Origin of the sequence: Calidithermus roseus (assembly GCF_003574095.1) — a bacterium.
GTDB lineage: Bacteria > Deinococcota > Deinococci > Deinococcales > Thermaceae > Calidithermus > Calidithermus roseus.
On sequence record NZ_QWLA01000013.1, the window covers coordinates 1 to 56103 of the forward strand.

At 64.9% G+C, this 56103-nt stretch carries 51 protein-coding genes and 1 pseudogene (1 of these 52 only partly in view); 25 read left to right on the forward strand and 27 right to left on the reverse strand.

Annotated elements, in window-relative coordinates; translation table 11 throughout:
* Positions 1 to 181: 181 nt before the first annotated feature.
* Positions 182 to 889, reverse strand: coding sequence for a hypothetical protein (locus Mrose_RS04910; RefSeq protein WP_147371573.1), 708 nt, complete (start codon positions 887 to 889; stop codon positions 182 to 184).
* A gap of 152 nt (positions 890 to 1041) precedes the next feature.
* Here Mrose_RS04910 and Mrose_RS04915 point away from each other — a divergent pair, with 152 nt between their 5' ends.
* The gene (locus Mrose_RS04915) at positions 1042 to 2232 is read left to right on the forward strand and encodes a thiolase family protein (RefSeq protein WP_119276314.1); all 1191 of its coding nucleotides are present in this window, start codon (positions 1042 to 1044) and stop codon (positions 2230 to 2232) included.
* A gap of 102 nt (positions 2233 to 2334) precedes the next feature.
* Here Mrose_RS04915 and rpsI read toward each other — a convergent pair whose 3' ends face one another.
* The gene (gene rpsI, locus Mrose_RS04920) at positions 2335 to 2721 is read right to left on the reverse strand and encodes a 30S ribosomal protein S9 (protein ID WP_119276315.1); all 387 of its coding nucleotides are present in this window, start codon (positions 2719 to 2721) and stop codon (positions 2335 to 2337) included.
* The gene (rplM, locus tag Mrose_RS04925; RefSeq protein WP_119276316.1) at positions 2721 to 3149 is read right to left on the reverse strand and encodes a 50S ribosomal protein L13; all 429 of its coding nucleotides are present in this window, start codon (positions 3147 to 3149) and stop codon (positions 2721 to 2723) included. Before rplM ends, rpsI begins: the two co-directional genes overlap by 1 nt.
* A gap of 235 nt (positions 3150 to 3384) precedes the next feature.
* Between rplM and Mrose_RS04930 the strand changes: the two genes are divergently transcribed.
* From Mrose_RS04930 to lpdA, 4 genes are all read left to right on the forward strand, one after another.
* Positions 3385 to 3675: a 4a-hydroxytetrahydrobiopterin dehydratase gene (locus tag Mrose_RS04930; protein ID WP_119276317.1), complete on the forward strand. Its 291-nt coding sequence runs from the start codon at positions 3385 to 3387 to the stop codon at positions 3673 to 3675.
* A gap of 114 nt (positions 3676 to 3789) precedes the next feature.
* Complete coding sequence (locus Mrose_RS04935; protein WP_119276318.1) at positions 3790 to 6513, forward strand: 2-oxoglutarate dehydrogenase E1 component; 2724 nt, start codon at positions 3790 to 3792, stop codon at positions 6511 to 6513.
* A 98-nt stretch (positions 6514 to 6611) separates the two neighbouring features.
* Positions 6612 to 7814 carry a 2-oxoglutarate dehydrogenase complex dihydrolipoyllysine-residue succinyltransferase gene (gene odhB, locus Mrose_RS04940; RefSeq protein ID WP_119276319.1) on the forward strand — a complete coding sequence of 401 codons (1203 nt, stop codon included), beginning with the start codon at positions 6612 to 6614 and terminating at the stop codon, positions 7812 to 7814.
* Positions 7815 to 7905: 91 nt separating this feature from the next.
* Entirely contained in the window at positions 7906 to 9288 is a 1383-nt protein-coding gene (gene lpdA, locus Mrose_RS04945; protein WP_119276320.1) for a dihydrolipoyl dehydrogenase, read from the forward strand.
* Between the two features lie 193 nt (positions 9289 to 9481).
* Here lpdA and Mrose_RS04950 read toward each other — a convergent pair whose 3' ends face one another.
* The 4 genes from Mrose_RS04950 to Mrose_RS04965 form a co-directional block, all read right to left on the reverse strand.
* On the reverse strand, positions 9482 to 9667 hold the full coding sequence (locus Mrose_RS04950; protein ID WP_119276321.1) for a hypothetical protein: 186 nt from the start codon (positions 9665 to 9667) through the stop codon (positions 9482 to 9484).
* A 64-nt stretch (positions 9668 to 9731) separates the two neighbouring features.
* Positions 9732 to 10400 (reverse strand): phosphate signaling complex protein PhoU, encoded by a 669-nt coding sequence (phoU, locus tag Mrose_RS04955; protein WP_119276322.1) that lies wholly within the window; start codon positions 10398 to 10400, stop codon positions 9732 to 9734.
* Positions 10401 to 10427: 27 nt separating this feature from the next.
* Entirely contained in the window at positions 10428 to 11369 is a 942-nt protein-coding gene (locus Mrose_RS04960; protein WP_420808333.1) for a sensor histidine kinase, read from the reverse strand.
* Positions 11370 to 11425: 56 nt separating this feature from the next.
* Complete coding sequence (locus Mrose_RS04965) at positions 11426 to 12100, reverse strand: response regulator transcription factor (RefSeq protein WP_119276323.1); 675 nt, start codon at positions 12098 to 12100, stop codon at positions 11426 to 11428.
* Between the two features lie 171 nt (positions 12101 to 12271).
* On the opposite strand from Mrose_RS04965, the gene Mrose_RS04970 reads away from it, so the two are divergent.
* Positions 12272 to 12715, forward strand: coding sequence for a universal stress protein (locus Mrose_RS04970; protein WP_119276324.1), 444 nt, complete (start codon positions 12272 to 12274; stop codon positions 12713 to 12715).
* A gap of 85 nt (positions 12716 to 12800) precedes the next feature.
* The gene (dnaE, locus tag Mrose_RS04975; RefSeq protein ID WP_119276325.1) at positions 12801 to 16562 is read left to right on the forward strand and encodes a DNA polymerase III subunit alpha; all 3762 of its coding nucleotides are present in this window, start codon (positions 12801 to 12803) and stop codon (positions 16560 to 16562) included.
* A gap of 47 nt (positions 16563 to 16609) precedes the next feature.
* Here dnaE and Mrose_RS04980 read toward each other — a convergent pair whose 3' ends face one another.
* The 3 genes from Mrose_RS04980 to Mrose_RS04990 all read right to left on the reverse strand — a co-directional run bounded on the left by Mrose_RS04980 (position 16610) and on the right by Mrose_RS04990 (position 17534).
* Positions 16610 to 16888, reverse strand: coding sequence for a hypothetical protein (locus tag Mrose_RS04980; protein ID WP_119276326.1), 279 nt, complete (start codon positions 16886 to 16888; stop codon positions 16610 to 16612).
* 123 nt (positions 16889 to 17011) lie between these two features.
* Positions 17012 to 17281: a hypothetical protein gene (locus Mrose_RS04985; protein ID WP_119276327.1), complete on the reverse strand. Its 270-nt coding sequence runs from the start codon at positions 17279 to 17281 to the stop codon at positions 17012 to 17014.
* Complete coding sequence (locus tag Mrose_RS04990) at positions 17271 to 17534, reverse strand: septum formation initiator family protein (RefSeq protein WP_119276360.1); 264 nt, start codon at positions 17532 to 17534, stop codon at positions 17271 to 17273. Before Mrose_RS04990 ends, Mrose_RS04985 begins: the two co-directional genes overlap by 11 nt.
* Before the next feature lie 172 nt (positions 17535 to 17706).
* On the opposite strand from Mrose_RS04990, the gene Mrose_RS04995 reads away from it, so the two are divergent.
* Positions 17707 to 18147, forward strand: coding sequence for a Fur family transcriptional regulator (locus Mrose_RS04995; RefSeq protein ID WP_119276328.1), 441 nt, complete (start codon positions 17707 to 17709; stop codon positions 18145 to 18147).
* A gap of 55 nt (positions 18148 to 18202) precedes the next feature.
* On the opposite strand, the gene Mrose_RS05000 is transcribed toward Mrose_RS04995, so the two are convergent.
* Positions 18203 to 19669, reverse strand: coding sequence for a leucyl aminopeptidase (locus tag Mrose_RS05000; RefSeq protein ID WP_119276329.1), 1467 nt, complete (start codon positions 19667 to 19669; stop codon positions 18203 to 18205).
* Between the two features lie 231 nt (positions 19670 to 19900).
* Here Mrose_RS05000 and Mrose_RS05005 point away from each other — a divergent pair, with 231 nt between their 5' ends.
* Together Mrose_RS05005 and mnmA are read left to right on the forward strand one after the other, a co-directional pair.
* A complete protein-coding gene (locus tag Mrose_RS05005) occupies positions 19901 to 20740 on the forward strand; it encodes a DUF1385 domain-containing protein (protein WP_245969562.1) in 840 nt (279 codons plus the stop codon).
* A 226-nt stretch (positions 20741 to 20966) separates the two neighbouring features.
* Entirely contained in the window at positions 20967 to 22067 is a 1101-nt protein-coding gene (gene mnmA / locus Mrose_RS05010) for a tRNA 2-thiouridine(34) synthase MnmA (protein WP_119276331.1), read from the forward strand.
* A gap of 31 nt (positions 22068 to 22098) precedes the next feature.
* Here the strand turns inward: mnmA and Mrose_RS05015 are convergent, their stop codons facing one another.
* The 3 genes from Mrose_RS05015 to Mrose_RS18770 all read right to left on the reverse strand — a co-directional run bounded on the left by Mrose_RS05015 (position 22099) and on the right by Mrose_RS18770 (position 26120).
* Entirely contained in the window at positions 22099 to 22494 is a 396-nt protein-coding gene (locus Mrose_RS05015; protein ID WP_119276332.1) for a hypothetical protein, read from the reverse strand.
* A 120-nt stretch (positions 22495 to 22614) separates the two neighbouring features.
* Positions 22615 to 24717, reverse strand: coding sequence for a hypothetical protein (locus Mrose_RS05020; protein WP_147371574.1), 2103 nt, complete (start codon positions 24715 to 24717; stop codon positions 22615 to 22617).
* Positions 24718 to 24857: 140 nt separating this feature from the next.
* Positions 24858 to 26120 (reverse strand): hypothetical protein, encoded by a 1263-nt coding sequence (locus Mrose_RS18770; protein ID WP_182482676.1) that lies wholly within the window; start codon positions 26118 to 26120, stop codon positions 24858 to 24860.
* 226 nt (positions 26121 to 26346) lie between these two features.
* Here Mrose_RS18770 and Mrose_RS19620 point away from each other — a divergent pair, with 226 nt between their 5' ends.
* Complete coding sequence (locus Mrose_RS19620; RefSeq protein WP_119276334.1) at positions 26347 to 29079, forward strand: AfsR/SARP family transcriptional regulator; 2733 nt, start codon at positions 26347 to 26349, stop codon at positions 29077 to 29079.
* A gap of 200 nt (positions 29080 to 29279) precedes the next feature.
* Positions 29280 to 30008 (forward strand): pseudouridine synthase, encoded by a 729-nt coding sequence (locus Mrose_RS05035; RefSeq protein ID WP_119276335.1) that lies wholly within the window; start codon positions 29280 to 29282, stop codon positions 30006 to 30008.
* A gap of 75 nt (positions 30009 to 30083) precedes the next feature.
* Here Mrose_RS05035 and Mrose_RS05045 read toward each other — a convergent pair whose 3' ends face one another.
* The 5 genes from Mrose_RS05045 to Mrose_RS05065 all read right to left on the reverse strand — a co-directional run bounded on the left by Mrose_RS05045 (position 30084) and on the right by Mrose_RS05065 (position 36152).
* Positions 30084 to 30518, reverse strand: a complete 435-nt coding sequence (locus tag Mrose_RS05045; protein ID WP_119276336.1) for a methyltransferase family protein — start codon at positions 30516 to 30518, stop codon at positions 30084 to 30086.
* A 5-nt stretch (positions 30519 to 30523) separates the two neighbouring features.
* On the reverse strand, positions 30524 to 32362 hold the full coding sequence (locus tag Mrose_RS05050; protein WP_119276337.1) for an MDR family MFS transporter: 1839 nt from the start codon (positions 32360 to 32362) through the stop codon (positions 30524 to 30526).
* 138 nt (positions 32363 to 32500) lie between these two features.
* Positions 32501 to 32890: an SHOCT domain-containing protein gene (locus Mrose_RS05055; protein ID WP_119276361.1), complete on the reverse strand. Its 390-nt coding sequence runs from the start codon at positions 32888 to 32890 to the stop codon at positions 32501 to 32503.
* A 199-nt stretch (positions 32891 to 33089) separates the two neighbouring features.
* Entirely contained in the window at positions 33090 to 35663 is a 2574-nt protein-coding gene (locus Mrose_RS05060) for an arsenate reductase (azurin) large subunit (RefSeq protein WP_119276338.1), read from the reverse strand.
* A 9-nt stretch (positions 35664 to 35672) separates the two neighbouring features.
* Positions 35673 to 36152 (reverse strand): arsenate reductase (azurin) small subunit, encoded by a 480-nt coding sequence (locus Mrose_RS05065; protein WP_119276339.1) that lies wholly within the window; start codon positions 36150 to 36152, stop codon positions 35673 to 35675.
* 156 nt (positions 36153 to 36308) lie between these two features.
* Here Mrose_RS05065 and Mrose_RS05070 point away from each other — a divergent pair, with 156 nt between their 5' ends.
* The 6 genes from Mrose_RS05070 (at position 36309) to Mrose_RS05095 (ending at position 41118) form a co-directional block, all read left to right on the forward strand.
* A complete protein-coding gene (locus tag Mrose_RS05070; protein ID WP_119276340.1) occupies positions 36309 to 36650 on the forward strand; it encodes an ArsR/SmtB family transcription factor in 342 nt (113 codons plus the stop codon).
* Between the two features lie 87 nt (positions 36651 to 36737).
* The gene (pstS, locus tag Mrose_RS05075; protein WP_119276341.1) at positions 36738 to 37820 is read left to right on the forward strand and encodes a phosphate ABC transporter substrate-binding protein PstS; all 1083 of its coding nucleotides are present in this window, start codon (positions 36738 to 36740) and stop codon (positions 37818 to 37820) included.
* Between the two features lie 45 nt (positions 37821 to 37865).
* Entirely contained in the window at positions 37866 to 38864 is a 999-nt protein-coding gene (gene pstC, locus Mrose_RS05080; RefSeq protein ID WP_119276342.1) for a phosphate ABC transporter permease subunit PstC, read from the forward strand.
* Positions 38861 to 39694: a phosphate ABC transporter permease PstA gene (gene pstA, locus Mrose_RS05085; protein WP_119276343.1), complete on the forward strand. Its 834-nt coding sequence runs from the start codon at positions 38861 to 38863 to the stop codon at positions 39692 to 39694. Before pstC ends, pstA begins: the two co-directional genes overlap by 4 nt.
* A gap of 9 nt (positions 39695 to 39703) precedes the next feature.
* Positions 39704 to 40510 (forward strand): phosphate ABC transporter ATP-binding protein PstB, encoded by an 807-nt coding sequence (gene pstB / locus Mrose_RS05090; RefSeq protein ID WP_182482677.1) that lies wholly within the window; start codon positions 39704 to 39706, stop codon positions 40508 to 40510.
* A gap of 86 nt (positions 40511 to 40596) precedes the next feature.
* Positions 40597 to 41118: a DJ-1/PfpI family protein gene (locus Mrose_RS05095; protein ID WP_119276344.1), complete on the forward strand. Its 522-nt coding sequence runs from the start codon at positions 40597 to 40599 to the stop codon at positions 41116 to 41118.
* 79 nt (positions 41119 to 41197) lie between these two features.
* Here Mrose_RS05095 and Mrose_RS05100 read toward each other — a convergent pair whose 3' ends face one another.
* The 4 genes from Mrose_RS05100 to Mrose_RS05115 all read right to left on the reverse strand — a co-directional run bounded on the left by Mrose_RS05100 (position 41198) and on the right by Mrose_RS05115 (position 45389).
* On the reverse strand, positions 41198 to 41485 hold the full coding sequence (locus Mrose_RS05100; RefSeq protein ID WP_119276345.1) for a GYD domain-containing protein: 288 nt from the start codon (positions 41483 to 41485) through the stop codon (positions 41198 to 41200).
* Between the two features lie 85 nt (positions 41486 to 41570).
* Positions 41571 to 42833 carry a (Fe-S)-binding protein gene (locus Mrose_RS05105; protein WP_119276346.1) on the reverse strand — a complete coding sequence of 421 codons (1263 nt, stop codon included), beginning with the start codon at positions 42831 to 42833 and terminating at the stop codon, positions 41571 to 41573.
* A 5-nt stretch (positions 42834 to 42838) separates the two neighbouring features.
* Positions 42839 to 43954, reverse strand: coding sequence for an FAD-binding protein (locus tag Mrose_RS05110; protein ID WP_119276347.1), 1116 nt, complete (start codon positions 43952 to 43954; stop codon positions 42839 to 42841).
* Complete coding sequence (locus Mrose_RS05115; protein WP_119276348.1) at positions 43947 to 45389, reverse strand: FAD-linked oxidase C-terminal domain-containing protein; 1443 nt, start codon at positions 45387 to 45389, stop codon at positions 43947 to 43949. Before Mrose_RS05115 ends, Mrose_RS05110 begins: the two co-directional genes overlap by 8 nt.
* Positions 45390 to 45482: 93 nt before the next feature.
* Between Mrose_RS05115 and Mrose_RS19770 the strand changes: the two are divergent.
* A pseudogene (locus Mrose_RS19770) lies at positions 45483 to 45653 on the forward strand (Uma2 family endonuclease); the annotation flags it as partial.
* Between the two features lie 49 nt (positions 45654 to 45702).
* On the opposite strand, the gene aceB reads toward Mrose_RS19770, so the two are convergent.
* On the reverse strand, positions 45703 to 47277 hold the full coding sequence (aceB, locus tag Mrose_RS05125; RefSeq protein ID WP_119276349.1) for a malate synthase A: 1575 nt from the start codon (positions 47275 to 47277) through the stop codon (positions 45703 to 45705).
* 171 nt (positions 47278 to 47448) lie between these two features.
* Between aceB and Mrose_RS05130 the strand changes: the two genes are divergently transcribed.
* On the forward strand, positions 47449 to 48258 hold the full coding sequence (locus tag Mrose_RS05130; RefSeq protein WP_119276350.1) for an IclR family transcriptional regulator: 810 nt from the start codon (positions 47449 to 47451) through the stop codon (positions 48256 to 48258).
* 38 nt (positions 48259 to 48296) lie between these two features.
* Here Mrose_RS05130 and Mrose_RS05135 read toward each other — a convergent pair whose 3' ends face one another.
* Positions 48297 to 50843, reverse strand: coding sequence for a TolB family protein (locus Mrose_RS05135; RefSeq protein WP_119276351.1), 2547 nt, complete (start codon positions 50841 to 50843; stop codon positions 48297 to 48299).
* A gap of 178 nt (positions 50844 to 51021) precedes the next feature.
* Positions 51022 to 51462 carry an adenosylmethionine decarboxylase gene (speD, locus tag Mrose_RS05140; protein ID WP_182482678.1) on the reverse strand — a complete coding sequence of 147 codons (441 nt, stop codon included), beginning with the start codon at positions 51460 to 51462 and terminating at the stop codon, positions 51022 to 51024.
* Between the two features lie 529 nt (positions 51463 to 51991).
* Here speD and Mrose_RS05145 point away from each other — a divergent pair.
* From Mrose_RS05145 to Mrose_RS05165, 5 genes are all read left to right on the forward strand, one after another.
* Positions 51992 to 52264, forward strand: a complete 273-nt coding sequence (locus Mrose_RS05145) for a hypothetical protein (RefSeq protein ID WP_119276353.1) — start codon at positions 51992 to 51994, stop codon at positions 52262 to 52264.
* Positions 52265 to 52487: 223 nt separating this feature from the next.
* On the forward strand, positions 52488 to 52853 hold the full coding sequence (gene sdhC / locus Mrose_RS05150; RefSeq protein WP_119276354.1) for a succinate dehydrogenase, cytochrome b556 subunit: 366 nt from the start codon (positions 52488 to 52490) through the stop codon (positions 52851 to 52853).
* A gap of 3 nt (positions 52854 to 52856) precedes the next feature.
* On the forward strand, positions 52857 to 53294 hold the full coding sequence (locus Mrose_RS05155) for a succinate dehydrogenase hydrophobic membrane anchor subunit (RefSeq protein WP_119276355.1): 438 nt from the start codon (positions 52857 to 52859) through the stop codon (positions 53292 to 53294).
* Positions 53295 to 53296: 2 nt separating this feature from the next.
* Complete coding sequence (gene sdhA, locus Mrose_RS05160; RefSeq protein ID WP_119276356.1) at positions 53297 to 55027, forward strand: succinate dehydrogenase flavoprotein subunit; 1731 nt, start codon at positions 53297 to 53299, stop codon at positions 55025 to 55027.
* Positions 55028 to 55102: 75 nt separating this feature from the next.
* Positions 55103 to 55813 (forward strand): succinate dehydrogenase iron-sulfur subunit, encoded by a 711-nt coding sequence (locus Mrose_RS05165; protein WP_119276357.1) that lies wholly within the window; start codon positions 55103 to 55105, stop codon positions 55811 to 55813.
* Between the two features lie 82 nt (positions 55814 to 55895).
* On the opposite strand, the gene Mrose_RS18775 is transcribed toward Mrose_RS05165, so the two are convergent.
* Positions 55896 to 56103, reverse strand: part of the annotated coding region (locus Mrose_RS18775; RefSeq protein ID WP_182482679.1) for a roadblock/LC7 domain-containing protein (this coding region is incomplete at its 5' end). 187 nt of the annotated region lie beyond the right edge of the window; 208 of its 395 annotated nt are in view.

Sequence of the window (56103 nt, forward strand, 5' to 3'; positions counted from 1 at the left end):
GGGCTGGGTTGGGCCAGGGCCAGCGGGAGGGGAGTGGCCAGGGCTACCCAGAGAAACTTGCGTCGGGTCCACCGTCTTGCTTGTTCACTCTCCACTGCTTCCTCCTTCGGCATCCAGCCTGAGTCCTGGGAACAGGGTAGCCCATGAGTGTGAACGTTGGGCGAAGATCCAGCTAAGGGCATCACTTCTCGATGGGGATTCGCCACCGGGCCTCCTCGATGCTGGAGATTCCACTTACCACGACGATGATTTCGGTGAGGCCGGGGTCGGCCAGGTCGGCTATGAGGGTGAGGTAGCCCAGCCGCGTGGAGCGCCCAGGAGGAACCACGAAGCTGCCGCCCACGGGGCGTATCCTGAGCGCTTGGCCCAGGTTGCTGCTGGCGCTGAAGTTGTCCTGAGTGAGTCTGAGCACCAAGTCGCCCTGCCTGCGACTGGTGAGGGTCACCTCGAGCAGGATGCTGTCGGGGTTGGTTCGCAGCAGCCTAAGGGTGAGCTCGAGACCTCCCTGCTTCCAGCTTTGCCCCAGCTCGAGAATTGTGCCCGCAGCCGTGTCGCCTGCGACACGGCTGTACCTGATCTCCACCCGGTAACGCCGACCAGCTACCAGCGTGAGGTTATGCGAAGCCGGGCTGGGGGCGTACACTTCCCCCCCGGCGCTGACGCGATCGGCGCGGAGGGCGTAGCTGCCGCTGCCGAGCTGGCTGACCAGCACGCTCTCTACGATGCGAAGGCGGGTTCCGCCCGGTCCTGTGAGCACTACGGCGGCGTCCACCCCCTGGGGCAGGCCGCTGATGACGATCTCGAGGCTGGCCGTGCTCTGGGCCAGGCTCCACAATTCCCCCGCAGCTAAAAGGACGATCCCTGTGGCGTGCGCGAGCAACCTGCCCATCCGACCCCCTCGTGAGTTTGACGTTGGCGTGAACTACCCCGATTCTAGAGGGGGGCAGAGGGGTTTACAACTCGGATGTGTTTCAGGCCCCTCGATGTAACGTTTTTACAACTTGCCGCTCAAATACCATAGCATATAGCGAGGAGGCGATCATGCGCGAAGTGTTTGTGGTTTCGGCAGTTCGAACCCCCATCGGGAAGTTCGGCGGGGCGCTGAAGGACTTCTCCCCGGTCGATCTGGGGGCCCACGTGATGAAGGCGGCGCTCGAGAAGGCCGGGGTGCAGGGAAGCGACCTCGACCTGTTCGTCTTCGGGCAGGTGCTCAGGGCCGGGCACGGCCAGCTACCCCCACGCCAGGCTGCCTTCAAGGCAGGAATTCCCAGCAGCGTTGATGGCTACGCCGTGGACATGGTCTGCGCCTCGGGGATGCAGGCCACTGCCAACGGTGCCCTGGCGATCAAGAACGGCGATGCGGAGCTGGTGCTGGTGGGGGGCATGGAATCCATGACCCAGACCGGTTTCTACCTCAGCAGCCGGGCCCGCTGGGGCTACAAGTACCTGGCCGGGGCCCCCGAGCAGTTGCAGGACATCCTCCAGCGCGACGGGCTCTCCGATCCCTTCACCGGCGAGGCCATGGGCGAGCAGACCGAGCGCCTGGCCGCCGAGTTCGGGGTGAGTCGCGCCGAACTCGACGAGGTGGCGCTGCACTCCAACCTGCGCGCGGCTCAGGCGACGGAAGCTTGCCACTTCAGCCGGGAGATCGTGCCGGTGGAGGTCAAGACCCGCAAGGGGGTAGAGGTGGTGAGCAAGGACGAGGGCGTGCGGCCCGAGACCACCCTCGAGTCCCTCGGAGCCCTGCGCCCGGCCTTCAAGAAGGACGGCGTGCTCACCGCGGGGAACTCCTCACAGATCTCCGACGGGGCGGCGGCGCTGCTGCTGGCGAGTGGCGAAGCCCTCCAGAAGCACGGCCTCAAGCCCATTGCCCGCATCCTGGGCTCGAGCTGGGCCGCCGGGGAGCCCTGGCGTTTCCCCGAGGCTCCGGTCCCCGCGGTCAAGAAGCTGCTGGGCAAGCTGGGGATGCAGGTCTCCGACTTCGACCTCTTCGAGAACAACGAGGCTTTCGCCCTCAACAACATCCTCTTCCACCGACTGCTGGGCGTGCCGATGGACAAACTCAACGTTCACGGCGGGGCCATCGCGCTGGGGCACCCCATCGGCGCGAGTGGAGCCCGCATCCTCACCACCCTGATCCACGCCCTGCACACCCACGGCAAGAGCCGGGGCCTGGCGGCGATCTGCCACGGCACAGGGGGCTCTGCCGCGCTGGCGCTCGAGGCTGTTTGAAATTAGCCGTCAGCAAAGGGCGAGTAACGGGATCGGCCATCGGCCATACGGCATCAAACGAAAAACCCTCCCGCATGGGAGGGTTTCGCAGTTCTCGGCCGCTTAACGCTTGGAGTACTGCGGCGCACGACGGGCTTTGTGCTTGCCGTACTTCTTGCGCTCGACCTCGCGAGGGTCGCGGGTGAGGAAGCCCTGGGGCTTGAGTTTGCTGCGCAAGTCGGCGTTGTAGCTGACGAGTGCGCGGGCGATGCCCAGCTTGATGGCGTCGACCTGGCCGCTCTTGCCGCCGCCTTCGACGGTGATGTAGGCGTCGAAGCGGTTGGTGGCGTCCACGGCGCGCAGGGGCTCGAGGGCCGACACAGCCTTCACGAGGTTGCCGAAGTAATCCTGGAACTCGAGGCCGTTGACGGTAACCTTGCCTTTGCCGGGGCGCAGAAAGACCCGCGCCACGCTGGTTTTACGACGGCCAGTGCCGTAGTACTGCTCCATTACTTGACCTCCAGCTTGGTGGGCTTCTGGGCCTGGTGGGGGTGGGTCGGTCCGGCGTAGACCTTGAGGCGGCGGAACATGCAGTAACCCAGCGGACCCTTAGGCAGCATGCCCTTGACGGCATGCTCGATGGCTTTCTCGGGCTTGTGGGCCAGCATTTCAGCAGCCACGACCTTCTTGAGGCCGCCCTGGTAGCCGGTGTAGCGAGTGTAGACTTTGGTCTGGGGTTTGCTGCCGGTCAGGCGCACCTTAGCGGCGTTGATCACCACCACGATGTCGCCGGTGGCCATATTGGGGGTCCAGTCAGGCTTGTGCTTGCCGCGCAACACGCGGGCAATTTGCGAAGCCAGACGGCCTAGGGTCTGGCCCTCGGCATCCACCACGACCCAGTCGGGTTCGCGCTCTTGGGGAACGTAGGTCTTGAACACTTTGGGTTCTCCTGATCCCGCTGCCTACCAACAGCGGGGGTTGAGATTTGTTCTTTGGCAAAAGGATCGGGGGCCTTCCGCAAAGAACGCCAGCGAGCAATATAGCACAGGGCTTTCAGCCAGGTAAAGAGCGAATGGGACGTACGCTGGAAGCAAGACCTGTTTCCTGCCCGCTGCACTAGCTTGTACCGCCGTCCACACAGCCTGCGGGGGATGGGGGCTAAACTCGAGGGGCATGAAACTCAGTGACCAGGAAATCGCCCAGGCCCTCGCCGAGTTGCCGGGCTGGACGGTGGTGAGCGGAAGGCTCGAGAAGACCTATACCTTCGCCAGCTATGCCGACGGGGCGGCCTTCGCCCTGCGGATCGCGCTGCTGGCTGAGAAGAAGGACCACCACCCCGATCTGCTGGGCATCGGGTGGAAGAAGGTGCTGGTAGCCTACGTGACCCACTCCCAAGGAGGCATCACCTCCCTGGACGTCGAGGCTGCCAGGGCCGTGGATGCGGTGTACACTAAATTTGCTTGAAACCACAGGGTGCGGGCGTAGCGGGGGTGGGCTTGAGGGTGTACCTACACCCAAACCGCCCCGTTTCACCTTGCACATATGAAAAAGGGAGTAAACTTTTCGATTGGTGAGTGTATGGAGCGAGCGGTGGACAGCGCCAACCTGGCCTACCTCGAGGCCCTTTTCAACGATTACCAGCAAAACCCTTCTAGCGTCAGCCCTGAGTGGCAGGGCTATTTTGCCAGAACCCTAGCCGATGGCAGGCTGAGCAATGGCTTAGCTGCCCCGGCAGGCACAGCGGCCCTGCCCGCCGACCTGGCCGATTTCCTGCTCAAGGCCACCCGGCTGATCTGGGCCTACCGCGAGCGCGGCCATCTGGCTGCCCGGATCGATCCGCTGGGCCGCCCGCGTCCCCCGGTGCCTGAACTCGAGCTGAGCTACCATGGTCTGAGCATCGCCGACCTCGAGCGCCCCATCCCGCCCGGCCTGGTGAGCGGGGCCGAGACCCTGGGGCAGGCCGTCCAACGCCTGAAGGAGCGCTACACCGGCAGCATGGGCATTGAGATCGGTCACCTCGATGACCCCGAGGTGCGCTACTGGATCGAGGCCCGCATTGAAGACGGGACTTTCCCTCAGCCCGACGCTTCCACCCAAAGACGCATCTACGAGCGCCTGATGCAGGCCACGCTGTTCGAGGAGTTCCTGCAGAAGAAGTACCTGGGCGCTAAAACTTTCTCCACCGAAGGCTCTGAAGCCATCATCGCCCTGCTGGATCTGGCCATGGAGCAGGCGGCCCGCCAGGGGGTGACTGAGGTGGTGATGGGGATGGCCCACCGGGGTCGGCTCAACGTGCTGGTCAACATCGTGGGCAAACCCATGCGCGATATCTTCCTGGAGTTCGAGGAGCAATTCCCCGAGGGGTATCACGGGGACGTGAAGTACCACCTGGGCCACTCCAACGACATCCAGACCCCCTCCGGGCCGCTGCACATCTCGCTCAACTTCAACCCCTCACACCTGGAGTTCGTGGGTGCGGTGGCGATGGGCCGCCTGCGGGCCAAGCAGGACCGCTTCGGCGACATCGAGCGCAAGAAGGGCCTGCTGGTCGTAGTCCACGGGGATGCGGCCTTCAGTGGCGAGGGCATCGTGCAGGAGACGCTCAACATCTCTGGGCTCAAGGCCTACACCGTGGGGGGCGCGCTGCACGTGATCCTCAACAACCAGGTGGGCTTTACCACCGATCCCAGCGACTACACCGCCGGGCGCTACTCCACCGAGATCGCCAAGATGATCGAAAGCCCCATCTTCCACGTCAACGCCGAGGACCCGGATGCCGTCTACGCTGCCGTGGTGATGGCCATGGAGTTCCGCGCCGCTTTCAAGCGCGACGTGTTCATCGACTTGGTGGGCTTCCGCCGCCGGGGGCACAACGAGACCGACGAACCCGCGTTCACCCAGCCTGAGATGTACAGGATCATCTCGAGCAAGCCCCCGGCCTTCCAGGGGTACTTCCCCAAGCTCGAGGCCGCCGGGGTGCTGAGCAAAGCCGAGGCCGAGGCGATGGCCCAGGAATACCAGGCCAAGCTGGATGCGGCCTTCGCCGAAGTGCGCAGCACGCCTTCCACCGTCCGTCCGCACGCGGGCGGGGGCATCTGGAACGGCTATCATGGCGGCCCTGAAAATGGCACTCCCGACGTGGACACGGGGGTGGCGCTCGAGAGGCTGCGTGAGCTGATGAAGGGCCTGACCACGCTACCCGAGGACTTCAACCTGCACCCCAAGCTGAGCCGTTTCGTGCAGAGCCGCGCCGAGATGGGCGAGGGCAAGCGGCCTCTGGACTGGGCCGCCGCCGAGGCGCTGGCCTTCGCCAGCCTCGCCGCCGAGGGACACCGGGTACGCATGAGCGGTCAGGACGTGGTGCGGGGCACCTTCACCCAGCGGCACGGCGGCTACACCGATACGGTGACCGGCAGGCGCTACATCCCCGCCCAGCACCTCGTCGAGGGGCAGGCTCCGGTCGAGCTCTACAACTCGGCCCTCTCCGAGGCCGGGGTGCTGGGCTTCGAGTATGGCTATAGCCTCGACGCCCCCGATGGGCTGGTGATTTGGGAAGCCCAGTACGGCGACTTCGTGAACACCGCCCAGGTTATCATCGACCAGTTCATCGCCTCCGCCGAGGCCAAGTGGAGCCGCCTCTCGGGACTGGTGATGTTGCTGCCGCACGGCATGGAAGGGGGCGGTCCGGAGCACTCCTCCGCCCGCCTCGAGCGCTTCTTGCAGCTGTGCGCTACCGATAACATGCAGGTGACTTACCCCTCCACCCCCGCGCAGTACTTCCACCTGCTGCGTCGCCAGGTCAAGCGCCCGTGGCGCAAGCCCCTCATCGTGATGACGCCCAAGAGCCTGCTGCGCAACCCCGAGGCGGTCTCGCCGCTGGAAGAGCTCACCAAAGGCCGTTTCCGGCGGGTACTGCCCGACAGCACCGGGGCCGATCCGAAGAAGGTTTCGCGCGTCCTGCTGTGCTCGGGCAAGGTCTTCTACGACCTCGAGGCCGCCCGCAAGGCTGCAGGCAAGGAGGACGTGGCCATCGTGCGCCTGGAACAGTTCTACCCCTTCCCTGAGGGGGAGCTGGCGGCGGCGCTCGAGCCCTTCGGCAAGAAGGTGCCCGTGTACTGGGTGCAGGAAGAGCCCAGCAACATGGGAGCTTGGTGGTTCCTCAAAGCCCGCTTTGGCCACCTCATTTACGGGCATGCCTTCGAGGGCATCGCCCGCCCCGAGTCCAGCAGCCCAGCCGTTGGCTCGTCCAAGGTACACAAGCGCGAACAGGAGCAACTGGTCAGGGAGGCCCTCGGCCTTTGAGCCCCTAAAACCCCGGCGCAGTAGCCGGGGTTTATCCCGTACGCCAAGCGACTCGAGTCAAACAGCGATAAACTAACAGAGCTTTAGGAGGATTCACGATGGCCGTAGAACTCAAAGTGCCCGCCGTGGGCGAATCCATTACCGAGGTGGAGATCGGGCAGTGGCTCAAGAAGGAAGGCGAGGCGGTGAAGGTCGACGAGCCGCTGGTGGAACTCGTCACCGACAAGGCCACCCTCGAGCTACCCTCACCGGTAAACGGCGTGCTGGGCAAGATTCTGGTTTCGTCTGGCGTGGCCAAGGTGGGCGACGTGGTGGCGATGCTCGAGGAGGGTGCAGCCCCGGTGGCCCGCTCCGAAGCCGCCCCACAGCCTGCGCCCAGCCCACAACCGGCCCCAGCTCAGCCTCAATCCGCCCAGCCCATCGCCATGCCTGCTGCCGAGCGCCTGATGGCCCAAAGCGGCATCACCCCGGCCCAGGTGCAGCCCTCCGGCCCCGGCGGGCGCATCCTCAAGGAGGACGTCCAGCAGGCCATTGCCACCAAGCCTGCTCCGGCCCCCGCCCCTGCGCCCACAGTGCCCCTCACTCCCAAGGCCCCAGCTGAGCGCAAGGACGACGTGGTACCCATGACCCCGCTGCGGCGCCGCATTGCCGAGCGCTTGCTAGCGGCCAAGCAGAACACGGCCATGCTCACCACCTTCAACGAGGCCGACATGGGCATGGTGATGGATCTGCGCAAGGAATACGGTGAGAGCTTCCAGAAGAAGTACGGCGTGAAGCTGGGCTTCATGAGCTTCTTCGTCAGGGCCGTGGTGCAGGCGTTGCAGGAGATCCCACAGCTCAACGCCGAGATTCGCGGCGGTGACATCGTTTATCACCGCTACTACGACATCGGTATCGCAGTGGGCGGGGGTGAGGGTCTGGTGGTGCCGGTGATCCGCGACGCCGACAAGCTCTCCATGGCCCAGATCGAGGCGGTCATCGCCGATTACGGCGTGAGGGTGCGTGAGAAGAAGATCAAGCCCGAGGAGCTGATGGGCGGCACCTTCACCATCACCAACGGCGGCATTTACGGCTCCTTGAACTCCACCCCCATCCTCAACCCGCCCCAGGTAGGCATCCTGGGCATGCACGCCATCGTCGAGCGCCCGGTAGTCAGGAATGGCCAGGTGGTGATCCGCCCCATGATGAACCTGGCCCTCTCCTACGACCACCGCATCGTCGATGGGCGCGAGGCGGTGACCTTTCTCAAGCGGATCAAGGAACTCATCGAGAACCCAGTACGGTTGGCGTTGGAAGTCTGAAGATGCAAGACGCCAAACGCAAGGCGCAAAACGCGATCAGGGGAAAGGCGTTTGGCGTTCGGCATTCGGCGTTTAGCGGAGCGAAGCGACTATGCCAAAACATCAACTCGTCGTCATCGGTGCGGGGCCTGGCGGTTATGTGGCTGCCATCAAGGCCGCACAACTGGGCCTCGAGGTGGCCTGCGTGGAGAAGGAGCAGGCCCTGGGCGGCACCTGCTTGCGGGTAGGCTGCATTCCCTCCAAGGCCCTACTGGAAGCCAGCGAGAAGTTCTACCAGGCCAAAAAGGGCGCGATGGTGGGGGTGAGGTTCCAGGACGTGAGCCTGGACCTCGCCGCCATGATGGCCCACAAGGACAAGGTGGTGCAGGCCAACACCGACGGGGTGAGCTTCTTGTTCAAGAAGAACAAGGTCACCCGTTACCTGGGCCACGCCCGCTTCGTCTCGGTCAACAAGCTCGTGGTGGACGGTCCCCAAGGCCAGACCGAGCTCGAGTTCGAGCGCTGCATCATCGCTACCGGCTCCAAGGTGGCCATGCTGAAGGGGGTCGAGGTCGATTACCGTACTATCATCACCTCCGACGAGGCCATTGCGCTCGAGCAGGTTCCCGAGACCATGGTGGTGATCGGGGGCGGGGTGATCGGGCTCGAGCTGGGCTCGGTCTGGAGCCGCCTGGGCTCGAAGGTGACGGTTCTGGAGTACCTGCCTCGCATCCTGGGGGGCATGGACGGCGAGATTTCCCGCGCCGCCGAAAAGGTCTTCAAGAAGCAGGGCCTCGACATCCGCACCTCGCAGAAGGTCACGCGGGCCTATGTCAAGGACGGCAAGGGCGTGGTCGAGGTCGAAGGCGGCGAGACCTTCACCGCCGACAAGGTGCTGCTGGCGGCGAGCCGGGTGCCCAACACCGACGGGCTGGGACTCGAGGCCGTGGGCATCACCCCCGACAGCCGGGGGCGCATCCCGGTCAACGAACACTTTCAGACCAGTGTCCCCAACATCTATGCCATCGGCGACGTGATTCCTGGGCCGATGCTGGCCCACAAAGCCGAGGAGGACGGGATCGCCGCCGTGGAGGGGATGGTCACGGGCTGGGGCCACGTGGACTACAACACCGTGCCCAACGTGGTCTACACCCACCCCGAGATCGCCTCGGTGGGGCAGACCGAAGAGGAGCTCAAGGAAGCGGGTATTCCCTACAAGAAGGGCAGCTTCCCCTTCCAGGCCAACGGGCGGGCGCGGGCCATGGGTGACACCGAGGGCTTCGTCAAGGTGCTTACCCACGCCCAGACCGACCGGGTGCTGGGGGTCCACATCATCGGCCCCCGCGCGGGCGACCTCATTGCCGAAGCCGCCACCGCCATGACCTTCAAGGCTTCTTCAGAGGACATTGGCCGGGTCTCGCACGCCCACCCCACGCTGGCCGAAGCCCTCAAGGAGGCGGCGATGGCGGCGTACGACAAGCCGATTCACATTTGAGGTCGTACGTCGTACGTCCTACGTCGTACGCGAGACGCCGAACGTCAAACGCAAGACGCCCTTTGTTTATCCCCCTTAGCAAGGGGGGTTGGGGGGATAGCCCCTCCCCGCACGCGGGGAGGGGTTTACCACGAGCCACACGCCACGGGCCTTTTGCTGACGGCTGACCGCTGATAGCTGACGGCTATACCCGCTACCTCCGTGCCTCGAGCCAGTCCTTCACCCAGCCGCCGAGCAGGACCGCTAGATCCACGGCTACGGCGATTTGGGGCGGGGTTTTGATGACGTCCAGGATCGTGAGGACGGCCTGGACCACGGCGACCGCCCAGGCGAGGGTGAACGAGAGGATGCGGAGGAACCACTTGCGAGCTGCGTTCACGCCAACATGCTAAGGGCGGGGCTGCCCCTGAGGCGTAGGAGCCCCGCCCCCTTCGCCCTACAGGCTAGCCGTGGACGTCCTCGGGTTTTTTCTCCATGCGCCCGGTGAGCCAGTAGAGGATGCGCTCGGCGATGTTTTCCAGGTGGTCGCCCAGGCGCTCGTAGCTGCGGGCGATACGCATGAGGGTGAGGGCTTTGGAGATGGTGCGGGGGTCTTCCATCATGTAAGTCAGCAACTCCCGCGTCACCGACTCGTACATCCCGTCCACCTCGTCGTCGCGGCGCAGGACCTCACGGGCAGCTTCCTGGTCGCGCTCGGCCATGGCCTTGGCGATCAGATCGAGCATCGCCGCCAGGCGGTGCGCCATCTCGGGCAGGATCACGTAGTTCTTGAGCGGCGGTTCCTTGGCCAGCACGATCACGTCCTCGGCCACGTGGGCTGCGTAGTCCCCGGCCCGCTCGAGGTCGGTGAGGGACTTGATGATGGTCATGGCGAAGCGCAGGTCGCTGGCGACGAGCCCCTGGCGGGCCATCAGGACGATCATGTCGTTCTCGATTTTGAGCTCGAGGGGGTCCACCTCGTTCTTGTCCTGAGCGATAACCTCATTGGCTAAGCCGGGATCCTGCTCGGCGAGGGCCTTCGCGCTTTTCTGCACCATTTCGCGCACCAGAGAGACCATGCGGATGCTCTCCTGGGTGAGTCTTGCGAGTTCTCGGTCTAAGGCTTCACGCATAAAAACCTCCACGAAGATTATCAGCCCCTATCGTAGGGGGAACTGCAAACCGAAGGCATTGCCCCCCTCCCAGGCTTTGCCATAGGCCTGGCCACCCCAGCCCGCGGCCAGGCGGCGCACCAGGGCCAGCCCCAGCCCCGAGCCGCGCACGCTGGCGGCGTGGTAGCCGCGCTTGCCTGGCTGGAACAATGGCTCGTAGTCGCCGAGGGGGGTGCCGAAGTCGCGCACCTCGAGCCACACCCCCCGCTCGTCCTGGCTGCTCTCGACGATGACCTCCCCGCCGGGGCCGTACTTGAGCGCGTTGTCGAGCAGGTTCAGGAGGGCCTGGTACACCGCGTCGGGGTTGGCCCAGACCGTGTGCGGAGTGTTCCAGGTGATCCAGGCGCTGCGCTCGGCGAGTTGGGGGGCCAGGAAGCGCTCGAGCCGGGGGCGTAGCTCCTCGAGGGCGAAGGTGCGCTCCTGACCCGGCAGGCGGGTCAGGGGGAGGTCCTCGACCAGCCGCCGCAAACGCTGGGCCTCCTGCAGCAGCAACCCCAACACCTCCCGCTCCTGCTCCTTCGCCAGACCCTGTTGCAGGGCTTCGATCAGAGAGAGCATGCCCGCTACCGGGGTGCGAAACTCGTGGGCCAGCACCCGGCTGGACTCCTCCAGGGCCTCCAGGCGCTGCTTCTCGGCAGTCTGATCGAGCAGGAGCAGCACTCCGGGGAGGGCTTTGGCCCACAGATGCCTTCCGCGCAGCTCGAGCCGGACCTGGCCGCCGCTGCGACAGAGCAACTCGAGGCGGTGGTCGCGCAGGGCCAGCAGCAGGGGCTTGCCCAGCACCCTCTCGCGGGTTACCTCCAGCAGCCTTGCGGCTTCGGGGTTGAGGTAGATGACCCGCTCCTCGGCGTGGAGCAGCACGCCCTCACGCGCCTCTTCCCAGGCGCGCTCGAGGGCTTTGAGGCTGGCCACGGCTTCCACGCCAGCCACCCCTCACCCTGCACGTCGCAGGAGGGTCGGGTATTTGCGGGGCTGGACCAGGTGGTTCATGCGCTCTCACGAAAACGATACCCTACTCCGCGTAGGGTTTCGAGGTAGAGCGGGTTCTTGGAGTTTTCCTGCAACTTTTCGCGCAACTGGGCCACGTGCTGATCCACGGTGCGGGCGGTGCCCATGAACTCCTGTCCCCAGACCCGTTCCAGCAGTTCCTCACGGGTGTAGACCCGCCCCGGATGCCGGGCCAGGAAGGCCAGCAGGTCGAACTCGCGGCGGGTGAGGTCGAGGGGAGCGTTGTGCAGGTAGGCCTGGTGGCGCTCGAGGTCGAGCACCAGCGCGCCCCGCTCGATGCGCCCGCTCCGGCCCGAGCGGCGCAGCAGGGCCTGCACCCGCGCCAGCAGCTCAGGGGTCGAGAAAGGCTTGGTCAGGTAGTCGTCGGCGCCCCGCGTGAGCCCTTCGACCCGGTCGCTCTCGCCGCTGCGGGCGGTGAGCATGAGCACGGGCAGGGTCTCGTAGCGGCTGTCGGAGCGCAGGCGCTCGAGCAACCTGACTCCGGGTTCGTCGGGCAGCATCCAATCCAGCAGCACCAGGTCGGCCTGCTCCACCAGCGGCCAGGCTTCGCTGGCGGTGGCGGCCTCGAGCACCTGATGACCCGCCCGGCTGAGGCTCAGCCGCAAACCCATGCGCACGGCGGGCTCGTCCTCGACCACAAGCAAGCGCGGCATCTTGGAATCCAGTGTAGCCGTGGTGCTGTCAGGAAATTGTCAGCTTAGGGTAAGGAACCCCAACCGGCTCAAGGGCACTTGTCCTAGGAGAGCTGGGCTAGGGTAAAGCCACGAGCGCCGCTCCGTGTGAAGTGCCTTCGCCAGAACGACGCGGCGAGAAGGAGTTGGCTTATGTTCAAGCGCATCCTCATCCCCACCGATGGCACCGAGTTCGGACGCAACGCCCTCGAGCAGGGCCTCGAGGTCGCCCGGCTCATGGGCAGCGAAGTGACCATCCTCTACGCCCTGGAAAACCCCTACGAACTGCTGCCCGCCTACAGCGCCGAACCCCCTGAACAGATCGAGCAAGCGCTGGAGCAATACCGCCGGGAGAGCGAGAAGACCCTGGCCCAGATCAAGGAAATCGCCACCGCTCAGGGCGTGAGAGCCAGGGCCGTGCTGGTCGAGGATAGCCCGGTCCCGGCGATCCTCGAGGCCGCCAAGGAGCACGACCTGGTGGTGATGGCGACCCATGGTCGCAAGGGCATCGAGCGGGTGTTGATGGGCTCGGTGACCGACAAGGTACTGCACAACTGCTCTACGCCAGTGCTGGTGCTGCGGGGCTCGAGCGTCTAAGGCCCAGCCCCTGACCAGGGCCGGGACTCACATTGGGGGCCGGTGACTTTCCAAACGGATGTCGGCGGCTTATGCTTTGGACGTAATGCCAGCCGAAGATCTGAATCCCTTTGCCAATCGGAAAGCTCACGAAGCAGATAACTGCCCCGTATGTAAATTCGCCCACCTCCACCAGCACACCCAGTTCTCGCTGCTCGACGGGGCGGCGCGCCTGAAGGACCTCATCAAGTGGGTCAAGAAGGTCAGCCCCGAGGAGCCCATGCTGGCCATGACCGACCACGGCAACATGTTCGGGGCCGTGCAGTTCTACAAGTACGCTACCGAGGCCGAGGTCAAGCCGATCATCGGCTACGAGGCCTACGTGGCCGCCGAGAGCCGCTTCGACCGCAAGCAGGGCAAGGGCCTCGACGGGGGCTACTTCCACCTCACGCTGCTGGCCAAGGACTTCGAGGGTTACCAGAACCTCTGCCGCCTCGCGAGCCGCGCCTACCTCGAGGGTTTCTACAGCAAGCCCCGCATCGACCGCGAGATCCTGCGCGAGCACAACGCGGGCATCATCGCCCTTTCGGGCTGCCTGGGGGCCGAGATTCCCCAGTTCATCCTCCAGGAGCGCCACGAGGAGGCCGAGCGGCGCCTGCTGGAGTACCTCTCGATCTTCGGGGACAAGCGCTACTTTATCGAGATCCAGGACCACGGCCTGAGCGAGCAGCACAAGGTCAACCGGGTGCTCAAGGAGTTCGCCGACAAGTACGGCCTGGGCATCGTGGCGACCAACGACGGGCACTACGTGCGCAAGGAGGACGCCGAGGCGCACGCGGTGGTGCTGGCGGTACAGTCGAAAGCGACCTGGGACGACCCAAACCGCTGGAAGTTCCCCTGCGACGAGTTCTACGTCAAGACCCCCGAGGAGATGCGCTCTACCTTCGAGGACGAGCGCGAGCTGTGGGGCAAGCGCTTCGACGAGCTGTTTGACAACTCGCTCGAGATCGGGCGCATGTGCAACGTGGAACTCGTGCCCAAGAAGGTGCAGTACCGCATCCCCAAGTACCCTCTGCCCGAGGGGCGCACCGAGGTGACCTACTTCCGCGAACTCACCTTCAGCGGCCTCCTCAAGCGCTACCCCGACAAGATCACCGACGACCTCTACCGCGAGTTCCTGCGTAAGCTGGACCGGCCGGTGCCCCACGGCGATGGTGAAGTCTTGGCCAAGGCCCTGGCCGAGCTGCCCGACCTCGAGGCCGCCCGCGCCCACCTGCCCGAACTCAGGGAGGGTATCGAGTGGGGGCCCTGGGAGATCCTCTCCCGCGCCGTCTACGAGCTCACCGTAGTCGAGCGCATGGGCTTCCCCGGTTACTTGCTCATCGTGGGAGACTTCATCAACTGGGCCAAGGACAACGGGATCAGCGTGGGGCCGGGGCGCGGCTCGGCGGCGGGGAGCTTAGTCACCTATGCCACCCGCATCACCAACATCGACCCGCTGGCTTACGACCTGCTCTTCGAGCGCTTCCTCAACCCGGCCCGCGTCTCGATGCCCGACATCGACACCGACTTCTCCGACGTCCGCCGCGGTGAGGTCATCGAGTACGTGCGCCGGCGCTACGGCGACGAGATGGTGGCCCAGATTGGCACTTTCGGTACCCTGGCCTCCAAGGCCGCCATCAAGGACGCGGCGCGGGTCTTCGGGCTGCCGGTGAAGAAGGCCGACGAGCTGGCCAAGCTCATCCCGGTGGTCTTCGGCAAGCCCACCCCGCTGGAGAAGGCCATCGAAACCATCCCCGACCTGCGGGCCGAGATGGAGAAGGACCCGCTGGTCAGGCGGGTGCTCGAGGTCGCGCAAAAGCTCGAGGGCCTCAACCGCCAGTCCAGCGTGCACGCGGCGGGCGTGGTGATCTCCGACGTGCCCCTCATGGACCACATTCCCCTGATGCGGGCGGGCGACGGCGAGGGCAAGGTCACCCAGTACGACATGAGCTCGGTCGAGGCGCTGGGCTTCCTCAAAATGGACTTCCTGGGGCTGCGCACGCTCTCCTTCCTCGATGAGTGCAAGCGGATCGTCAAGGAATCCAAGGGTATCGACATCGACTACGACACCATCCCCATCGACGACGAGAAGACCTTCGAGCTGCTGGGGCGTGGCGAGACCAAGGGCATCTTCCAGCTCGACTCGGCGGGCATGACCTCCACCGTGCGTGGGCTCAAGCCCCGGCGCATCCAGGACATCATTGCGCTGGGTGCCTTGTACCGGCCCGGCCCCATGGAGAACATTCCCACCTACATCCGCCGCCACCATGGGCGCGAGCCCGTCGAATACCCGCAGTTCCCCAACGCCGCGAAGTACCTCGAGCCCATCCTGCGCGAAACCTACGGCATCCCTGTCTACCAGGAGCAGATCATGCAGATCGCCTCGGCAGCCGCCGGGTACAGCCTGGGCGAGGCCGATTTGCTGCGGAGGGCGATGGGCAAGAAGAAGATGGAGGAGATGGTCAAGCACCGCGCCCAGTTCAAGAAGGGCGCGGCGGAAAAGGGCATCCCCGAGGAGGAGGCCGACCGACTCTTCGACTTGCTCGAGGCCTTCGCCAACTATGGCTTCAACAAGTCACACAGCGCTGCTTACGCGATCCTGACCTACCAGACCGCCTACGTCAAAGCGCACTACCCGGTGGAGTTCCACGCAGCCTTGCTCACCGTTGAACGCCACGACTCCGACAAGGTGGCCGAGTACATCCGCGCGGCCAGGGGGATGGGGGTGGAGGTACTGCCGCCGGACATCAACCGCTCCTCCTTCAGCTTCAGCGCCGAGGGGCAGAACGTGCTTTTCGGACTCTCGGCGGTGAAGAACGTGGGGGAAGCGCCCACCGAGGCCATCATCCGCGAACGCGAGCGGGGAGGACGCTTCAAGTCTCTGCCGGACTTCCTCAAGCGGGTGGATTCCAGCGTGGCCAATAAGCGGGTGGTGGAATCGCTGATCAAGGCCGGGGCTTTTGACGATCTGGGCGAGCGCGGGCAGATGCTCAGCGCCCTCGACGACTTGCTCAAGTGGGCTCAGGCCGAGCGCGAGAGCGCGAGTTCGGGCATGATGGGCCTCTTCGCCGATGCCCACAGCGAGCCCACCCTACCCAAAGTACCCCCGCTGGACGAGATCACCCGGCTTCGCTACGAGAAGGAAGCCCTGGGCATCTACGTCACCGGCCACCCGCTCCAGCGCTACGAGGGGCTGCGCGAGGCCGCGAGCTGCACCATCGAGGAACTGCCCGAATTTTACGCCAGCCAGCGCGGCGGAAAGGGCCGGGTCAAGCTGTTGCTGGCGGGGCTGGTAGAGGGCATCGTGCGCAAGCCTACCAAGTCGGGTGGGATGATGTGCCGCTTTACCTTGGGCGATGAGACCGGCGCGGTGGAGGTGGTGAGCTTTGGCCGCTCCTACGACCGGGTTTCCCCCCGTCTACGCGAGGATGCCCCGGTGCTGGTCGTAGCCGAGGTGGAGCCGGACGGGGAGGGGGAGACCTTGCGGGTGGTGGCTCAGGATGTATTCCCCTATCACGACCTCGAGGGCGTGCCCAGGGTGATGGAACTGGTACTGGATATCGCCATCCTCGACGACGACAAGATGCGCGACCTCTACAGCATCCTCGACGAGCACGCGGGCACTCTCCCCCTCCAGATGCGCGTGCACGGGGCCGATTGCTGGGCCTGGCTCGAGGCTCGGGGCATCAAGGTGAGCGAGGAGGCGCTGGGGGCCCTCAGGACACTGGACTGGCTCGAGGCCCGCCTGATCCCCGACCGCGAAGCGCTGCTGTTTGGCCAGCAGGGCGGCAACGGGGCTCAAAGTGAATCGGTGGTGCCTTTTTAGGGGCCTATGCCTTCGAAGAAAAGGGTATGAGCTCACCGTGGGATGACTCAAGCCCTGGGATGCTCTCGCTCGAAAACCATGAAACGCGAGGCAACGGTGGTACTGGCGGTAGCCAGAGGTTCGGGCAGCAAGAGGTTGCGCAGCGAAAGGCCTCCCCGGTTGTTGTTGGCCTTGTGGGGACGCCAGCTTGAACCGCGCACCTCGAGGCTGGGCGAGGGGGCCAGGCTGGAAGGGCTCGGCAGGAGCGCCGTGGCCGAAAGCCCCAGGGCCAGCGCTCCCAGGCACATCAGCTTTCGCGCACGGCTACGAACGACTTCCCCCACCATGCCCCAAGCCTACTGCTCGAAGCGTTATTTGGGCGTTATAAAATCACAAGCCCCTGATTAACGCCTGTAGCACGGGCTTCTCATCGAAGTCCCGGCAACGGGCCACGCCGGTTCACGGGGGATTTACGCGCGCATTACGGGGTTGGGGGGAGCGTCGGGATCTTCCCAGGCTATCTCCACCAAATCGATAAGGGTTTCGACGGGAACCCCATAGTCGCGGGAAATCCTCGCGATCTCCCGCCCGAGGCGCTGCAGTTGGGGGACGTAAGCAGGCTCGCCCAGCTCCTCGGCAATCGAGATCAGCCAGTCCACCAGCTCATGGGCCTGCTGGTCGGTCAGGCCCTCAGACAGTCCCTCGTCCTCGAGGAAGCGCTCGGCGATGCTATCTGGCATTGAGAACCTCATCCTTCTTGACGTAGCCTAAGCGGCGCACCATGGCCTCGCGGTACTCGGTGGTCTGGGCCGCGGCGATATCGGCTTCCAGGGCGGCGACGCGCTTTTTTAGATCGTTGATGTGAGCTTGGGTCAGCGCGCGTTCTTGGCGGAGATCGAGAAAACGCTTGGCCTCGAGGCCGATCAGGCCCAGCATGTGCAACGAACCCAGGGCGAAAATCAGATGAAGAACTCGGTAGACGGGCCGCTCCACGGTGTTCTCAGTATAAACCAGCTTCCTGATATAAACCTGGACCAAGCGGCCTTAGGCATGCATATGACTCGATTCTGAGTTTATGCAATCGAGAAGCCTCATGTGCTGCTGAACATGCATTTTGAAGCAAACTGGATTATACTCAGATTGGTACCCATAGGAGGGACGACAGATGGCTAGAACAAAAGAACGCGATACTTTCCGCAGTCGGCTGAAAACCGTGGGCTTGCGCCACACGATGCCGCGTGAGCGCATCCTGTCCTTCTTGGACAAGAAGAACGCCCACCCCACCCCCGAGGAGCTGTACCAGAGCCTGAAGAAGAAGGGGTACGCCATTGGTCTTTCTACCGTGTACCTCAACCTCCAGGTGCTGCGCGACGCGGGTTTGTTGTGGGAGTTCAAGGACCAGCAGGGCAACACCCGTTACGACGGCTTTACCGAGAAGCACCACCACCTGTTCTGCGTGCAATGTGGCACCATCGAGGACCTGCTGGCCAAGGACCTGCCCGAGTTCGATCCCGAGCCGGTCAAGAAGGCCGTTGAGTCGCGTACGGGCTGGTTCATCGAAGATGCCCGCCTCGAGCTGCGTGGGGTGTGCCCCAACTGCCAGTAGATGCGGCACCGATGGCAAGGGGCACAGCGCGCTGTGCCCCTTGTTGTTTGTGGGACTATTCCTCGTTCAGAGGGCTGGGGCTTAGCAACTCGACCAGGGTGCGCACCCCGAAGCCCACGCCTCCCGCCGGTCCCAGCGGGTGAGGGCGCTCGCTGTAGGCGGGCCCGGCGATGTCGAGATGAACCAGCGGCTTCTCGGTGAACTCGGCCAGGAACAGCCCGGCCACGATGGCTCCGCCGTGGCGGCTGCGCCCGTGCACGTTCTTGAGGTCGGCAGTGTTCGAGACGATCATCTCACGGTATTCTTCTTCCAGAGGCATCGGCCAGACCTTTTCCCCGGCGCGCTCGGCTGCTTCTTGTACCTCGCGTCCCAGCCGGGTGTCGGTGCTGAACATCCCCGCCACCTTGTCGCCCAGGGCAATCACGCAGGCACCGGTCAGCGTTGAGAGCTCGATAATGGACTCGGCGCCCTCGCGGTCGGCGTAGGTGATGGCGTCGGCCAGGGTAAGGCGACCCTCGGCGTCGGTGTTGAGCACCTCGACGGTCTTGCCCGAAAGGCTCTTGAGCACGTCGGAGACGCGGTATGCTGTCCCTGAGATCATGTTCTCGGCAGCCGCCACGTAAGCACGCACCTCGCAGTCGGGTTGGAGCCGAGCGATGGCCCGCATGGTGCCCAGCACGGCGGCGGCTCCGGCCATGTCACACTTCATGGTCAGCATGGATTCGCTGGGTTTGAGGGAATAGCCCCCGGTGTCGAAGGTCATGCCCTTGCCCACCAGGGCCACCACCCTGGAGGGCTTGGCCTGGGGCCGGTAGGTAAGCTGGATGAAGCGTGGAGGGTTCACCGAACCCTGGGCCACGCCGTAGAAGGCTCCCATCCCCGCCTGCTGGATCTGCCGCTCATCCCAGACCTCGACCTCGAGCCCCGCCTCCCGTGCCAGCTCCTTGGCCCGCTCGCCCAGCTCGGCAGGGGTCAGGACGTTGGGGGGCTCGTTGACCAGGTCACGGGCGTAGTTGACGGCCTCGGCTACGATCTCGGCCCGGTCTACCGCCGGCCCGGATGAGCGCGCCAACCACAGGCGCAGTTTCTTGATTTCCGGATCGGATTTGTATTTCTTGAACTCATAAGCGCCAAGCAGGGCCCCCTCGGCCAGGGCATAGCTGGCTTGTTTTTTCCCGAATTTCTCGGCCAAGAAAGTCTCTGTGACCGCTTCCTTGAAGCCTAGACGGGTGATCTCGTGTACCAGCTTGGCCCCGGCCCGCCGCACGGTCTCGAGGCTCACCCCGCGCTTGCGGCCCAGCCCAAACAGCAGTACGAATTGCTCCCCCAGCGGCAGCAACAGGGTTTCGCCAAATTCCCCCTTGTATTTGAGCTCGTCGAGGACCCGGCTGAGCTGCCCCCCGCTCTTGGTATCGAGCTTTTTGGCCTCCTCGGTGAGTTCACCGCCCCAATATCCGGCGACAGTCAGCGGGGCAGGTATCTCGTCCACATATCTACGGGCGGATTTAACTGTAATTTCCATACTTCGGGAGCATACCACAGCGATTTTGAGAGAAAGCTGAGATTACCCTGGCTTTTTCCTCAAAATCGGATGCGTATAATCGAACGGATGAGGACGAAATCGCCCTTCGCGCTTCCACGGCCTTCCCTGCATGAAGCGGCTTTGAGCTTCTGGGCCCGTGTGGGTGCGGCTTTTACTGCCCAGGCCAACCCCAAGAATACCCTCGGCGGCAGCGCAGCCCTCGAGGGGGTGATGATGAAGTCCCCCGAGGCCTGGGCCCTGGCCGTGCGCTTGCCCAACGGCCAGATTCACACCGAGCGCCACGAGGAGATCGCCCTCTCCAAGAAGTACGCCTGGGCCAGGTTGCCCCTGCTGAGGGGGGTGGTCGCGCTGTTCGACGCCATGTCGGTGTCTTATCGCGCACTCTCGCGCAGCGCGCAGCTGGCTGGGGAAGAGGAGGAGCAACTCTCCAAAGGGGCGCTCTATACCACCATGGCTGTCTCGGCAGTCATCGGGGTCCTGATCTTCATCGTGTTACCGGGCTTGCTTTCCGGCTTCATCATCGACGCTGCGCGTTATCCGGTCTGGTACAACGCCCTGGCCGGGGTCTTCAAGGCTTCCATCCTGGTGGGATACCTGCTGTTCATTGGCCGCCTGCCCGACATCAAGCGCTTTTTCATGTACCACGGGGCTGAACACAAGGCCATCGCGGCTTACGAGCGAGACCTGCCCCTCACCGTTGAGAACGTGCGGGCCCAACCGGCCTACCATCCCCGCTGCGGCACCACTTTCATCGCTTTTGTGATCCTGGCGAGCATCGTGGTCTACAGCGTGCTACCGGGTCAGGACAACATAGCCTGGCGTCTGGGGGCCCGCGTGCTGTTCCTGCCCATCGTGGCCGGCGTGGCCTTCGAACTGCTGCGCTTCACCGCCAGCCACGGCGACCCCTTTTCCCGCCTGCTGCGTGGCTTTGGCTTCCGTTTCCAGATGCTCACCGTGAAGGAGCCCACCGACGACATGATCGAAGTAGCCATCGAGAGCACCAAAGCGGCCATCGGGGAGAAGAAGCCGGAGGCGGTTCCGGTGGCGTGAATGATGTCGTACGCAAAACGCTGAACGCCGAGCATGGGTCGTACGTCCTACGTCGTACACGAGACGCAAGACGCGAGAGGCTTTGGCCCTCGACTCTCGACAAACCACGAGCCACACGCCACAAGCCATACGCTTTTCGCTTTTGGCTATCGACTATCGACCATCAGCTACCGACGAATTGGAAGTGTGCCCTACTTCCTAAAGCCATCGGGTAGACTTAATCCTTGTGGGTAAGGCTCGCGTGCTCGTAGCCATGTCCGGGGGGGTGGACTCCTCGGTCTCGGCGGCGTTGCTCAAGGAGCAGGGCTACGAGGTGATCGGGGCCATGATGCGCTTTTGGCCTGACGGCAAGAAGGACGACTGCTTCGAGACCTGCTGCTCGCCAGATGCCGCTTACGAGGCGAGGCGGGTGGCGGATATCGTGGGGGTGCCCTTCTACCTCCTCGACTATCGCGAGGAGTTCCAACAGAAGATCATCGATCCCTTCATCGCGGGATACCAGGCGGGGGAGACCCCTAACCCCTGCGTCAACTGCAACACGCGGGTCAAGTTCGACTCCTTGCTGAAGAAGGCCCGCATGCTGGGCTGCGACTACGTGGCGACCGGGCACTACGTCATCCGCGAGGGGAATGCCCTGCTGCGGGGTGATCCGCGCAAGGACCAGACCTACTTCCTGTGGGGTGTGCCCAGGGAGGCCATCCCCCACATGCTCTTCCCGATGGGGCACATGGAGAAGCCGCAGGTGCGCGCGCTGGCCGAGCGCTTCGGCCTGCCCACCGCCAAGAAGCCCGAGAGCCAGAACATCTGCTTCGTGCAGGGCAACCTCAAGGACTTCCTGGCCGATCACCTCACCGCCAGGCCGGGGCCGCTGGTGGACCTCGAGACCGGCGAGGTGATCGGGGAGCACCACGGGGCGCAGTTCTACACCGTGGGGCAGAAGAAGGGCCTGGGGCTCTTCAAGACCCACCTCGAGCGCTACGTGGTACGGGTCAACGTCGCCACCAACGAGGTGATCGTGGGGCCGCGCGAGGCCTGCTTGTGGGGGGGCCTCGAGGCGAGAGAGGTCAACCTGCTGGTCGAAGCCGAGGAGTTGCCCGAGACCCTGGAGGTGCAGGTGCGCTACCGCACCAGGGCCGTGCCGGGCAGGCTCGAGTGGCTCGAGAATGGCCGGATGCAGGTGAGGCTCTCCCAGCCGCAGTTCGCCGTGACGCCGGGGCAGAGCATGGTGCTCTACCAGGGAAACCGGCTGCTAGGCGGTGGTTTCATCGCCCGGCCCCTCTATAACCAGCTCGAAACCCGCGAGGCCAGCGCCCTGGTGGCGGGCTGAGGGGGGCTTCCGAAGAAGTCGCCGACGACCCTCAGGGTACGATCTGAAAGCGGATCTGCAGCGTGGGGGTTGGGCCATCTCCCAGGTATACCTCCACCCGGTAGGCCCCTGGCGGCCAGCCCTGCTGGGGCCGGTTCAGGTTGCAGGTTACGCGGTTGACCAGGCCGCCCACCTCGAGCCTCGCCTGGTCGAGTTCGTGCTCCGGCGGGGCTGCCTGGGCCTTCTCGGCCAGAAAGGCGCAGGTGAGTGGGGTGTCCGGGGGGACTCCCTCGAGCTCCAGCCGCAGCCAGAGCTTCTCGAGGCTCGCGGGGAATACCCTGGCGTCAGGCCCCTCCCTGCTGGCCGACAGCACTGCCCGGCTGATCCGACCGGCTCCTTCCCCCTGGGCCAGCGAACCCAGCGCCAGGAGTGCGAGGAGTTGCTTCATCGCAGACCACCTTGCTTCGCCCCAGTTTCTGTTCCCGTCGCACTGGGAGATCCCCAGATCGGGCTTCGATGGACCACTTGCTATCGTGTGCGCCCCAGGGGTGGGCGATCGGGACTGGATTCATTCCGACACGATCCAGTGGAAGTGGGTGGTGTGTCCTCCTAGGGGTCGAATCACGTCGCGCGCCTGCCGCCCGTCGTTGAGGGTCACGTCCCGGATGGCCTCCCAGAAGGCGTTGCCGTTAGCCTGCTGGTACGTGACGTAGACGGTGAGGATGCGCGAGCCGTAGGTGGCGTCGTTGAGGTGGCCGAGGATGGTCTGGGCGGTCGCGGCGTCCCGCGCGTTGTAGCCGTTGAACCAGCCGTCGGCATCGTTGCCGTCGTTGTGGGTCTGGTGAGGTGCGAACTGCCCTCCATTCATGTTGCTGAAGTCGCCCCAGGTAAGACCGGCGAAGTGCTCGATCACGGTCCTGACGCTGGGTTTGACCCAATCATCGCCCCCCACCCCCTCGTCGCGGCCACCGTAGCGGTTGTTGCCGGTGTAGCGCACTAGCTTCTGCACCGCACCGGACTCCTTGGTGGCCTCCTCGCCATTTTGGGATTTGGCCCGCGCGCGCAGGGTGAGGTTGCCGTTGTTCTGCTGGTTGACGGCGGCGGCCTGGGCTGAGGGGAGTTCGAAGAGCAGTTGCGAGTTGGTGATCTCCACCTTCTCGTCGTCGCCAAAGGTGGTGAGCAGGGTTCCCTGGGCCCCGGCAGCCAGGTTGGCCCTGGCCACTACCGCGCCTCCCTCGAGCACCTCGAGTTCCAGCGAGGTAAGCGAGTCGTCCTTGGCTCCCTCGACCGTGATGGTGCCGTGGATGCGGGTGTTACCGCTGAAGTAGGTGTGCGCCGAGGTGCTCAGGTACTGGAGCGCGGTGTTGTCGATGTCGTTGAGTTGCAGCTTGGTGATCTTGAGCTTCTTCTCCTCGACGATGTCCATTACCACCTGGGAGTCCAGGAGGTCGTCGGCCACGTTGGCCACGGTCAGATCCACCTGGATGGTGTCGCCCTCTTCGTCCACCGGCAGGTCCTGCTCCCGCCAGGCCGTCGCTCCGCTGGCGTCGAAGGCCGACAGGCCCAGCCCGTTCATGCTGTTGCTCTCCGCGACCGCGCCGCCACCTTTTTGGCTGCGGATGGAAACGCTGAAGTAATCGTTGTACTTGGTGCCGAAATAGCCGCCGGGCACCTCGCTGGTGATGAAGCGGTAGCGCACCGTGACGTTCTTGGTTCCCGGCTTGATGGTGAAGGTGCGGGAGATGGACTGTGGCCCTTCGCCGGAGGTGTTGAGCACTAGGTCCATGTCGTCAGCCTGGGGAGCGGTTGCGGCTCGCGTCCAGGGGGCTGGAGCGATGAAACCTGGCCTCCGCTCGAGCCGGGGCAGGGTTGCCGCGCTGGCGGGCATGCTGCTGATGCTCCCTTCCACGTGGGGAACGATCTCTACCGGAGCCTTTCCATCCCCGTCGGTATCCAGCTTCCAGCCATTGGTGCCCTGGCTAAAGTCGTTGTTGTCTACGGCGCTGGGTGGGTCAAAGCCTCTCAGCACCAGCTTGGGCGAATCCCCGATGATGGCGGCCAGCGAGGCGAAGCGGTTGCTGCTGTCCTTGGCCTCGAGGATGAAGGTTCGGTCGGGGAGGTTGGTAAAGGTCGCCTGGCCTCCGCCGCTCGTGGCCTGGGCGCGCACGCTCTGATCGTCGTTGAGCCGGATGGTCACAGCAGCGTCGGTGACGGGCTGGCCGCCCTGATTCACCACCTGGACCAAGAGGCTCTGGCTGCCAGCCCAGAAGCGGGTCTCGTAGGTGATGCCCAGCCCCTTGCTGTCGCGGGCGATGAGGGTGAGTTCGTTGAGCCCTTCCTCGGCGACGGAGGGGAGGGTGACCTCGGTGCTCGTGACCTGGACTGCCGCGTCGGGGACCTTGGCGTCGTTGTGCAGCACCAGCACGCTGCCCGGCGCGGTGTCGAGGGTCTCGCCGGAGATCGCGAACTTCACCGTGCTGCCAGTGGCGTTGAAGCTGGTTTTATCGACGCCTGTCACGCTCACCTGCGCGGCAGACGCGGGCTCATCATCCGACGGGGTTGGTTCGGCTGGGCGGCAACCGAAAAGCGCGATCCCTGCCAGCAGCACCAGGGGCCACCTCGAGCCGCCGGTCTGAACGATGTGTCTCCTGATCCACGAAAATATGCCCATATGAAACCTCCATGGAATCTCCTGGTGAGTGCAGTAACCGATGTGTCCCGGAGGCTACGCTTTGTGGTTTGGCATAACCTCCGCTCCTAGGGATATGGCGGGCCGGCTCGAGTTTCCCATAGCCGACCCACCACGGAGCCTTAGCGCAGCGTCACCAGCACCCGGATCAGGCCCGTTCCCTCCCTCAGGGGCTCGAGGGCCTTGCCGATGAGGATGCCGCCGGGATAGACCGCAACGCCGCTCACCAACACCGGCGAGGCTTTCATGGCGTGGCCGGGGGTGCTCGAGGTCGTGAGCATGTCGCCGACCTCGATGGGGCCGTTCTCGGCGCTGGCCTTAGTGGGGACGATGCCCACGATGGCTACCGGCACGTCGCTGGCGTCCACGCGGGTGACGCCGTCGCCTTTCTCCGCGCCCAGGATGCCCGGCCGGGTGGAGTACACCCCGGCCACGCGGGGGTCGTTGGGGCGGCTGGAGCGCTCGACCCGGCCTGGCGTCTGCGCGCTCAGTACCAGCACGTCTCCAGAGGTGAAGTCAGCCTTGTCGCCCAGGGCGGGCAGCGCTTCGGCGAAGTCCGAGCCGGCCACGAAGGTGCCGTCCTTGTTGATGTGGCACTTCCGCGCTTGCCCCTGGGCCTCGCACTCGAGGAAGTTCCCGCTCGAGTCCTTGTGCTTGATCAGCTTCAAGACCGCGTTGGCGTTGGCCGCGCTGTCGGTGCGGAAGAGCGCAGCTTCGCCAGCGGTGGTGAAGTTGTGGGCCTCCAGCCCGGCGAAGGTCGCAGGGACGCTGGTGACCCCCCGCAACACCTGGACGTTGCCCGTGCCCACCGAAAAGACCAGGTCGCGGTTGTTGACTGTGTCCAATATGGTTTGTGTGCCCCCAACTGGCTTGACGTCGAGAAAGGCGCTCAGGCCGGACAGGAGCCGCAGGGCCAGGCTCCCCTCGCTCACCGCGACGGTGGCCTTGGCGCCGGGGCTGGCCGTGCCAATGCCCACGTTGCCCCCCGTGTCCACCCGCAGCCGTTCCACGTCGTTCGTCCTGAGCACCAGGGGCTGGTTATCGGTGGTGCCCAGGAAATTGCTGGTGGGGTTGGTCCCTGCGTTGCCCGTGAGCTTCCAGCCCGCGTCCCCGCCGCCGCTCACCGCCTCGCAGGTCACGCTGCCATCGGCGTTGATGACCCGGATCGCCGAGCCCGCCGCGCAGGTGCCGTTCACGCGGTTTTGCTTGCCGCTCTCCAGCGTGTCCACCGCGGTCTTCAGCGCGCTGAAGTTAGCGTTGACCTCGCTGGCCTTGATGGGCGTTCCCGGAACGAAGGTGTGGGGCAGGCTCACCGCCACCACGTAAAGCCCCGAGGCGGCCAGGGCCGCTCCCAGCACGAAGTGCTTCAGGTTTCCACCGCGCATTACTCCTCCCTCACTCCTATTGCCAGCTGGCGCCATCCCAGTTCGACTGATCCCAAACGCCGCCCTGCCCGCCCGGCTGGGAACTGTTACAGGCCCCTAAGAGGCTCAGCAGCAGGGTGAGCCCAAAACCGACTACCGCCTTCGCGAGTCTTCGCATGGCTATTCCCCCGTCTCCTACCCTGCCACCCTGCCCTCAACAAGCGCTCAACACGGCTAGACTGGAGGTATGTCGTCCAGTGGGCAGGGTTGGGCCTGGGCCATCCCCAGGCCGCGCCTGATCCAGGCCATTGACCGGGCTCAGGGCCCGCTGGTGCTGTTGCGGGCAGCCGCCGGCTACGGCAAGACGGTACTGGCCGCGCAGTGGGCGGCGCAGCGTTCCGGTGTGCGCTGGCTCGAGCCAGGGGACGTTCTACCCGGCGGGTCGGGGGATGTGGTGTTCGAGAACTACCGGCTTGGCGACGCCGAGCTCGACCGGGCCCTCGTAGCCTTGCTCGAGGGTCTCGAGCCCGGAGCCCACCTGCTCCTGCTCGCGCGGGCTGAGCCCAGCCTGCCCATCACCCGCTGGCTGGCGGAGGGTCGGGCCACCCTCCTGGAGGCCGAGGACCTGGCTTTCAACCCGGACGAAGCGGCAGCCCTCCTGGGCCGCCATGCCGGGGAGCACCTGGAGCGGGCCATGCAGCGCAGCGAAGGCTGGCCCCTGGCGCTGCGGCTGATGGCGCAGGCCCTCGAGCGGGGTGGGGAAGCGGAGCAGGTGACGGGCCGGCTGCCTCCCCTCTCGGGCTACCTCGAGGCCGAGGTCTGGCCGGCGCTCACGCCCGCCCAGCGCCGCTTCGTGCTGCAGACGGCGGTGCTGGAGGAACTCTTCCCCCAGGAGTGCGACGATCTGCTGGGCCGCAGCGGCTCAGCCCGCAGGCTGCAGACGCTACAGGCCGCCGGGGTGCCGCTGCAGCCACCCGGCAAGGTGGGCCAGGGCTACCGCTACCCGGCGCTCTTCCGCGACTTCCTGCTCTCCAAGCTCGACGAGACCCCCAGGGAGCGCCGGGAACTCGAGGGTCGCGCGGCCCAGGTGCTGCTGCGGGCCTTCCGGCCTTTCCGGGCCGCGCCGCACGCCCTGGAGGCCCAGGACTGGGAGCTGGCCCTCACCTGCTTGTCCCAGGCCGCCGACAGGGTTTACCGCGAGGGTCAGGCCGCCACGCTGGAAACTTACCTCCAGCGCTTCCCCGAGGCTTACCGCGAGCGCCCGGAGTTCCTTCGCATCGAGGCCTATATCGCCTGGGGCTCCGGCAACTATGCCATCGCCCTCTCCAAGGCCACTCGTGCTGCCCAGGCTGGCGATCCTGACCTGCGGGCCCTGGCCCTGGTGGTGGTGGCGGGGGTGCACCAGGCCCAGGGCCGCTGGAGCGAGGAGGCAGCCACCCTCGAGGCCGCCCTCGCCGCCCGGCCCCGGCAGACCCTTACTTTGGGCATCGTGCGCCACCTGCTGGGCGCGGCCTACCTGCGGCTGGGACGGCTGGAGGAGGCCGAGGCCACGCTGAACCAGGCCCTGGAGGGCTTCAAGCCGCACCAGCCCGGCTACGCCAGCGTGCTGGGGCAGTTGGCCCTGCTCCACCTGGCCCGGGGCCGCCCCCGTGCTGCCGCCGAGCGGCTGGAGCAGGCTGCCTTGATGCAGCGGCGGCTGGGCAACCTGCGGGGAGAGGCGGTGGTGCTGTACAACCTGGCCCTGGCCCTGAACCAGGCCGGGATGCACCGCCGGGCCCAGGGGGCCCTCGCCCAGGCCCGCCGGCTGGCCGAGCGCGTGGGCCTGACCCACCTCCTGGCCCTCATCGCCCGGGAGAGCGCCGATACCCTCCGCGACGTCGGCGAGGGGTCGGTGGAGCACTACCGCCAGGCCCTGGCCGCGCTGGAGGCCCTCCAGGCTTCCGCCGGCCTGCTCCACGCCTATCACGGCCTCGCCGTGCTGCACCGCCGCCGGGGGGAAATGGCCGCTGCCCGGCGGGCCGCCGAACAGGCCCTCCGCTTCGCCGCCTCGGGCGACCCGGCCTTCGTGGGGCTGGTGCGGGTTCACCGGGCGATGCTGGAAGGCGATGCCCAGGCTCTGGACTCGGCGCTGGCCGAGGTTCTGAAGGGGCCCAACCTCTACTACCAGGCCCAGGCCCTGCTCTACGCGGCCTCCAGGAGCCACGACCCCACGCTGAGGCAGAAGGCTTTGGACCTCATCGAGGACCACGGCTTCGACCACCTGTTGCGGGAGGAGGAAGGCCTGCTTGCAGCCTGGCCGAGGGCCGGGAACCCCTCCCTCAGCGCCTCGACGCTGGCGGCGGGGCTGGAGTTGCGCATGCTGGGGGCCCTCGAGCTGAAAGGGCCAGGGGGTCAGCCGTCCGGTCTCAGGCCGCTGGCCCTGAGGCTTCTGGCCTATCTGGCCCTGCGCCGGGGGGCTACCGTGAGCCCCGAGCAGATCGCCCAGGCCCTGTGGCCGGACTCGAGCGAGGACATGCGCCCGACGCTGCAAACCCTCGTCTGGCAGCTTCGCCGGGCCCTGGGCTCAGGCATCGTCCTTACCTACGGCGGGGGCTACTGCTTCGATCCGCCTTATCCGCTCTGGACCGATGTGGAGGCCTTCAGCGAGAAGCTGCGCCAGGGCCGCCTGGCCGAAGCGGTGGCCCTGTACCGGGGTGAGCTTCTGCCCGGAGTGGACTGGGCCCAGCTCGAGCGCCAGCACCTGGAGAACCGTTACTTGCAGGCCCTGGAAGATCTGGCCGAGCAGGAGGCCGGGCAAGGAAACCTCGAGGCCGCCATCGCCCTCTTAGAGCGGGTGATTGAGCGCGATCCCCTGGCCGAGGAAGCCTACCAGCGGCTCATCCGCTGGCACCAGCAGGCGGGCCACCCGGACGCGGCCCGGCGGCTGCGGCAGGAGTTTAGCAGGGTGCTCGAGGCCGAGTTCGAGCCGGGGAGCCGCTAAGCGGTGCATCGGGTGCCAAGGTAAAGACCTACACCCTGGGCAATTCCCGGTAAACCGAGCATCCACCCGCTTTGCCGTGGAAGTGCCAACGGATGCCCAAGCGGCTGTGTCCCTGGCCTGCAAAAGCTTGACGCATACTGCATAAGCCGGTAACATGAATTTATCGAACCCGGAGGCGTCCGGGCCTTTTCTTTTTGGGCATGGCGAAGGAGCGGCTGGATAAAGTGCTGGCCCACCTGGGGCTGGGCAGTCGGAAGGAGATTCACCGGCTGGCTCGAGCCGGATTGGTTTATATCGACGGGCAGCTAGTCCGTGACGCGGCGTTTAAGTTCGACCCCACCCTCTGCCGCATCGAGGTGAACGGCGAGGAGGTGGTCTACCGGGCCTTCTTCCACCTCATGCTGCACAAGCCCGCCGGGTACATCACCTCCACCGGCGACCGCGACGGCCAGCCCGTCACCGCACTGCTGCCCGAGGAGTGGCAGCGCGACGACTGGATGCCGGTGGGCCGATTGGACAAGGACACCGAGGGGTTGCTGCTCTTGACCACCGACGGCGAACTGCTGCACCGCCTGACCCACCCTCGCTGGAAGGTGAAAAAGCGCTATTACGCCGAACTCGCCTCTCCCGCCACTCCCGCCGACGTGGAAGCCTTCGCCCTGGGCTTCGAACTCGACGGCGAGCCCCTACAGCCCGCCGAGCTCAGCCTTCATGCCGATCCCCGCAAGGTCGAGCTGGTGATCCGCGAGGGCAAGTACCACCAGGTCAAGCGCATGTTCGCCGCGCGGGGCAACCACGTCACCTACCTCAGGCGCATCGCCTTCGGGCCGCTCGCCCTCCCCTCCGACCTGGCCATAGGGGAATCCAGGCCGCTCGAGGCCGACGAGGAGCGCAGCCTCTACGAGGCCGTGGGTCTGCCCTCGAGGTAAAGCCCTCGCGCCGCAGGTAGTCCTCCAGGATCTCGGCCAGGCGGGCTTCGTCTTCGACGATCAGGATGGTGGCGTTCACAGCCATCGCCGCACCTTCCGGCGGTATTCGGCATAAGGGGTGCCCAGGGTTCGCTCCACCTTGGCCTCTTCCTGGGGGATGTAGCCATAGTTCATCGCCAGCCAGAAGGCCACAGGCGCGGCCAGCATGGGCACCGAGCCCATCCACACGGCCACGCCCAGCAAGAAGAGCAGCATCCCCAGGTAGATGGGGTTGCGGCTGTAGCGGTAGGGTCCACTGGTCACCAACTGCCTGGGCAGGGTGGTGGGCTCGATGGGGGTGTCGTGCTTGCGGAACTCGGCCACGGCCCAGCCGGCGAGGCCAACCGCCACGGTGATCAGGACCGCGGCCAGCCCCGCAAGCGGGGTGAAGCGCCCCGGTAGGACGAGGTGCAGCCCCAGCCCCAGCAGGAAAGCCAGGGCCAGGATCTGAATGGGGACCAGGCGGGTCATGGGCTTCAGTCCGCCACGGCGGCAGCGGGCGCGTTGGTCCGGCGCAGGGGCAACTCGGGGATGAAGAGGGTCACCGTCAGCCCCAGCAGCACGATCAGGATGCCGATCTGGTAGACCTGCCGAATAGCGGTGGTGAGAGCCTGCTTGAGCGCGATCTCGACCCTATCCACGGTGGCGAAGGCGCTCTGCTGCGCTTCATCGAGGCCCGTGGTGGCCTGGCTCAGAGCACCCTTCCTGACTGATTCCTCCACGCTGCTCGCCAGCATCCGCCGCAGGCTGTCGGGGGTGCTGGGGTCGGCCAGGAGCTTTTGCACGGCCTGGGGGTCGTTCGTCTCGAGGGCGGCTTTCAGGGTATTTCTCTGCTCCTCGAAGCGCTGGGCGATCTGAGCCTTGATCTTCCGGGCATCGAAGGAGAGCTGGGCCCCGGCCTCGCTGCTTGCCGAACTGCCGGAAAACCGCAACTGCGCGCGCAGGGCCGGGGGGAGGTCGGCGGTGGCGGCCTGGAGGCGCGGGGCGAGCTGGGTGCTGAAGGTGTTGGCGAAGATGCTGCCCAGGATGGCGACACCGATGGTCGAGCCCATGGAGCGGAAGAACAGCGCTGAGCTGCTGGCTACGCCGGTCATGTGCGGGGGGACCGCGTTCTGGATGGCCAGGGTGTAGAGCGGGATGGCCGGGCCGAGCCCTAGCCCCATCAGGATCATCTTGAGGGTGACCTCGGCCTGGGTAGACTCGGGCGTGAGGGTGAAGCCCATGATCACGAAAGCCGTGGCCAGGATGAAGATCCCGGCGAGCATCAGGGGCTTGTAACGTCCGATGCGCGAGACCAACTGGCCCGAGATGACGTTGCCGAAGACGATCCCTAAGGTGAGGGGGGTGATGGTGAGACCGGAGTTGGTGGCCGACAGCCCCACCACGATCACCATGAACAAGGGCAAAAACACGATGGCCGCCAGGAAGCCCGCCCCCAGTACGAAGGCGGCAGCGTTCCCCACGGCGAAGGTGCGGTTGGCGAAGAGCGAGAGCGGGAGGATAGGCTCCTTAACCCGCCGCTCGGTCAGCAGGAAGGCCACCAGCCCTACCAGCGCCAGCGCGAACATACCCAAAATCTGCCAGGAGCCCCACAGATAGCCGGTTTCACCAGGATTGACCTGGGTTTTGCCCAGCGACAGTGCCAGTAACAGGGGCACGGTGAACACCAGCAGCCACATGGCTCCTAGGTAATCGATCACTGGCCTGTGCTGGGAGAGCCACAGCAGCGGCATGCGGGCGAAGATGAAGGCCAGGGCCACCGCTCCGATGGGCAGGTTGACGAAAAAGACCCAGTGCCAGCCGACGTTGTCGGTGAGGAAGCCGCCTACCAGCGGCCCGACCACGCTGCTGAGCCCAAACACCGCGCCAAAAAGCCCGGTGTAGCGCCCGCGCACCGCGGGGGGAAAGATGTCGGCAATGATAGCGAAGGCCGTGGTGAACAGCCCCGCCGAGCCAAGGCCCTGCAGCGCGCGGAAGAGGATGAGCTGAAGGGCGCTCTGCGAGAGCCCGCACAAGAGCGAGCCCAGCAGGAAGATGCCGATGGCCGTGATCAGCACGGGTTTGCGACCGTAGAGGTCGGAGAGCTTGCCGTAGATGGGCACGAAGACCGTCGAAGTCACCAGGTAGGCCGTGGTGATCCAGACGTATAGCGAGGGTTCGATGCGCAGGTCGCGCTGGATGGCGGGGCCCGCGGTGGCCACGATGGTCTGGTCGAGGGCCGCCAGCAGCAGGCCCAGGAGTGTGCCCAGCAATGTAAACAAGCGTTCTTGCGGGGTGAGTTGGGGGATTTTGAACTGCGGTGGCTGTGCCGCCATACATCCTCCTGAAAAAAACAAAGCAGTTTTACTGCACTGAAGCCTCGGCAAATGTACAGCGTCTTACCCGTCGGATCCGGGGTGCGGTGCCTTCTCGTGTTTTACCGCCCCAAGGTGAAGCGAAGCCCCTGGTGCTGCCTAGTTCTGCAGGCCCTTTTTGATGACTTCGAACTCCTCGAGCGTGATCTCTCCCCTGGCGAAGCGCAGGCGGGCCACTTCCAGCGCGCTGTCGCGGTGCCAGAAGGTCTTCCAATCGTCAGGAGCCTGCTCCTGCTCGAGCCCGGCCTTGATTCGCTCGTACTCTTCCCGGCTGATCTCGCCTTTGGCAAAGCGCTCACGGGCGGCCTTGAGGGCCTCGTCGCCCGCAAGAGGTCCACGCATGTGCCTCCAGTCTCCGCGCCAGCTTGGACGGCCCCACACGAAGAAGTGGAAGGCCCAGAACAAGAAGATGAAGAACAGCAGCAGGCCCAGGAAGTTCAGGAATGCCAGCCCGAAGCCCCAGCCTCCATATCCCATCATCGCTTCCATTGCATTCTCCTTTGGCGCCCAGGGGAGCCTGAGCGTTGGCCAAAGGGTAGGGCGAGGACTGTGAAGGGTGGGGGCAGGCTGTGTGAATGGCGTGTGAATGCGACTGCCTGCTCGAGCCGATGGAGCCTCGAGTCGGCCCACAGCCAGATAACCCCCACTCCTGCCAGGGAGTGGGGGTAGCTATGGGCTTGAAGTGGGTCTAATCGAACTTGTTCTGGGCTAACAGGCTGGTGTTGCTGGTCACGTCGGGGAGCCCCCCGGAGAGCTTGCGGATGGCGACTCGAGTGCCCTTGTACCAGGGGATGGTGGTCTTGGGGTCGGTGTAGCCCGAGACCATGCTGTTGGACGTTCCCCGCGTGTGGTATTGCAGGGCGAAGATCAGACCGGGCTTCACCGCATCGGTCACGTAGACCATGAAGGTGCCGTTGCCCTCCTCGTTCCAGACTTCCACGATGTCCCCGCTCTTGATGCTCAGGCGCTGGGCGTCCTGCGGATGCAACTCGATATATGGCAGGGGTAGGGTCAGCATCTTCTCAGGCAGGAAGCGGTCGTTGTACATGGTCTGCCAAATGACCTGTGCGCGTCCGGTGGTCATCCAGAAGGGGTACTTCTGGGCCATGTCGCCCTCGAGGTACTTCTGCACTTCGGGGGGATAGCCTTCCCAGTCGTCGGTGCCGTACCAGCTAAACTTGCCGTCCTTGGTGCCGAACTTGGTGCTGTAGCGACGCAGGGTTCCTACCGGCTTGCCGTTTTCCATGCGGACCGGGGTGCGGATACCCTGCTGCCCTACTTGCTTGAGGAAAGCATAGGTCACGCCCTTGTAGCACTCGGCGGGCAGGGTGGCCTCTTCGGAGGCGGGAATGTTGTTGTCGGGGAACTCGCTGGCCCCGGCCAGGAACACGTCCTCGTCCTTGTTCCAGCCCTTGCCGAACTCGAACTTGCGGGCTTCGGCCTCGTTGCCGTCCTTGCGGTACAGATCGGCCATCCGCAGCCCCACCAGCTTGCAGATTTCCCAGTCCTGCTTGGCCTCGCCGGGGGGGTCCATGAACTTCTCGTACAGGCGCAGCAGGCGGCTGTTGCAGTTGATAGAGGTCTGGTTGGCCTCACCCCAGGCGCTCGCCGGGAGCAGCAGGTGGGCGTCGAGGGCGGTGTGGATCATGTAAAGGTCCTGCACCACCATAAACAGCCCGCCCGTGGCCTCGAGCCCCTCGAGCACCTTGGTCACGTATCCCTCCGTCGTGCCGGGCTCCCCCGACTGGCCAAGGTAGTCGGTCAGGGCCTTGGTGCGCTCGTGGATGCGCTTACGGAAGAGCTGGTTGTTGGGGGTGGAGAGGTAGGGGTTGGTGCCGATCACCCAGTACAGCTTGCCGCCTCCGTCGGTGAGGTACTTATCCACGTTGACTGGCGGCCCGCCGTTGTAGATGGAGCCTGGAGTGGGGGAGGGCGGGCGCACGTAGCCCTCCTGATGTCCCCCCTGCCGCCCGCAGCCCGTGCCGGGCCTGCCGATGTTCTGGCTGAGCACTGCCATCTGCACCAGGGCTGCGATCTGGTCGTAGTTTTTCATGTTCCAGATCATGCCCTTCTCGTAGATGGTGAGGGTGCGGCGCCTAAAGCCCCCAGTTTTGGGCTTGGCGATCCAATCGGCGGCTTTCTCGATGTCGGCTCTGGGAACCCCGGTGATGCGCGAAGCCTGGGCCATGAACTCGGCATAGGGCGTGCCCAGCTTGAGCGACTTGGCCTTGTACTCCTCGAACTTGGCCATGTCGGTGCGGTTTTGCAGGTACTGCATGTTGTAGTAGCCGCGCTCCCAGATCACCCGGGCGATGGCGTTGGCCAGGATGTAGTCGGTGCCCAGGTTGGGTCTGAGGTGCAGGGTGCGGCCTGGCGCGGCGGTCTGGGCGATGGTGAGCGAGCTGGTGCGGCGCGGGTCCACCACGATCATATAGGCAGCCTCGACCGGCTCGTTGCGCTCGAGGCTTTGCTGCTTCTCGGGGATGGTGGCCCCCCGCAGGTTGGGCAGCATGTGCTCGGTGTAGAACACGCTGCCCGTTTCGTAGGTATTGGCTCCCCATAGCACGATGGTATCGGCCAGCCGGGCGTCGCTGGCGTCGTAGTTCAGCTCGTGCACCCCGCGCTCGCGGCTGCCCCAGACCTCGGAGTTGTAAGCTGGGCGATTGTGGATGGCGATGTGCTTGACGCTGAAGCCCTTGAAGAACAGTGAACCCACCCCGTAGTTGTTTTCGAACCCCGCTCCCGAGGCGCCGTGGTCGAAGGCCTTGACCGCGATGTTGTCGTCGTTGCCGTCCTTGTCACGGATGCCTTTGGCTACTCCACACAGGATGTTGAGGGCTTCCTGCCAGGTGATGACCTGGAACTGGTCTCCCACCCGCAGCATGGGGTACTTCAGACGCTCGCGGGTGGCGCGGCCCTCCGAGAAGGTGGCGATGGCATTGGTCGCTCCCCGCGAGGAGTGATCCCCGTTGAGGTTGATGGGGGAGTCCTTGGCAGGCACGATCACCACGTGATACTGCACCCCGTCCTTGTTGGTGACGATGGAGTGCATGGTTTCGGAGTAGGTTTGCCCGGCGATGGGGGGCTGGGCGCTGAGGTTGACGCCAAAGGCATTCTGGCTGGCCTCGAGGCCCCCCTGCGTGCCCACCGGCCAGGTGTACACCTTGTACCCACAGCCCACGTTGCAGTACTGGCACACCGTATTGCGGACGGTGGCGTTCCTGGGCGGAATGGGCAGCTGATCCCTGCGTTCGTAGGACATTCGAACCCCCTAGATATTGCGGGCCCGGCCCCAGATAAGGCCGACCACGCCCTGGGCCAGAAGGTCGCCATTCTGCGCGACGCGCAGCCGGATTTGTGGCAGCGGCGTACTGGCCAGTCCCTGGTAGCACTGCCCGGCCTTGGCCGGGTCAAACATGGAGTAGTGGCACGGACAAACGAAGCGCCCGCCCTTGAACTGCACCCCGCAGCCCATGTGAGTACAGGCGGCGGAAAAGGCCACGATATCCCGACCCCGGCCCACCCCGCCGATGGCGCGTTGTCCCAGCTTGACCAACACCCCCTGAGCCGAGCCATCGGGGTAGTTGAAGTAGACCGCCTGCCCATCCCGCAGGTTGTTGATGTTGCCAACCTTCAGTGCCGGATAGGCCAGGCTGGGGGCATAGCCGTACTGGGCCTTTCCCCCGCTGGCAACCGCAACCACACCGGCAAGCACCTTAAAAACACTTCTACGGCTTAGCGTTGCCGCCATGCATTCCTCCTTCTGTTATGGGCAAGACGTTTTATATATATCAAACTGAATCAGCAAATGTCAATGTTAGAACCGTTATGCACGGCTTTGCCACACGAAAAAACATGAACTGACTGACTGCGCGGCTCGAGCCAAACTCTGTTACACTGAGCCTGCATGAACGAAAAGCTCGCCGTGGCCCGTCTCAAAGCCCTGGCCGACCCCGCGCGGCTCAAGCTGGTGCGCATCCTGGCGGACTTACCCGATGAACATACCCTCCGTGATGAGCGCTGTGGCACGGCCTATGGGGTTTGCTTTTGTCACCTTGAAGATCGCCTGGGGCTCTCGGCGCCAACCGTCAGCCATCACCTCAAGGTCCTGCGTGAGGCGGGCCTGATCGAAGCCATACGGGCGGGACGCTGGACCTATTACCGGCTCAATCCAGCCGGCCTCAATGGCCTCTTGCAGGAACTGGCCGAACTTCAGCCCAAGCCGATCCGGCTCGAGCTTGCACAATAAGCCCGGCAACGCCTTTGGCTGCTATGACTCGCTTATGACAATCCCCTGACACACGCCAAGCAGGCTAGAGGCCGTGGAGGATCTGGTATGAAAAAGCTCTTAGCCACTGCTGTCGCTACTGCTGCCCTTTCGGGGTTGGCCTCGGCTCAAACCGTCAACCTGACCGGGGCCGGAGCGACCTTCCCCTTCCCCATCCTGGCCAAGTACTTCGACGAGTACGCCAAGCTGACCGACGGCAAGGTGCGGGTAAACTACCAGTCCATCGGCTCCGGGGGCGGCCAGCGCCAGTTCATCGAGCAGACCGTGCACTTCGGGGCTTCCGACAACCCCTTCAACGACCAGCAGATGGCGGATATTCGCAAGAACACGGGCTCTGCCGCCCTCAACATTCCCTTCGTTTTAGGCGCGGTGGTGCCCACGTACAACCTTCCCGGCCTGACCAAGCCCCTGAACTTCAGCGGTGAAGTGTTGGCTGACATCTTCTTGGGCAACATCAAGACCTGGAACGACCCGGCCATTGCCAAGCTCAACCCAGATGTCAAGCTGCCCCCCCTCCCCATCACCGTGACTCACCGCTCCGACGGCTCCGGCACCACCTTCGTCTGGACCGACTACCTGAGCAAGGTTTCGCCGGAGTGGGCCCAGAAGGTGGGCCGGGGGAACAGCGTGGACTGGAAGGCCCCCAACAAGGTGGGAGCGCGGGGTAACGAGGGGGTGGCTGGTGTGGTGCGCCAGACCCCTGGGGCCATCGGTTACAACGAGGTGACCTACGCTGTCCAGAACAAGATCGCCTACGGTGCGGTGCAGAACAAGGCGGGCCGCTTCGTGCTGGCCGATCTGCCCTCCATCGCTGCCGCGGCCAACGTGCCCCTGCCCGGTGATGCCCGTATCTCCCTGACTAACACCGCCGCGCCCGATGGCTACCCCGTTGCCAGCTTCTCCTATCTACTGGTCTACGAAAAGCTCGACGCTAACAAAGCCTTCAAATCCGAAGCCGAAGCCAGGGCCTTCGTGGAACTGCTGAAGTGGATGGTGACCGATGGGCAGAAGTTTAACGAGCCCCTCACCTACGGACGCTTGCCCAGCGTGGCCCAGCAGCGGGCTCTGGCCCTCATCGCCCGCATCACCTACCAGGGCAAGCCCTTGGGCAAGGACATCGTAGGCCGCTAGGTTCACTGCTGGGGGAGGGACCACCTCCCCCTGTAAGCTTTTACTATGCAGGCTCCGCTCGCCCGACTCAAAAGACCCTCAGCCCTCTACCGGATGCTGGGGGACCGTGTTTTTGTTGTTGTAGTGACGTTGCTGGCCTTGGGGATAGTGGCGCTGTCCCTGGGACTGGGCTACTACCTCTATTTGGGGGGAGCCCAGGCCATCGAGCGCTTTGGCTTTTGGGGCTTTCTCACCGGAACCACCTGGGATCCCGCGCTCAAGGAGGAGTTTGGGGCCTGGCCATATCTTGTTGGCACCTTGCTCACTAGTTTCTGCGCCCTTTTCCTCTCCCTCTTCCCCGCGATCGCCGCTGCAATCTATGCGGCGGAATACGCTCCGAAGTGGCTCGTGGGCATCATTAATTACCTGGTAGATCTTATGGCTGCCGTGCCCAGCGTGGTCTATGGCATCTGGGGGATCTTCGTCCTTGCCCCGTTCCTCCGAGAGAACTTGTTTCTTCCTGCGTATCTATGGACGGCGGAGCATGCCCCTGGCATTCTGCCGTATCTGGGGAACCCCTCCGGTTATGGCTTCTTCACCGCAGTGGTGATTCTCGCCAGCATGATCATTCCCTACACCACGGCCCTAGCTCGAGACGCCATCAGCCTGGTGCCCCAAGCTCAGCGTGAGGCTGCCTATGCCCTAGGGGCGACACGCTGGGAGGTGATGCGCCTGGCCATGCTGCCTTATGCTCGAGGAGGGATTTTAGCAGGCGTCATCCTGGCACTCGGACGGGCTCTGGGAGAGACCATGGCCGTGGCTATGGTGATTGGCAACACCAACATCATGCTCAAGCTTTTGGGCATCCCGCTGCTCTATCCGCTCTTCGGGCCTGCTACTACCATGCCCTCGGTGATTGCCCTGGAATTCAAGGAAGCAGTCACCGACATTCACCTTTCCAGCCTTATCGCACTGGGTTTCTACCTCTTTCTGGTGGCCTTCGTGGTTAACTTGCTGGCCAGCTACTTGATCAACGTCTTCAAGGTAGGGGGGCAACGGGCATGAGAAGCTTGCAGGCTCGCTATAACCGCGACCGGGTCATGGTGGCTTTGTTGCTGCTGGGCACAGCTCTGGCCGCTTTACCGCTGCTTTTGCTGCTCGGCTATGCCCTGATCGAGGGTTTCACTTCGCTCAACTGGGACTTCTTCACCAAAACTCAGAAGCCTCCAGGCGAGCTTGGCGGTGGCATGGCCCAGGCCATCGTGGGAACGATCATCCTCAACGGGGTGGGCCTGCTACTGGCCATCCCCTTTGGCTTGGCGGCGGGGATTCTGCTCTCCGAGTACCCAGAGCACCCGCTCAACCCCCCCTTGCGGGTGCTCTCCGACACCCTCAACGGAATGCCCGCGATTCTCAAGGGTCTTCTCGCCTACGTGCTCATCGTCAAGCCGATGGGGGGGTTCTCGGGATTATCGGGTGCGGTGGCCCTGGCCTTTATCATGCTGCCGATTCTGGCCAAGTCTACGGAGAGCGTGTTACGGCTGGTGCCCTGGACCATTCGTGAAGCTGGGCTTGGGTTGGGCCTGCCCCGCTGGCGGGTGATTCTTTCGCTGGTATTTCCGGCAGCCCGCGCAGGGGTGGTGACGGGCATGCTCCTGGCCCTTTCCCGTGCTGCAGGAGAGGCCGCACCACTTCTTTTCACGGCCTTCGGTAACGTCTATATGCAATTGAATTTGCTCCAGCCCATGGATTCCCTGCCGGTGCGGCTATATACCTATGCAGTAAGCCCCTACGATGATTGGCACCGCCAGGCCTGGGCTGCGGGCTTGGTGCTTTTGGCGCTGATCGTTCTGACGAGCCTGCTGGCTCGCTGGGCCACTCGCGGGCGTCAATAGGAGAAACGGATGATTCGCCCTGAAGTAAAAACCACCTCCGGTAACGTACACGAAGAACTGCCTCTGCGCATGGAAACTCGAGGCCTGTCCGTGTTTTACGGAAAAAAGGCAGGGGTCAGAGAGGTGAGCCTGCCCATTTACAACAATCGAGTGACGGCGCTCATCGGTCCGTCGGGTTGTGGAAAGACCACCTTTTTGCGGGCCCTGAACCGGATGCATGACCTCACTCCCATTGCCAGGGTGACCGGTGAGGCCTTGCTGGACGGCCAGAACATCTATGAGCGCGGGGTGGACCCCGTAGAGATACGCCGCCGGGTTGGCATGGTTTTCCAGAAGCCCAACCCCTTTCCGACCCTTTCCGTTTATGACAACGTGGTCTCCGGGCTGAAGCTGGTGGGCATTCGTCACAAAGGCTTGCTGGACGAAGCGGTGGAACGCTCCTTGACGCAGGCCGCCTTGTGGGATGAGGTAAAAGACCGTCTTCGGGCTCCGAGTATGAGCCTTTCGGGTGGTCAGCAACAGCGCCTGTGCATCGCCAGGGCTCTGGCCGTGCAGCCGGAGGTGCTGTTGATGGACGAGCCCACCAGCGCCCTTGACCCCATCTCTACCCAATCCATCGAAGACTTGATGAGCGAGCTGAAGAAGCACGTGACCATCGTAATTGTCACCCACAACATGCAGCAGGCGGCGCGGGTTTCCGATTTCACCGGCTACTTCCTGACGGGCGAGCTGGTGGAGTTCGGCCCGACCAACCAGATCTTCACCAACCCCAAAGACCCCCGCACCGAGGCGTATATCACGGGGCGGTTCGGGTAGTGGGTCAGCACCACAAGCTTTCCCTCAGCCCTCGACTCTCGACCCTCGATGCCTTCTGGTTATCGACGTCTTAGTAAGATGACCCCGTGCAACTCGGTGTGTTGTTGAGCCCTGGTTTTCTCGAGGCCGAAGCCGCTTTAGCCCTGGAGGTTGCCCGCTTGTTGAAGTGGGAAGCTTTTACCCTCGCGCGGGGGAGGACGGCGCTCGAGGGGGCCGGAGGCTCGGTCTGGACGCCGCGCTACGTGTTGGGGGCCCGCACCGCGCTGGACGTGCTGGTCGTTCCCGGAGGCCCGCAGATGAGCAAATTGGGCCGCGACCCGGATCACCAGGACTGGTTCGCGCAGATCTGGGAGGGCTTGCGGGCGGTGTTCGCCGGCGCCAACGCTGCACTGATGCTGCTCGAGCTAGGCCGCTTGCAGCACTCCCAACCCCTGGCCGCCCACCCCGTCGCCCTCGAGGCCCTGCGCGAGCAGGGTTTCCGGCCCGAGGCCAAGCCGGTGCTGTGGCAGGGCAAGGTCTGCACCACGCGGGGCTACTTGGAATTGCCCAGAGCCATGCTCGAGTGGGCAGGTTTCTCCGGCGAGGCCAGGGCGCATATTGGGCTGTGAGGTGAAAAGGAGCCCCTACGGAAGTCGCCGGTAGCTAGCCGATAGCCACTTGCGTTCAGCGTCTTGCGTACGCCCCCCTTCAGAGCAGAGCCAGGAACTCATCCCACGGCGTAGCCGGCAGGGTCTCGGTGGTGGAGTGACCGTAGGCGTGGATGATCATGGCCGCCTTGGAGACCTGCTTGGGATCGTCGGATTCCACCAGGTCCACCACGTCGAAGCGGCCCATGGTGGCGTAGCTGGCCTTCCAGCGCACGCCGGGGCACTCCGACTTGATCCGGGCCGAGACTTCCTCGGCCAGCTTCTTGAAGTCCTTGGGATCGCGGAAGGCTTCGGGAGAGAAGCGGCTGAGAATCACGTAGGTCGCCATGGCTACCTCCTTGGGGGAATAGCGTCCTCGAGGTGAATGCTCGAAATCGGTGTGTACCTAAGTTTATCAGACCCCAAAGCGTGGCCTACAGCTTGCCCTGATAAGCCAGGTCGAGGATTTCCAGGGTGTGGTACATCGGCACTTCCCGTCTCAGCTTGCGCAGGTGGCTCTGGATCTGGGTGAAGCAGCCGATGTTGCCCGTGGCGATGGCCTGGGCTCCGGTGGCGAGGATGTTGCGGGCCTTGCGCTCGCCCAAGGTGGCCGCGATGGCAGGCTGCTCGAGGTTGTAGGTTCCGGCGCTGCCACAGCACAGCTCGCCCTCGGGGATCTCGACGAGCTCGAGGCCGCCGATCGAGCGCAGCAGCTTGCGCGGCTCGGAGCGCACCCCCTGGGCGTGGGCCAGGTGGCAGGCGTCGTGGTAGGCCACCTTGAGCGGCTGCTTGAGGGCGGGGGGCTCGACCAGCCCCAGGTTGACCAGAAAGGCCGAGACGTCTTGCACGCGCTTGCTAAAGGCCTCGGCGGCTTCGTGCTCGGGCTCGCCCACGAAGAGCAGTCCGTACTCCCTGAGCCCCGAACCGCACCCGGCGGCGTTGGAGAGGATGGCGTCGACGTCGTTGGGGAAGGCCTTCAGGTTCTGTCGGGCCAGGGCCAGGGCTCTGCCGCGCTCGCCGGTGTGCATGGCGGCGGCTCCGCAGCAAGCCTGACCACTGGGAATCACCACCTCCACGCCGTTTTCGGCCAGCACCCGCAGGGTGGCCCAGTTGAAGTTGGGTTTGAGCACCTGCTGGGCGCAGCCGGCCAGCAGCGCCACGCGGGCGCGGCGGGGGCCTTTGGCCGGGAAGAACTCGGGCAGGGGAGGCGCGGGCTCGAGGCGCTCGGGGAGGAGCTCGAGGGGGGCTTGCAGAGCCTGGGGCAGCAGGGGCTTGAAAACCTTGCCGATCCTGCCGAGCTGCGCCCCGGCGCGGAAGCGCTTGGGGTAGGGCAGAAGCTCCATGATGCCCAGGCGGAAGGCCCGCGCGAAGGGCGAGCGGTGGCGGCGCGGTTCGGCCCAGCCCCGGAAGGTGCTGATGAGCTCGCCGTAGGGCACCCCGGAGGGGCAGGCCGTGACGCAGCCCAGGCAACCCAGGCATTTGTCGATGTAGGGGGCGGCTTCCTCGAGCTGTAGGTTACCCTCGAGCACCTCCTTCATCAGGAAGATGCGCCCGCGGGGGCTGTCCATCTCCTCGCCCAGCACAGCGTAGGTGGGGCAGGCGGGCAGGCAGAAGCCGCAGTGGACGCAGGCCTCGACGGCGTGGGCCATCACCTCGCCCTGCGGGCCGATGGATTGGGTGTCGATCTTGTGCTGCATAGCTTTCAGGGGTTGGGGGAGAAGCGGTTGTGGGGGTCGAGGGCCGCGGTGACTCGGCGCGCGAAACTGTGCTCCCAGTCTACCCCGATCAGGGGTGACTTCAGCGTTTCGCTCACCGCGGGCTCGGCGTCGCCCCGCAGCACCAGGCCACGGAGCCCCTGGCTCTTGAGCAGGTTGTCCAGCTTTTCGATGGAGTCGGGCCAGTTGAGGTACAGCAGGTTCCCCGCGCTAATGTAGCGGCGCATTCCCGCAGGAAGCTCGCGCTCGAGCCCGGCAATCCTGCTCGGTTGGATGGGCACCTTGACCAAGTAGCCGTGCCCCCACTCGAGCCGACCCACGAAGCGCCAGTAGTCCCTCTCTTTTTCGCCCTCCAGCAAGAGGGTGTGGGTGTCGGGGGGGTGGCCCAGGAAGGCCCGCAGGCGCTCGAGCCGGGAGGGCAGGGCTTCGGGCTGCCCGCCGAGGCGCAGCGTTAAGGTCGCGGGGTTGGTCTCGAGGTCGAGGGCGTAGAACTCCAGCGGCGAGGAAGCGAGCTTGTACATGGCCTCGAGGGCTTCCTCGAGGCGGTCGAAGGTCACCTTGAGCGTGGCGGTGGCCTTGGGGAAGGGGAAGACCTTGAAAGCCAGCTCAACCAACACCCCCAGCCGCCCCAGGCTGCCCACCATCAGCTTGGGCAGGTCGAAGCCCGCCGCGTTCTTGACCACCTTGCCGCCCCCGCGTACCACCTCGCCCTCCCCGTCCACGAAGCGCACGCCCAGGATGAAGTCGCGCACCCCGCCGTAGCGCTGGCGCATGGGGCCAGAGAGCCCAGCGGCCACGGTCCCGCCCAGGGTGGCCCCTAGCTCGGCCAAGGGCGGGTCGAAGGGCAAGTACTGGCCGTGCCGGGCCAGAAGCGCTTCGACCTCGGCCAGAGGGGTCCCGGCCAGGGCCACCAGCACGTACTCAGCGGGGTCGTACTCGAGCACCCCGCTCAACCCGGTCATGTCCAGCACGGCCTGGCCCTCCCTCGGCGTGGAAAGGGCGGCCTTGGTGCCCCCGCCCCTCGGCAGCGACTTGGGGTGGGCGCGGACGGCCTCCTGAACCTCGGCGACTTCACTAGGGCGGATGAGGAGACCCTCATTCACGCCAGATCACCCCGGCCTTCTCCAGCGGGTGTGGCCCGTGAGGGGTGAGGGCCGGGGCCTCGCTGTGGGGGAACATCTTGCCCCGGTTGGCGAGTTCGTCAGGGTCTACGGCCCGTCGGATGCGTCGCATGAGGGCTAGGTCGGCCTGGCTGAACATGGCGGGCATGTAGGCCTTTTTCTCCATGCCCACCCCGTGCTCGCCGGTGATGGAACCACCCAGGCTCACGCACAGCTTGAGGATTTCCCCAGCCAGCGCCTCGGCCTGCTCGAGCTGCCCCTTCACCTTGCCGTCATAAAGGATGAGGGGGTGGAGGTTGCCGTCGCCGGCGTGGAAGACGTTGGCGACGCGCAGGCCGTACTGCTGGGAGAGGCGCTCGATCTCGAGCAGGGCCTGCCCCAGCTTCGAGCGCGGCACCACCCCGTCCTGCACCAGGTAGTCGGGGCTCAGGCGGCCCACCGCTGAGAAGGCGGCCTTGCGGCCCTTCCAGATCTTCGCGCGCTCGTCGGCGTCGCGGGCGACGCGCACCTCGTAAGCCCCGGAGGCGGCGATGACGTCCCCCAGGTGCCTCGCCTCGGCCTCGACCTCGGGGGCCTCGCCCTCTAGCTCCACGATCAACAGGGCCCGCGCGTCCATCGGATAGCCTGCCTTCACCGCGGCCTCGGCGGCCTCGATGGCCAGGTGATCCATGATCTCCATCGCGCCGGGCAGCAAGCCGCTGGCGACCACGGCGGCTACGGCATTTCCGGCTTTTTCGAGGCTGTCGTAGGCGGCCAGGACGGTGTGGTACTTCTCGGGCTTAGGCAGCAGGCGCAGGGTGACCTCCACCGCGATGCCCATCAGCCCCTCCGAGCCCACGAACAGCCCGAGCCAGTCGGGGCCCACGCCCTCGAGGCTCTGCGAGCCCAGCTCCACAATTTCGCCGGTGGGCAGCACCACCTTCGCGCCCAGCACGTGGTTGGAGGTCATGCCGTACTTCAGGCAGTGCGCCCCGCCGGAGTTGAAGGCCAGGTTGCCGCCGATGGTGCTCACGGGCTGGCTCGAGGGGTCGGGGGCATAGTAGAGCCCATAGGGCGCTGCCGCGTTGGAGACCTCGAGGTTGATGAAGCCGGGCTGCACCACCGCTACGCGCTCTGCGGGGTCGAGCCTGAGCAGCTTGTTCATACGGTTGAGCCCGATCACCAGGCCGCCCTCGACGGGCAGCGACCCGCCCGAAAGGCTGGTGCCGGACCCCCTGGCCACGTAGGGGACCTTGTGCCGTGCGCACCAGCCGATGGTCTGCACCACCTCGTCCGTGGTCTCGGGCAGCACCACCGCCAGGGGCCGAGCGCGAAAGGCGGTGAGGGCATCGGACTCGTAGGGCACGAGCTGACCGGGCTGTACCAGCAGCCGCTCGGGCGGGTAGATGCGCCCCAACTCGCTCAAAGCAGGATTCATGGAGTCCTCCCGAATGCAAGACGCGCGTGGTCTTCTGCTTAGCTTATCGCTTATGGCTGATAGTCGATAGCCATCAACTACTACCCCGACGTGATGGTGTTGTGCGATCCGACTGAGAGCCAGGGCCACATCTTCCAGCGACCGTGTTTCATCGCCGAAGTGACCTCGCCCACTACCAAGGCCACCGACCGACGCGAAAAGCTTCAGGCTTACCGCGGCATCGAAAGACTGCCCACCTACCTCATCGTAGACCTCGAGGCCCGCTGTGTAGATGCTTTCCAGCGAAGCTCCGAGGGATGGCAGGCCCAGCGCTTCAGGGCAGGCGCTCGTAAGCGGGCAGGGTCAGGAACTCGCGGAACTCGGGCTGCAGCACCAGCTCGTCGAGCAACTGGGCGGCGGCCTCGAGGTTCTTCATCCCCTCGAGCTTGGCCATCTCCTCCCGCTTGAGCTGCTCGTAAAGCTCGCGGGTGAAGGGACGGCCGTCCTCGAGCCTGGCCCCCTTCCTGAGCCACTGCCACAGCTGGGCGCGGGAGATCTCGGCGGTGGCGGCGTCTTCCATCAGGTTGAAGATGGCCACCGCGCCGCTGCCGCCGAGCCAGGCGGCCATGTACTGCAACTCCACGCTGATGTTGTTGCGCACCCCCGCCTCGGTGACGGTGCCGCCGGGCACGTGGAAGTCGATGAGCTGCTCGGGCTGGATTTTGCCGTCGACGTCCTCGCGCAGGCGGTCTTTTTGGTTGGGCTTTGTCCCCAGCACCTTGTCGAAGACGCTCATGGCCACGGGCACCAAGTCGGGGTGAGCCACCCAGGTGCCGTCGAAGCCGTCACCCGACTCGCGTTCCTTGTCCTTGGTCACGGCGGCAATGGCCCGTTCGTTGACTTCGGGGTCCTTACGGCTGGGGATAAAGGCGGCCATGCCCCCGATGGCGTGGGCGCCCCGCTTGTGGCAGGTGCGCACCAGCAGCTCGGTGTAGGCGCGCATGAAGGGCACGGTCATGGTGATCTGGGCGCGGTCGGGGAAAATAACGTCTTCGGTGGCGAATTTCTTGATGCAGCTGAAGATATAGTCCCAGCGCCCCGCATTGAGCCCGGCAGCGTGGTCGCGCAACTCGTAGAGGATTTCCTCCATCTCGAAGGCCGCCAGGATGGTCTCGATGAGGACGGTGGCGCGGATGGTGCCGCGCGGGATGCCCAGGTAGTCCTGCGCGAAGTTGAACACGTCGTTCCAGAGGCGGGCCTCGAGGTGGTTCTCCAGCTTGGGCAGGTAGAAGTAGGGGCCCGAGCCGCGTTTGAGCAATTCGTGGGCGTTGTGGAAGAAGTAGAGCCCGAAGTCGAAGAGCGAGCCCGAAACCGGCTCGCCATCCACCAGGACGTGGCGCTCGGTGAGGTGCCAGCCCCTGGGCCGCACCAGCAGGGTCGCGGTTTTCTCGGCCAGCCGGTACTCCTTGCCCTCCGGCGAGGTAAAGCTGATGCTGCGGCGCACCGCGTCCATGAGGTTTTGCTGCCCCTGGACGATGTTCTCCCAGGTAGGGGAGAGGGCGTCCTCGCAGTCGGCCATGAAGACCTTGGCCCCGGAGTTGAGCGCGTTGATCATCATCTTGCGCTCGACGGGGCCGGTGATCTCCACCCGGCGGTCGTCGAGGTCGGGGGGAGCAGGGGCCACGCGCCAGTCGCCCTCGCGGATGAAGCGGGTGTGCTCGAGGAAGCCCGGTTTCTCGCCCGCCGCGATCCGCCGGGCGACTTCGGCCCGGCGCTGCAACAGTCCCTTGCGCACCGCGCCGAACTCGCGCTGCAACCCGGCCACGAAGGCCAGGGCCTCGGGCGTGAGAACGCTATCCGAAGCCGGGAGCTTGGGGCCGGTGATCTCGATGCCTTTGGGTGGGGTCATGGCTTTTCCTCCGGGGTGTGTGGCGTTTTGTGTCTTTAGTGGTCGGCCATCGTCTATCGAGCATCGACGGCTTCTATGCCCATGAGCCTAGCTTCCCGGTCATTATTTGTCAACGAATGAATGGATTTTGCACATATTGAAAAACACCTGTGCCTCGAGTAAGCTCGGCCTATGGCAAACAAGCGTCGTCCGGGGCGCACCCGCAGCACCGAGGTGGGGGAGGTGCGCACGCTCGAGCGCGGCCTGATGCTGCTCGAGGCCCTCTCCGAGGCCGAGACCCTCTCCCTCTCCGAACTCGCCCGGCGCACCGAGCTCTCGCCCAGCACTGCCTACCGCCTGCTGGAGACCTTGCGCAAGCGCGGTTTCGCTGACTGGGACGAGGACCGGGGGTTGTGGAAGGTGGGTTTGCGGGCCTATCAGGTGGGGTCGGCTTTCCTCACCAGGGGCGGGTTGGTGGATGCGGCCATGCCCGAGATGGAAAAGCTGGTGGACGAACTCAATGAAACCGTCAACCTGGCCGTGCTCGATGGCAACGAGGCAGTCTACATCGCCCAGGTCGAGGGGCGGCAGCTCATCCGCATGTTCACCCGTATCGGAGCCAGGGCCCCGCTGTACTGCACCGGGGTGGGTAAGGCCCTGCTGATGGGCCACAGTGAGGCCGAAACCCGGCGCATGCTCGGGGCAGGGCCGTTCAGGCCCTTCACCCGTAAGACCCTGACCACTCCAGAAGCTTTCCTGGACGCGATCCGGGAGGCTCAGAGGTGGGGTTTCGCGCTCGACAACGAGGAGCGTGAGGAGGGGGTGCGCTGTATCGCCGCGCCGGTGCGGGACAACCGGGGGAAGGTGGTGGCCTCAATGTCGCTCTCGGCCCCCGCCAGCCGCGTGCCCGATGAGCGTGTTCAGAGCCTGGGGGAGCGGATCAGGCGGGCCGCCGACGCGGTTTCGGCCCGGCTGGGCTGGAAGGTTCAGGGCTCGGGGTGAGCGGAAGGTTTTACACAGCTGCGGTGCGCTCTCGCACCTCAGCGCGACCCCGGCCCCCCCGGACGAAGGGGTGAGGCGAGCGAACTCGAGCCGAGCAACCTGCTCGAGTCGGAAAGCACCAGAGCGAAGCCAAAGCCGCTCTGGTTGTAATAATTCACCTCCACCCCGACGCCCAGCCCCGCGAAGTAGCTGAGGACGAAGTCGCCCAGCACCTGCACGCCGCCGCCATACTCCACACCCGCGCCCACCCCCCTCGCTGCGGCGAAGGGTACTAAGGAGAGGCGCTCGAGGGCGTAGATGCCGTCCCCCATCCGCCGCTCCAGCCGCGTGGGGTAGTGCGCCGACAGGCGGGCTTCGCTGAGGATGGGGGCGCTCCAGTCGTACTGAGCGCCGCTCACCCGCAGCGCCAGGCTCTGCTCGAGCAGCTCCCCTGCCAGCGTGAAGCCACCCTCCCAGCCGAAGAGCCTCGAGACCGCTCCCTCCAGGCTCCAGCCCTGCTCGAGGTAGCCGAAGGGGTCGAAGGCCAGGTTGCCCAGGCCGAGACTGGCCCCCGCGTCCCATCCCAGGTTGCTGTAGTAAGCCCCGAAGGGTTGCAAGCGATACTCGGCTGGGCCGAGGCCGGGGAGTTCGCCGCTGCTGCGGTAGAGAGGGCTCAGCCCCACCGCCCAGGCGCTGGGCGCATAGCTTCCGGCGAGCACCAGCCCCCCTTCGAAGGTGGGAGTAAAACTGTACACGGCCTCGGCCAGCAATCCCCCGCTTTCCGCAATGCCCAGGCCGATCCGGTAGTTGTGGATGCTGGCTACGTCGCTGCCGTAGAGGGTAGCTCCCAGACCATAGGCCCCTGGGCCTATGGGAAGCCAGTACAGGGGCAGCAGGTTGGGGGAGTAAGGCTCGACGGGGTAGGATTGGCCACCCTCCAGTGCGAGGGCTTCAGGGCTCGAGGGCTGGAGAGCGCCTACTTCCAACCCCTCCGGCAGCTTCTCCAGCCGCTTGATCTCCAGGCCCTTCCCGCCGTAGCTGGCGAAGACCACCCCCTGCGACGAGTAACTCACGTTGAACACGCCCCCAGGCTCGGCGGTGAGCTGGTAGAGCCGACCGTCCTGCACCCGGTAAAGCTGCGAGCTTCCCCGGCGATCGGAGGCGAAGACCAGCTGGCCCAGGGGGTTCCAGTTTGGCCACCAATCCTGGAAGAAGTCGGAGGTGACGAACTCGAGCCTCCCTTCCCGCAGCAGCGCGATATCCAAAAAACCACCCGGACGCCACACTGAGATGGCGATGGAGCCGCCAGGGCCGGGAGCGGGGTGGAAGAGCTGCCACTCTTGGGGCGGGGTGTAGACTTCTTCATCCTGGCCCGAACACCAGCGCCGCAGGACTGAACCTTCGAAACCGCGGCGCACGTAGAGGATGCAATCGCCCTCGGCCACGGCATCGCTGGCGCGGGCCCCGCGGGTCAGGCGGACTTCCTGGCCGCTGGGCTCGAGGCGAAACAGCTCGCCGTAGCTGGTGCCACCCTGCTGAACAACGCGGGAGTAGACCAGGTTGCCTTCCTTGTCCCAGGAGAGCCGGTCGGGACGGCCCGGCAGGCGAACGAAGGCCGGGAAGGGGGTGACCGCCTGGCGCCGATCGGCCCAGCCCACCCGCACCGAAGAGCCCTGCCACCAGGCCAGCAGCCCGTCGGAGCGCCAGGCCGGGCTACTTCCCGCACTCAGGCGCTCGGCCTGGGGTAGCCCCGTTTTCCGCAGAGCCTCGGCCTCGGCCTTCGCCCGCACCACCTCCCGCTCCTTCCACTCCTCCCACAGCGGCTCGAGGCGCCTGCCCAGGGCGATCTGCCAGGCTTCGGAGAAGTCGAAGCCGGTGTCGTTGTAAGTCCGGATGACCTCGCGCAGCCCTTCCTCACCGTATTTGTCCACCAGATAGGCTACGAACCCCCCTCCGAAGCTGTAGCGGGTATTGCCGCCGGGATAACGCTCCAGCGGCCCAATGCCCGCGTCGGAGAGTGTGGGCCATTCCCCTTCACGGGCGATCTGGGCCCGCAGGGTGCGGGTGGTGCTATCCGCGACCCGCCCTCCGCTGGTGAGGGTGGACTCGAGGTAGACCGCGTAGCCCTCGATGAACCAGGCCGGGGGAATGCGGGCGGTGTTGCTGCCCGGATAGCGGCCCAGGAACTGCGAGAGGGGGTCGTCGGCGTGGGTGGTGAGGTGGGCGATGTGGGCGTACTCGTGGACCAGCAGCACCTGGAGCACGTCCTGCCACTGCACTCCGATCAGCCCCGGTTGGGGGAAGGTGGCGTAGATGCGGATGATGGGATAGGGAAAAACGCTGGCGAAGCCGTTGAACTTGTCGGTCTCGTCACCCACGAGGATGTAAGTGTGGGGTGGCTGGTTGCCCACGATGCCGGCTACCGCCCCTCGCACCGCCTCGGCGGTGGTCGCGACCCGCCGGGCATAGCCCTCCAGGCGCGGCGGATGGATCACCGTGAAGTGGGGCGTCACCACCTGCTGCAGCGGCACTTCCCCGATGAGCTGGGCTCGAGCCGAACCCAGCGCCACCAGTACGAGCAGCCCCCAAACGAGTCTGCGGAACATGGGTACACTTTACCGGCCTGGGGGCTGGGTTTGATGACGCTGGCGTACGACATAGGACGTACGGCGTACGCCAAACGCCAAACGTAGGACGTTAGATGGAAGGAGATCCGAAAAGCGGGGTGTCCAAAAGAACACAGGCCCTGCCAACGCGGGGCCTGTTTAGCTATCGACGTCTTGCTCAGCCTACTCGAGCTTCCAGGTACTCACGCTCGCCCAGCACGATCTGGCGGGCAAGGTCGGGGTCTTTGGGGAATTCCTTGCCCCGGTTGATCAGGTAAGTTTCGTAGCGCCCGATCTCGAACTTCTCCACCACGCTCGAGAGTGCTTTGGAGAGGTCGAACTCCTTGCAGGAGAAGATGTCCACGCTGACGAAGCGCTTCTCGGGGAAGGTGTGGATGGCGATGTGGCTCTCGGCGATGAGCACCACGCCGGTTACCCCGGTCGACTGCCCGTTGTGCCCCTCGTAGCGATACACGAAGGGAGGCAGCACCTTGGTCATCTCCATCTCGGTAGGAAGCTCGTCCAGTACGCGCCGGACGAGCTCAAAGTCAGCCAGTTTTTCCGCGTTGGCGTTGTAGCCGTCGATCATCAGGTGCGGGCCAAACCCAAAGAGTTCCAACCTTAGTCTCCTTAAGCGGCCTACGGGTGTCTCCCGGCAGGCTTTCTCACCCCGTTGAGCGGCGTAGGAACGCCGTTCTAACAGCCAACCATTATGCGGCTGGGGGGGGTGGGGTGTCAAGAAATTCGGCAGGGGCTTTGGGCCATCGGCCATCGACTGTTGCTATATTGGAGACAAGTCACAGCGAACGGGGGTGCTTCTGGTGAACCAACCCTTGACGCGGCGGGCACACCTGCCTGGATTACCCCGACTCCGACTTCGCCCGACTCGACCTGGTGGTGCGTCGTAAGGACGGGGCGTTGGTGGTAGAAACCGAGGTGCTGCTGCAGATGCCCGACGAACTACGCGAACTCGGTAGCAAAGGAGCGGTGGGGTGAACACGCTAGCCTTCAGGATCTTTCGCGGGGATGTACAAGGGGCACCCTCCAGGAATACAGCCTCGAGGCACAGGAATAGGCCCCGATCTGGCCTGTTGCTGGAACCTCGAGGCCGGCCTCGGATCCGTAAGTCCTAACGACAGGAGGTAAGCATGCACACCCTGCATCTGACGCGGCATTCGGCTCCCAGCGAGGTTCCCCCCCAGGTTTACGCCGAGGTCCTGCGCTGGATGCTGGAGCGCGACGTCAAAAACATCGTGCTCGACGCTAATAGCCAGGGCTATGGGATCCTCATCGACCCCGAACCCGACTCCATCCCCGTGGGCCTGGTGAGCAGGGCCGAGCTCGAGGACGCCCGGACCCTGGTAGAGCACCTGGAGGTGGCCTGGAGGGTCTATCTCGAGGGCGGCAACTGCACGGATTAGACTCCTTGCAAAATTCGCCGAAGTGCGCCAAACGCAAAACGCTGAAGACCCAAAACCACGACCCCGTGGTGTTTGGCGTCTTGCGTTTGACGTAGAACGTATGACCTAACGACCCCGGCTTTCCCATGGTGTACGTACACGCCCGGTCGCGTCCTGGCCGAGTGTGCTAATAGTACTTAGGCTTCACGCGCCGACAGTGCTATGATTGGCCGCTGGAGGACTTATGTATCGCGGCAGAGAAGGTCAGTGGGCTTTTTTTCTGCACCGGCTTTCAGGGATAGCGATCCTGCTCTATCTCCTGATCCACGTGCTCAATATTTCGGCTGCGATGTGGGGGCCGGAGGTATCGGAAAGGCTGTTCGCCATCGAACACACCCCCATTTTCCGCATAGGGCTGGTGGGGGTGATCGCGGCGGTGCTTTACCACGCGCTCAACGGGCTGCGGGTGATCCTGATGGATTTCACCGCCTGGGGCGTGAGGCTCCAGCGGGAGCTGTGGTACGGGGTTTGGCTGCTGTTCGCGCTGTTTTTCGTCCCGGCGCTCATCAAGATCGTGCCGGAGATCCTGCGTACGATGGGGGTGATCTAGGAAATGGCGATCCGTGCGCGCCGTTACTCACAGGCCAGGGCTCAGGCGGGGACCAACCTCGAGCTAGCCTGGTGGGTCTTCATGCGGGTGTCGGGCCTGGTGCTGGTGTTCTTGGTGCTGGGTCACCTCTACATGGCCAACATCCTCATCAACGCCGGTGATGTTGACTACAACTACATCGCCAGGCGCCTGTCCAACACCACCTGGAAGATCTACGACTGGGTCATGCTCTCGCTATCGCTCCTGCACGGCATGAATGGCCTTCGCTATGTGCTGGACGACTGGGTTCGCGATGCCAGAGCCCGCTTCTGGACCAAGATTGTGACATATTCCCTGGCGGTGCTGGTGTTCTTCGTGGGCAGCATGTCGCTTTTGAACCACGACTTCTCCAAGGGGCTCAGCGAGAACACCCGGCTCGAGCACAGCGAGGGTACGAGGTAGCCATGGCACACCAACACGACGTGATTGTCATCGGAGCGGGGGGTTCGGGCCTCACCGCCGCGCTCTACGCGGCCAAGCAGGGCGTGGACGTGGCGGTCATCTCCAAGCTCTACCCCACCCGCAGCCACACCGGCGCGGCCCAGGGGGGCATCGGCGCGGCCTTGGGCAACGTCGAGGAAGACCACTGGGAATGGCACATGTTCGACACCATCAAGGGCGGGGACTATCTCACCGACCAGGACGCCGCCGAGATCTTCGCCAAGGAGGTCATCGAGGCGGTGCTCGAGCTCGAGCACATGGGCTTGCCCTTCGACCGCCTCCCCAGCGGCAAGATCGCCCAGCGGCGCTTCGGCGGGCACACCAAGGAGTATGGCAAGGCCGCCGTGCACCGCGCAGCCCACGCCGCCGACCGCACCGGCCACATGATCTTGCAGACGCTCTATCAGCAGTGCGTCAAGCACGACCTCACCTTCTACAATGAGTTCCACGTCACCGACGTGATCGTCGAGGATGGCATGGCCAAGGGGGTGGTGGCTTACGAGCTGGCCACGGGTGAGCTGCACACCTTCCAGGCCAAGGCCATCGTGATTGCCTCCGGCGGCTACGGGCGGGCCTGGAAAGTCACCTCCAACGCCTACACCCTCACCGGCGACCTGCAGGCCATCCTCTACCGCAAGGGCTTGCCGCTGGAGGACATGGAGTTCTACCAGTTCCACCCCACCGGCCTATTCCCACTGGGCATCCTGCTCACCGAAGGGGCTCGCGGCGAGGGCGGCATTCTGCGCAACGCCCTGGGCGAGCGCTTTATGGAGCGCTATGCCCCCACCATCAAGGACCTGGCCCCGCGCGACATGGTCGCCAGGGCGATGTACCTCGAGGTGCGCGAGGGGCGGGGCGTGGGCCCGCGCAAGGATCACGTGCTCCTCGACCTCACCCACCTGCCCGCTGAGACCATCCACAAGAAGCTTCCCGACATCTCCGAGTTCGCCTGGATCTACCAGGGGGTAGATCCCACCAAGCAGCCCGTCCCGGTGATGCCCACGGCGCACTACGCCATGGGTGGCATCCCCACCACCCTGAACGGCGAGGTCATCGCCGACGACAAGAACACCGTCATCGCTGGGCTCTACGCGGCAGGCGAGGTCGCGTGCGTGAGCCTGCACGGAGCCAACCGCCTGGGTACGAACTCCCTGGGCGACCTGGTGGTCTTTGGCCGCCGGGCCGGCACCGCCGCGGCCAAGTTCGCCAAGAGCGCCGATTTCCACGACCTCTCGCCGGATGTCACGGGGGACAGCCGCGAGCGCCTCGAGCGCATTCGCAACTCCAGCGGCAAGGAGTCAGTGGCGGCGTTGCGCGGCGAGCTTCAGCAGGCCATGCAGGACTACGCCTCGGTGTTCCGCACCGAAGAACTGCTGGCCAAAGGGGTCACAGCGGTGGCGGAATTGCACGAGCGCTACGAGAACATCGGCGTGCAGGACAAAGGCGAGCGCTACAACACCGAGCTGATGGAGGCATTGGAGCTGGGGTATTTGCTCGAGGTTTCCGAGGCCACGGTGCACTCCTGCCTCAACCGCAAGGAAAGCCGCGGAGCCCACGCCCGCGAGGACTATCCCGAACGCGACGACAAAAACTGGCTCAAGCACACTCTGGTCTACAAGAAGCAGGGGAAGGTGGGCTTCATGTACAAGCCGGTGGTGCTGGGCAAGTTCGAACCCAAGGCGAGGACGTATTGAGGTCGTACGTCGTACGTTGTACGCCCCAGGCCCACCGCGTACGACGTACGACGTAGGACGTACGACGGAGACCAAATGCAAGTAACCCTCAAAGTCATGCGCTACGATCCCAACAAGGCGGCCAAGCCGAGTTGGGTGAGCTATCAGGTCGAGGCTGAGCCCATGGACCGGGTGCTCGACCTGCTGCACAAGGTCAAGTACCAGCAGGATGGCACCCTGGCTTTTCGGCGCAGTTGCGGTCACGGCATCTGTGGCTCGGATGCGATGGTGATCAACGGGCAGAACCGGCTCGCCTGCAAGGCGCTGGTCAAGGACCTGACCAAGAAGGCCGGGGACACCATCACCGTCGAGCCCATTCGCGGCCTGCCGGTGGAGAAGGACCTGGTAGTGGACATGGAGCCTTTCTTCGAGGCCTATCGGGCGGTCAAGCCCTACCTCATCAACGACGAGCCGCCCCCGGACCGCGAGCGCCTGCAAAGCCCCGAGGACCGCGCCCGCTTCGATGCGAGCACCAAGTGCATCCTCTGTGCAGCCTGCACCACCAGTTGCCCGGTGTTCTGGGTCAACGGCAGCTACATCGGCCCTGCCGCCATCGTGCAGGCCCACCGCTTCATCTTCGACAGCCGCGACCGGGGGGCGCGCGAGCGCTTCCAGGCCCTCGCCGCTAGCACCGGTGTCTGGCGCTGCCGCACGGCCTACAACTGCACCGAAGCCTGCCCCCGTGAGATCCCCGTGACCCAGGCCATCGAGGAGGTCAAGCGGGCGATCCTTTACGACAAGTTCTGACCCCAACCCCCCTTGCGTTTCCTGCAACCAGAAAGGGCGAGCCACCGGCTCGCCCTACATTTGGCTTTGGAGTGTCGGCGTTCTACGCCAGATGCTCGACAATCTGGGGAAGCTGCCGTTGCACGAGGTAGCGCAGCACGCCTAGCTGGCCACTGCCCCGCACCACGAGCACCAGGCTGTGGTCGGTGTTGATGCGGTTGAAGATCAGTTGGTGGCCGCGGTACTCCAGGATTAGGCCGTCCAGGGTGGAGTAGCCGGTGCGCTCTCCCAGCACCCCGGCGATGGAGAAC

Excerpts from the sequence above, each read along its gene's own strand:
- Mrose_RS19620 (WP_119276334.1), top strand. The coding sequence starts at position 26,347 with ATGTCGTCCAGTGGGCAGGGTTGGGCCTGGGCCATCCCCAGGCCGCGC.
- Mrose_RS05165 (WP_119276357.1), top strand. The coding sequence starts at position 55,103 with ATGCAAGTAACCCTCAAAGTCATGCGCTACGATCCCAACAAGGCGGCC.
- Mrose_RS05000 (WP_119276329.1), bottom strand. The coding sequence starts at position 19,669 with ATGGAAATTACAGTTAAATCCGCCCGTAGATATGTGGACGAGATACCT.
- pstB (WP_182482677.1), top strand. The coding sequence starts at position 39,704 with ATGATTCGCCCTGAAGTAAAAACCACCTCCGGTAACGTACACGAAGAA.
- Mrose_RS04930 (WP_119276317.1), top strand. The coding sequence starts at position 3,385 with ATGAAACTCAGTGACCAGGAAATCGCCCAGGCCCTCGCCGAGTTGCCG.
- Mrose_RS04970 (WP_119276324.1), top strand. The coding sequence starts at position 12,272 with ATGTTCAAGCGCATCCTCATCCCCACCGATGGCACCGAGTTCGGACGC.
- sdhA (WP_119276356.1), top strand. The coding sequence starts at position 53,297 with ATGGCACACCAACACGACGTGATTGTCATCGGAGCGGGGGGTTCGGGC.
- pstC (WP_119276342.1), top strand. The coding sequence starts at position 37,866 with ATGCAGGCTCCGCTCGCCCGACTCAAAAGACCCTCAGCCCTCTACCGG.
- Mrose_RS05050 (WP_119276337.1), bottom strand. The coding sequence starts at position 32,362 with ATGGCGGCACAGCCACCGCAGTTCAAAATCCCCCAACTCACCCCGCAA.
- sdhC (WP_119276354.1), top strand. The coding sequence starts at position 52,488 with ATGTATCGCGGCAGAGAAGGTCAGTGGGCTTTTTTTCTGCACCGGCTT.
- Mrose_RS05135 (WP_119276351.1), bottom strand. The coding sequence starts at position 50,843 with ATGTTCCGCAGACTCGTTTGGGGGCTGCTCGTACTGGTGGCGCTGGGT.
- Mrose_RS04915 (WP_119276314.1), top strand. The coding sequence starts at position 1,042 with ATGCGCGAAGTGTTTGTGGTTTCGGCAGTTCGAACCCCCATCGGGAAG.
- Mrose_RS05145 (WP_119276353.1), top strand. The coding sequence starts at position 51,992 with ATGCACACCCTGCATCTGACGCGGCATTCGGCTCCCAGCGAGGTTCCC.
- Mrose_RS05035 (WP_119276335.1), top strand. The coding sequence starts at position 29,280 with ATGGCGAAGGAGCGGCTGGATAAAGTGCTGGCCCACCTGGGGCTGGGC.
- pstA (WP_119276343.1), top strand. The coding sequence starts at position 38,861 with ATGAGAAGCTTGCAGGCTCGCTATAACCGCGACCGGGTCATGGTGGCT.
- Mrose_RS05005 (WP_245969562.1), top strand. The coding sequence starts at position 19,901 with ATGATGAAGTCCCCCGAGGCCTGGGCCCTGGCCGTGCGCTTGCCCAAC.
- dnaE (WP_119276325.1), top strand. The coding sequence starts at position 12,801 with ATGCCAGCCGAAGATCTGAATCCCTTTGCCAATCGGAAAGCTCACGAA.
- phoU (WP_119276322.1), bottom strand. The coding sequence starts at position 10,400 with ATGCGTGAAGCCTTAGACCGAGAACTCGCAAGACTCACCCAGGAGAGC.
- Mrose_RS05155 (WP_119276355.1), top strand. The coding sequence starts at position 52,857 with ATGGCGATCCGTGCGCGCCGTTACTCACAGGCCAGGGCTCAGGCGGGG.
- Mrose_RS04910 (WP_147371573.1), bottom strand. The coding sequence starts at position 889 with ATGGGCAGGTTGCTCGCGCACGCCACAGGGATCGTCCTTTTAGCTGCG.
- Mrose_RS05115 (WP_119276348.1), bottom strand. The coding sequence starts at position 45,389 with ATGAATCCTGCTTTGAGCGAGTTGGGGCGCATCTACCCGCCCGAGCGG.
- aceB (WP_119276349.1), bottom strand. The coding sequence starts at position 47,277 with ATGACCCCACCCAAAGGCATCGAGATCACCGGCCCCAAGCTCCCGGCT.
- Mrose_RS05130 (WP_119276350.1), top strand. The coding sequence starts at position 47,449 with ATGGCAAACAAGCGTCGTCCGGGGCGCACCCGCAGCACCGAGGTGGGG.
- odhB (WP_119276319.1), top strand. The coding sequence starts at position 6,612 with ATGGCCGTAGAACTCAAAGTGCCCGCCGTGGGCGAATCCATTACCGAG.
- Mrose_RS04985 (WP_119276327.1), bottom strand. The coding sequence starts at position 17,281 with ATGCCAGATAGCATCGCCGAGCGCTTCCTCGAGGACGAGGGACTGTCT.
- Mrose_RS04935 (WP_119276318.1), top strand. The coding sequence starts at position 3,790 with ATGGAGCGAGCGGTGGACAGCGCCAACCTGGCCTACCTCGAGGCCCTT.
- Mrose_RS05070 (WP_119276340.1), top strand. The coding sequence starts at position 36,309 with ATGAACGAAAAGCTCGCCGTGGCCCGTCTCAAAGCCCTGGCCGACCCC.
- rpsI (WP_119276315.1), bottom strand. The coding sequence starts at position 2,721 with ATGGAGCAGTACTACGGCACTGGCCGTCGTAAAACCAGCGTGGCGCGG.
- lpdA (WP_119276320.1), top strand. The coding sequence starts at position 7,906 with ATGCCAAAACATCAACTCGTCGTCATCGGTGCGGGGCCTGGCGGTTAT.
- Mrose_RS04980 (WP_119276326.1), bottom strand. The coding sequence starts at position 16,888 with ATGGTGGGGGAAGTCGTTCGTAGCCGTGCGCGAAAGCTGATGTGCCTG.
- Mrose_RS05105 (WP_119276346.1), bottom strand. The coding sequence starts at position 42,833 with ATGCAGCACAAGATCGACACCCAATCCATCGGCCCGCAGGGCGAGGTG.
- Mrose_RS05015 (WP_119276332.1), bottom strand. The coding sequence starts at position 22,494 with ATGAAGCAACTCCTCGCACTCCTGGCGCTGGGTTCGCTGGCCCAGGGG.
- Mrose_RS05060 (WP_119276338.1), bottom strand. The coding sequence starts at position 35,663 with ATGTCCTACGAACGCAGGGATCAGCTGCCCATTCCGCCCAGGAACGCC.
- Mrose_RS04965 (WP_119276323.1), bottom strand. The coding sequence starts at position 12,100 with ATGCCGCGCTTGCTTGTGGTCGAGGACGAGCCCGCCGTGCGCATGGGT.
- Mrose_RS18770 (WP_182482676.1), bottom strand. The coding sequence starts at position 26,120 with ATGCGCGGTGGAAACCTGAAGCACTTCGTGCTGGGAGCGGCCCTGGCC.
- Mrose_RS05100 (WP_119276345.1), bottom strand. The coding sequence starts at position 41,485 with ATGGCGACCTACGTGATTCTCAGCCGCTTCTCTCCCGAAGCCTTCCGC.
- Mrose_RS05055 (WP_119276361.1), bottom strand. The coding sequence starts at position 32,890 with ATGGAAGCGATGATGGGATATGGAGGCTGGGGCTTCGGGCTGGCATTC.
- Mrose_RS05045 (WP_119276336.1), bottom strand. The coding sequence starts at position 30,518 with ATGACCCGCCTGGTCCCCATTCAGATCCTGGCCCTGGCTTTCCTGCTG.
- Mrose_RS05065 (WP_119276339.1), bottom strand. The coding sequence starts at position 36,152 with ATGGCGGCAACGCTAAGCCGTAGAAGTGTTTTTAAGGTGCTTGCCGGT.
- pstS (WP_119276341.1), top strand. The coding sequence starts at position 36,738 with ATGAAAAAGCTCTTAGCCACTGCTGTCGCTACTGCTGCCCTTTCGGGG.
- Mrose_RS04995 (WP_119276328.1), top strand. The coding sequence starts at position 17,707 with ATGGCTAGAACAAAAGAACGCGATACTTTCCGCAGTCGGCTGAAAACC.
- Mrose_RS05020 (WP_147371574.1), bottom strand. The coding sequence starts at position 24,717 with ATGGGCATATTTTCGTGGATCAGGAGACACATCGTTCAGACCGGCGGC.